This is a genomic window from Kitasatospora sp. NPDC048298, from assembly GCF_043201465.1.
Classification (GTDB): domain Bacteria; phylum Actinomycetota; class Actinomycetes; order Streptomycetales; family Streptomycetaceae; genus Kitasatospora.
In genome coordinates, this window is record NZ_JBICYZ010000003.1 from 283,133 (window position 1) to 340,803 (window position 57,671).

Sequence of the window (57,671 nt, forward strand, 5' to 3'; positions counted from 1 at the left end):
CGACCACCAGCACACCCCGCGCGATGCCGCCTCGCCCCGCTGCGTGCGCTGCACCGCCCCCGCCCTGCGCGCCGTCCTCGACTGCGCCCGCCGAGCCGGCACCCCCGAACAGGCCGAACCCGTGCTCGCCCGCTGGGCCGAGGCGCTCGGCGACGGCACGGTCGCCGCACCCGTCCGGCTCGACCTCGCCCTGCTGCGCGCCGAACTCGGCCGACCGGACGAAGCCCTGGCCGGTCTGCCCGAGGACGCCACGACGGCCCGCGCGGCCGTCCTGGTCCGCCGGGCCGGCGCCGCCCTCGCGGCCGACCGGCCGGGCGCGGCCGCCGTCGACCTGCGCCAGGCGCTCCGGCTCGCCCCCGAACACCCGCAGGCGGCGGGCGCACTCGTCCTGCTCGCCGAGCACGAGGCGCACCAGGCCGCCCTCGACGGCCGCCACCGGGAGGCCTGGGAGGCCTACCGGGAACTGCTGCGCGAGGACCCGGCCCACCCCCGGCTGCTGCACGCGCTCGGGCTGGCCGGCTACCGGCTCGCCGCCGGCACCCCTGACCAGGAGCCCGACGAGGAGCTCTGGGCCTGGTCGCTCGGCTGCCTGGTCGCCGCCCTCCACCAGCCCGAGTTGTGGGCCGAGTCCGCCAGGACCACCGGCCGCACCGCCGAACCCCAGCGGCTCGCCGCCGCCCGCACCGGCCTGCTCGACCGCCTCCGCGAGGACCTGCGCGCCCTGGACCGGGCCGCCGGGCGCGGCGGCGACGAGGTCACCGCCTGGACGTTGCGCCTCGGCATGGAGGCGTACTGCGCGGACGCCCTCGCCCAGGAGGACGTCCGGATCGCCCTGCCCGGCCGCCCGGCCCGCCGCCTCGCGCTCGGCCCCGCCCTGGAGCGGCTGCTCCGCGCCGATCCCGAACTCGCAGGCTGGGACGAGGCGTTCGAGCAGGCCGTCCGGCCCTGGCAGCGGCCCGCCGGCCCCGACGCGCCCGCGCCCACCCGCGCCCTCGGCCTGTTCGGGGAGCTCGGCGCGCAGCGCTACCTGCAGCTCCAGGGCAGGCAGGCCGCCGCCGTCGCCGCCCTGGACGCGGTGCCCGAACAGCGGCGAGGCGAGGACTGGCAGGCACTGCTCGGCGAGTCCCTGGTCAGCCAGGCCCGCGAGCACCACCGCAACCAGGACTGGCGCGAGGCACTGGACAGCCTCACCCGCGCGCGGTCCGTCCCCGGCGCCCGGCTGCCCGCCGACGCCGCCGCGATCGCCGCCGAGTCCGGCGTCCGGGCCGCCCGCGCGCTGCTCAAGAACAGCCTGGACGACCAGGCCGGAGCCGCCGAACTCCTGGAGAGGGCACTGGCGTTGGCCCCCGAAGACCCCGAGGTGCGGGGCGACCTCGGCGCCACCTACGCCCAGTGGGCACGCAAGATCAACAACGAGGACAAGGACTACCCCCGCGCCCTCGCCCTGCTGGAGAAGAGCCTGGACCTGGTCCCCGGCGACCCGACCGCCCGGCACTTCCTGGAGGCCGCCCTCGGCAACCGGGCCGGCCAGCTCAGCCGCCCCGACGCCACCGACGCGGAACTGGAGGAGGCCGCCGACGCCTGGCGGGCGCTGATCGAGCTCAACCCCGACCCGGACCACCGGATCGGCCTCGCCTTCGTACTGCGCCAGCTCTCCCGCTCGGCCGCCTTCGCCGACGACCGCCGGCGCGCCGTCGAGCGGATGGCCGAGGCACTGCGTGCCGACCCGGACTGGGAGGGCGGGGTCGAGCACGAGGCCCCGCGCCGGGTCTCGGTGATGCTCGCCAACCACGTGGTGGACGCCATGCAGGACCAGTCGTTCACCGCCCAGGCCGCGATGCTGCAGAAGGCCAAGTCCTACGACGACTCGCCCGACATCCGCCGGCTGATGGTCAGCCTCTGGCGCGGCGAGGCCATCGGCCACTACGAGGCCCGCCGCTACCTCGAGGCGATCCGGCTGCTGGAGGAGGCCCTCGGCCTGTCCCGCACCCCGGAGGACACCGAGAAGCTGCACCGCGAACTCGGCATCGTCTACGGTTCGTTCGCCGTCCAGCGGGCCAACGCCCGGCAGCTGCGCGAGGCCCGCGACCTGGCCCGCAAGGCCGTCGAGCACAATCCGGACGACCTTGAGCTGCGAGCCATGCAGATGCGGATCAACTCGCTCTACTGACGGCAACCGTACGGCAGTTGGACGGCGTCCCAGACCGTACGCCGCAGCCGAACCGCCACCCGGACCGCCGACCGGGCCAGCGCCCGGACCGGCACCCCAGCCACCCACCCCGGCCACTGTGAGGAGAGGGACCGCCCGCCATGCCACTGCACGAACCGTCGCCGTACGAGGTCCTGGGCATCCCGCTCACGGCCGGCGTGCGCGAGATCAACCTCGCCGTCGGACCGGCGATGCGGGCCGGCCGCTACAGCCGCCAACAGATCCAGGAGGCCGCCGCGTTGCTGCGCAACCCGGACCGGCGCCTGGAGGCGGACCTCCAACAGCCGCTCCCGCCGGAACCGGTGGACCGGGCCGCCGAACTGCTCGCCCCCGCGCTCGCCGAACCGCTGCTGGTGATCGAGCGCGCGCCGCTGCCGCCCGTCGCCACCCTGCCCGCCCTCCACCGGGCCGAGCTGGCCGCCGACTTCGCCGAGCCCGCCCCCGGCGGCGCCGACCCCGAACCGCCCGTCCCCGCCCGCTACGCGGCGGACCTGTCCGTGCTGCCGCAGATCGAGGTACCCGAATGACCGACGCACCCACTGACATACCCGCCGGCGCATCGACCGCTGAACTGCTCGGCAGTCACCGGCCGTTGGAGATCCCGCCCGGCGTCGAGGAGGTCGACCTGGAGGCGGCGTTCGGCCGGCTGCTCTTCCGGGCCTCGCTGCTGGGGAGCAAGCTGGCGGAGCAGAAGCAGGCGGCCCGGGCCGAGCAGCGCGAACTCCTGGGCATCCTGGTCGAGGTGGACGACGCGCTCGCCGCCCTCGGCCTGGACCGCGAACTGGTGGCGCTCGGGCGCGGCGCCGGCCTGGAGGCCACCCGGAGGCGGCTGCTCGGGCAGCTGGCCAAGGCCAAGGTGCGGCCGATGCGGCTGGAGGGCATGACGGCCGACCCGGACCTGACCGAGATCGTGGGCACCGAGGCCCGGCCCGGGGTGGCGCCGGAGACGGTGGTGCGGACGGTGGTGACCGGGTTCTTCTGGGAGGACGAGGTGCTGCGCCGGGCCCAGGTGGTGGTCGCCGCGTCGGAGCCGGACCCGGAGCCGGACCCGGAGCCCGAAAGGGCGCTGGAGCCGTCCGAGGTCACCGACGCCGTCGAAGCCGAGGCGCCCGAGGCCACCGAAGCCGTCGAACCCGAGGTGTTGGAGACGCCCGAGGCGCCGGAGACACCTGAGGCCACCGCCACCGCCACCGTCGCCACCGCGCCGGTCATCCGCGTCCAGCCCAAGGCAGCCCCGCCCCGGGCCCGCCGCCGGGCCAAGGCCGTGGCCCAACAGGCCCAACAGGCCAAGCGCAAGAACTAGCCAGGACCAGGACCACGAGGGGCAAGAGGGGAACGACATGTACCGCACACTCGGCATCGACCTGGGCACCACCAACTCCGTGGTCGCCCACCTGCGCCGGGGCGAGCCGGAGATCATCTTCAACCGCCAGAACCAGGAGGCCACGCCCTCCGTGGTCGGCAGCGGCCGCAAGGGCGAGCTGCTGGTGGGCTCCACCGCGCGCAGCCGGATCGCCATCGACGGCGCCAACGTGATCCGCTCGGTCAAGCGCTTCATGGGCCGCAAGTTCAAGGACCCGCAGGTCCAGGCGGCCCTGAAGGAGGTGGACTACAAGGTCACCGCGGGCACCGACGGAGACGTCAACGTCTGGTTCAACGGCCGCTCGTACACCCCGATCGAGATCTCCGCGATCATCCTGCACCGCCTCAAGGAGGACGCCGAGCAGCGCTTCGGCGAGCCCTTCCACCGGGCCGTCATCACCGTCCCGGCGTACTTCGGCGAGCGGCAGGTCGCGGCCACCCAGGAGGCGGGCCGGATGGCCGGCCTGCACGTGCTGCGGATCATCAACGAGCCGACGGCCGCCGCCCTCGCGTACGGCATCACCTCCGAGGCGGGCGACGAGGGGAAGACCGTCCTGGTCTACGACCTCGGTGGCGGCACCTTCGACATCTCCATCCTGCTGCTGGTGCCCGGCTCGGTCTCGGTGCTCGGCATCGAGGGTGACAACCTGCTCGGCGGCGACGACTTCGACCGCGGGATCACCACCGCGCTGCTGGAGGACATCCGCGAGGAGTACGGCGCGGAGTACCAGCCCGACCTGCGCGACCGCCCGAAGATCGCCGCCACCGCCGAGACCATCAAGATCGAGCTCTCCAACCAGGAGTCCTCCGAGGTCATCCTGCCGGGCCTGGGCGCCGGGCAGCTGGTGCTGGAGACGGAGTTCGAGCGGGCCCGGTTCGAGGAGCTGATCGAGGGCCGGATCGAGCGGACCATCGAGCTGACCCACAAGGCCATCATGCAGGCCAACCTGACCGTCGGGGACATCGACGAGGTGGTGCTGGTCGGCGGCTCGACCGCGATCCCGCTGGTCGCCCGCCGGCTCGGCGAGGTCTTCGGCCCGCGCCGGATCAGGCGTGGCGTCAACCCGATGCAGTGCGTGGCGCTCGGTGCGGCCGTGCAGTCCGCGCTGGTCGGCGAGGTGGAGTGCCCCGAGTGCCGGGCCCCCGGCGACCTGTCCGCCTCCAACTGCGCCAACTGCGCCACCACCCTGCTCGGCGGCGCCCGGGTCTCCTGCCCGACGTGTCACATCCCGGTCGACGCCGACGCCGCCGCCTGCCCCAAGTGCGAGCAGGCGCTGGACGGTTCGGGTGCCAACGGTGCCACGGGAACCACCGGAACCGGCCCCGGCGGCCCGGGCGGCACGACGGCCCAGCAGCGGACCGGGGCCACCACCGTGGTGCACGGCGGCAACTGCCCGCGCTGCGGCACCCCGGCCGCCCCCGGGGTCACCGCCTGCGAACTGTGCGGTGAGCCGCTCAACTCGGCCGCCCCCGGCCGGACCAGGGTGGCCACCACCGCCGCCGAGGACGTCGGTCTGCGCTGCGCCTCCTGCGGGGTGGTCAACCCGCCCGGCTGCGAGGTCTGCCCGGGCTGTGGCGAACTGGCGCAGGTCACCAACCCGTTCGACATCACCCCGAAGAACCTCGGCATCGAGCTGAACGACGGCCGCCTCGCCGTCATCATCCCCAAGAACAGCAGCTACCCGACGAGTTCGCCGGTCAGCCGGGAGTTCGTGGTCTCCGGCAGCGGGCGCCAGCGGCTGGAGATCGCGGTCTACGAGGGCGAGCACGAGATCGCCCAGCAGAACGAGCTGATCGGCCACCTCACCCTGCGGCTGCCCGAGGGCTTGGGCGGCCGCACCCCGGTGGAGGTCTCCTTCGGCCTCGACCGGGACCGCACCATCACCCTGTCGGTGCGGATCCAGGGCGGCGCGGAGAAGACCGTCAAGCTGGAGCGGGTCACCCTCGACCCCGAGCTGAAGGTGCAGGTCGAGGAGCAGCAGCGGCAGATCGAGTCCTTCACCGACCGCTGGGGCAGCGAGCTGACCGAGGCCGAGCGGCGCGAGGCACAGCGACTGATGGACACCCTGGACGACCTGGCGGCCGGGCAGACCCGCGGCCAGTCGGTGGACGCGGCGCTGGAGCGGGCCCAGCAGCAGCTCAAGGCCCAGCGCTGGGTGCGCGGCTCCGAGGCGTACCTGAGCCTGTTCATCCACTACTGCGAGAAGCACCTCGACCCGAGCGACCTGGACCGGCTGCGCTCGGTGGCCGCCGAGCTGCGGCTGCGCCGCGAGGCCGCCGACTGGGAGGGCGCGGTGCGCGCGGCCCGGAAGGCGGACGAACTCTGCGACTCGCTCGGGCACACCATGCGGATGATCACCATGTGCAACGTCTACGTGACCCAGAACATGGTCTCGCCGGCCCTGGCCCAGCTGATCATGGCCGAGCTGCGCGGCCTGGACGCGGCCGTGGAGGCCCCGAACATGGCGGAGGTCAACACCCACATGTCGAACCTGCTGGCCCTGTACGCGCAGGCGCAGCGGGAGCTGGGCAGCGAGCCGGCCCCGGAGTCGCTCGGCCCGGTCCGCCCGGAGGAGGCGGGGCCGCGATGAGGGCCGCGGACGCGCCGGAGGCCCCGGGCGCCCTGGACGCGCTGGATGCCCTGAACGCCGTGGACGTGCCGTGCCCGCTGTGCAGGGTGCCGGCGGACCGGCAGACCCTGCGCTGCCCCTCCTGCCGGGAGGACCTGTCGGTGCTGTTCCGGCTGCGTTACGCCGGTCGGATCGACTACAACCGGGCGCTGGCAGCCCTGGCGGCGGGGGAGGAGGCGCTCGCGCTGGGGCTGCTGCACCGGGCGGTGGCGGCCGATCCCGGGCTGCGTCCGGCCCGGGAGCTGCTGGGATCACTGAGCGTGGCCGGTCACGGGGGCGCGGCGCCGGCGGGGCGGGAGGAGGGGCCGGAGGGCGGCACGCCCTAGGACGGGTCAATCCGGCGCGCGGCGGGGCGGATCGCTTGTGATCGTGGGCGGGTGTGATCGTCACACTTCGAACCTCCATGCTCACAAGGAGCGACGCAATGCGTATGCGTACCACCCTCGCTGCCACCGCCCTCGCCGCGGTGACGGTCCTCGCCGGCGCCGGGACCGCCTCCGCCGGCGACGCCACCGCCTTCGGCATCGCCACCAACAGCCCTGGCGTCCTGTCCGGCAACCAGATCCAGATCCCGATCAACGCCGAGCTCAACGTCTGCGGGAACTCGATCGACATCATCGGCCTGCTCAACCCGGCCTTCGGCGGCCCCTGCGTCAACAAGTAACACCCCGCGCGCTGGGGCCGTCCGTCGAACCCGACGGACGGCCCCAGCGCCGTGTCCGCACCCCCGTTCGGGGGTAGCGGCGCGCGGCCGGGACGGCGAGCATGGTCCCTGACCCGCACCGCCGTCCCCGGGAGCCAGCCCGTGCCGACCACGCCGACCCCACGCAGCTACGCCTCCGGCACCGCGGACGTCCCGCTGCTCGGTGACACCATCGGGGAGAACCTCGACCGCGCGGTGCGCGCCTTCCCCGAGCGCGATGCCCTGGTCGACCGGGCCACCGCCCGCCGCTGGACGTACGCCGAACTCGCCGCCGACGTCGACACCCTGGCGCTCGGCCTGCTGGAACTCGGGATCGCCAAGGGGGACCGGGTCGGCATCTGGGCCCCCAACTGCGCCGAGTGGACGCTCACCCAGTACGCCGCCGCCAAGCTCGGCGCGATCCTGGTGACGGTCAACCCGGCTTACCGGGCCCACGAGTTGGAGTACGTGCTGAATCAGGCCGGCATCCGGCTGCTGGTCGCCGTCGAGCGCTTCAAGACCTCCGACTACGCCGGAATGATCGAGGAAGTCAGGCCCCGCTGCCCGGAGTTGGAGCGCGTCCTGCTGATCGGCGGTGCGGAATGGGAGGCCGTGACCGCCGCCGGGAGGCGCGCCGACCCAGCCCGACTCGCCGAGCGCCAGGGCGAGTTGGCCCCCGACGACCCGATCAACATCCAGTACACCTCCGGGACGACCGGCTTCCCCAAGGGCGCGACGCTCTCGCACCACAACATCCTCAACAACGGCTACTTCGTCGGCGAGCTGCTCGACTACACCGAGCAGGACCGGATCTGCGTCCCGGTGCCCTTCTACCACTGCTTCGGCATGGTGATGGGAAACCTTGCCGCCACCTCGCACGGCGCCTGCATGGTCATCCCCGCCCCGTCCTTCGAGCCCGGCGCGACCCTCGCCGCCGTCGCCGCCGAGCGCTGCACCTCGCTGTACGGCGTGCCGACCATGTTCATCGCCGAACTGGCCGACCCGGACTTCGACCGCTACGACCTCACCAGCCTGCGCACCGGCGTCATGGCCGGCTCGCCCTGCCCGAGCGAGGTGATGAAGGAGGTCATCGGGCGGATGGGCATGGCGCAGGTCTCCATCTGCTACGGCATGACCGAGACCTCACCGGTCTCCACCCAGACCCGGGTCGACGACCCGGTCGAGCGCCGGGTCACCACGGTGGGCCGGGTCGGCCCGCACCTGGAGGTCAAGGTGGTCGACCCGGTCACCGGCCGTACCGTCCCGCGCGGCGAACCCGGCGAACTGTGCACCCGCGGCTACTCCGTCATGCTCGGCTACTGGGGCGAGTCCGAACGCACCGCCGAGGCCGTCGACGCCGCCCGCTGGATGCACACCGGGGACCTCGCGGTGATGGACGAGGACGGCTACCTCGCCATCACCGGCCGGATCAAGGACATGGTGATCCGCGGCGGCGAGAACCTCTACCCGCGCGAGATCGAGGAGTTCCTCCACGCCCACCCGGACATCCTGGACGTCCAGGTCATCGGCGTCCCCGACGCCAAGTACGGCGAGGAGCTGATGGCCTGGATCCGGATGCGGGAGGGTGCCGAACCGCTCACCGACGAGGCCGTCCGCGCGTACTGCGCCGGCCGGCTCGCCCACTTCAAGATCCCGCGCTACGTGCACGTGGTCGAGGAGTTCCCGATGACGGTCACCGGGAAGATCCGCAAGGTCGAGATGCGGGCACAGGCCCAGCGGATCCTGGGGCTCTGATCACGGGGCCCTGATCCCGGGGCGCCGGCGGATCCACCCGTTCGGCCCTTCCCCCGGGCGGGTCCAGGGAGCGCGGTGGCCCGCCCGGCGGGAGAGTGTGATCATGCCCCTCGACGTCACAGTGGAACGCCTGATCCCCCTCCCGCCGGCCACCGTCGCCGCCTACGCGATGGACTGGCGCCACGACTCCGAGTGGACCCGGGGCATCCGCACCGCCGCCCTCACCCGGGAGGCCGACACCGGCGGCTTCGGCGTGGGCGCCGAGGTCACCCGGACCGCGCACTTCCTCGGCAGGTCCTTCCGGTACGTGCTGCGCGTGGCACGCCACCGCCCGCCGACGGTGCTCGACATGGTCTCCGTCGCCGGGCCGATGCCCATGCGCGTCACCTACACCTTCGAACCCACCCAGGCCGGCACCTTCGCCCGCATCCGCGTCCGCGGCGGCCCCCTCCTGGTCGGCCCGCTGATGTCCTGCCAGGTGCGCGCCGCCCTCACCGCGGACCTGCGCGCCCTGGAGGCCCGGCTCAGCCGCTGACCTGGGGTCTCCTCGGCGCCCCGACACCCTGGCCCCTTTCGCCCCACCTCCCCCCCTCGACCCCCGCTGACCAGCGGTTTCCTCGGCACCCCGGCCCCGCACCCCCTGTTCCCCTCCCTCCGGTAGGGTGCGCCGACACCACAGCCGGATCGAGAGAGGTACAGCGCATGAGCTCGTCGCCGACGGCGGCCGCCCCGGGGGAGCTGCGGCGGCACCTGGGGGTGTTCGACGCCGTGGTCATCGGGCTGGGCTCGATGATCGGCGCGGGCGTCTTCGCCGCGCTGGCGCCCGCCGCCGGGGCGGCGGGCTCCGGACTGCTGGTGGGGCTGGCACTGGCCGGCGTGGTGGCGTACTGCAACGCCACCTCCTCGGCCCGGCTCGCCGCCCGCTACCCGCAGTCCGGCGGCACGTACGTCTACGGCCGCGAGCGGCTCGGCGACTTCTGGGGCTACCTGGCCGGCTGGGGCTTCGTCGTCGGCAAGACCGCCTCCTGCGCCGCGATGGCCCTCACCGTCGGCTCCTACGTCTGGCCCGCCCAGGCCCACGCCGTCGCGGTCGCCGCCGTGGTGGCGCTGACCGCCGTCAACTACGTGGGCGTGCAGAAGGCCGCCTGGCTGACCCGGGCGATCGTGGCCGTCGTCCTGGCGGTGCTCGCCGCCGTGGTCACCGCCTGCCTGGCCGGCGGCGCGGCCGACACCGGCCACTGGGCCGTCGGTGCGGACGCCGGCTTCCACGGCGTGCTCCAGGCCGCCGGATTGCTGTTCTTCGCCTTCGCGGGGTACGCCCGGATCGCCACCCTCGGCGAGGAGGTCCGCGATCCCCAGCGCACCATCCCCCGGGCGATCCCGCTCGCCCTCGGCATCACCCTGGTCGTCTACGCCGCCGTCGCCCTCGCCGTCCTGGCCGTCCTCGGCCCCGACCGCCTCGCCCACAGCACCGCTCCGCTGGCCGACGCCGTCCGGGCCGCCGGAGCGCCCGCCCTCGTCCCGGTGGTGCGCGCGGGCGCGGCGGTCGCCGCCCTCGGCTCGCTGCTCGCCCTGATCCTCGGCGTCTCCCGCACCACCCTGGCGATGGCCCGCGACCGCCACCTCCCGCACCCCCTCGCCGCCGTCCACCCCCGCTTCGGCGTCCCGCACCGCGCCGAGCTGGCCGTCGGCGCGGTGGTGGCCCTCGCCGCGGCCCTCGGCGACATCCGCGGCGCGATCGGCTTCTCCTCCTTCGGCGTCCTCGCCTACTACGCCGTCGCCAACGCCTCCGCCTGGACCCTCACCCCCGCCGAGGGCCGCCCCCCGCGGGCCGTCCCCGTCCTCGGCACGGCCGGCTGCCTCGTCCTCGCCTTCGCCCTCCCCGCCGGCTCCGTCCTCTGGGGCGCCGCGGTCCTCGCCCTCGGCGCCGCCGCCTACGCGGCGCGCAAGGCCCTCACCCGCCGCCCCTGACCCCCGGAAACGCGAACGGCCGGCGAGGGCTGCTGCCCTCGCCGGCCGTCGACGTCCGTGACGGTTACCGCGCGCCCCACTCCTGGTCGGTCGGCACGATCTCGCGGCCGAGCGGCATCAGTGAGACCGGGATCATCTTCAGGTTGGCCCACCCGAAGGGGATGCCGATGATCGACAGGAACAGCGGGATGCTCGTGATGAGGTGCCCGAGAGCCAGCCACCAGCCGGCGAACACCAGCCAGATGACGTTCCCCACGCAGGACGCCGGCCCCGCGTCGGGCCGCTCCACCGCCGTCCGCCCGAACGGCCACAGGATGAACCCGGCCAGCCGGAACGACGCGGTGCCGAACGGGATCGTTGCCGGGCGCTCCGGTTCGCGCGGCGAGCGTGCTGCGGTTCCGGCTTCCGACCGGGGTGGGAGCGGCGCAGTCGACGGAGCTCTCCCGGGACCGGGACGCTGCGGTGAGCGGCGTGGTCGGGGCCCCGACCACGCCGGAGAGCGGCGAACGCCGGCCCGGTCCAGGGAGCGGGGCCCCGCAAACGCGCCACGCCCCGCCGGGCGTGTGCGGCGATCGGTGGGGGTGTTCGCTCAGCCGTCCTTCGGCTACTCGGTGATCTGGATGAGCCGCACCGGGCAGAGCGAGGCGGTCTGCCTGACCAGTTTGTGCAGCTCCGCGGGCGGCTCCTCCTGGAGCAGCGTCACGATGCCGTCGTCGTCCTGGTCGAAGACGTCGGGGGCGCGCATGACGCACTGGCCGGCCGACACACACCGGTCGGGGTCGACGCTGACACGCATAGTGGTTGTACCTCGCTCTGTGGGGTGAACTTCGGTGGAGTGGACCTCTGTGGGCTGAACGGTCACCAGGTGACGGGGAGCTCGTGGACGCCGTAGACCAGGGCCTCGTCCTTGAACTTGAGCTCGGACACCGGGACGGCCAGCTTGAGGCCGGGGATGCGCCGGAACAGGGTGCCGAAGACGACTTCGAGTTCGATCCGGGCGAGGTTCTGGCCGATGCACTGGTGGATGCCGTAGCCGAAGGCGAGGTGGCTGCGGGCCTCCTCGCGGCGGATGTCGAGGGTGTCGGCGTCGGGGAAGACGCTCTCGTCGTGGTTGGCGGAGTTGTTGAGCGGCAGGATGCCCTCGCCTGCCTTGATGACGGTGCCGTCGATCTCGATGTCCTCCAGTGCGACCCGGGCGGTGCCGGAGTCGGAGATGCTGAAGAACCGCAGCAGTTCCTCCACCGCGCCGGGCAGCAGCTCGTGGTCGGCCTTGACGGCGTCGAGCTGCTCGGGGTGCTCCAGCAGGCCGAGCACGCCGAGCGAGATCATGTTGGCGGTGGTCTCGTGCCCGCCGACCAGCATCAGCCGGGCCATGGTGACGATGTCGGTGTGGTCGGCGATCGGCTCTTCGCGGTTCTTCTCGATGAACCGGCTGATCAGGTCGTCGCCGGGTTCGGCCTCCTTGGCGGTGATCAGCCTGTCCAGGTACATGTCCAGGCCGACGACCGCGGCGCCGTACTCCTCCGGGCTGATGTCGTGGTTCATCATCAGCGCCGACCACTCCTCGAACTGCGGGTGGTCCTCGTACGGGACGCCGAGCAGCTCGCAGATCACCAGCGAGGGCACCGCCAGCGAGAGTGCGGCCACCAGGTCGACCGGTCCGCCGGCCGCGAGCATCGCGTCGATCCGGGCGTCCACGATCTCCTGGATCCGGGGGCGCAGCGCGCGCATCCGGCGGGCGGTGAACTCGGGGATCAGGTAGCGGCGCTGGGCGGTGTGCTCCGGCGGGTCCATGGAGAGCAGCATGAGGCGGACCTCGCGGAGCATCTCCTCGGGGATGTGGAACTGGTGCGGGTAGCCGGGCAGTTTGAGGTTGGAGCTCACGCGGGAGTCGCCGAGCACCGTCTTGACGTGCTCGTGCGTGGTGACCAGCCAGGCCGGCTTGCCGGTGACCTTGAGTACCGCCTGGGAGATCGGTTCGTTCTCACGGAGCTTGGCGTACTGCGCCGGCGGGCTGAACGGACAGGTGCGGGTCATCGGGAAGTTCGGCAGTTCGGTCGCCAGGTGGTCCTGGGTCATGGTGCCCTCTCGGAGTCGGGTTCGACTGGTCGGATCGATCCGCCTGGGTCACCAGGTGACGGGCAGTTCGTACATGCCGTAGACGATGGCGTCGTCCTTGAACTTGAGCTCGGACATCGGGACGGTGAGCTTGAGGCCGGGGATGCGCCGGAACAGGGTCTCGTAGACCATTTCGAGTTCGATCCGGGCGAGGTTCTGGCCGATGCACTGGTGGATGCCGTAGCCGAAGGCGAGGTGGCTGCGGGCCTCGCGCCGGATGTCGAGGGTGTCGGCGTCGGGGAAGACGCTCTCGTCGTGGTTGGCGGAGTTGTTGAGCGGCAGGATGCCCTCGCCTGCCTTGATGACGACTCCGTCGATCTCGATGTCCTCCAGTGCGACCCGGGCGGTGCCGGCGTCGGAGATGCTGAAGAACCGAAGCAACTCCTCGACGGCCTTGGGCAGCAGGGTGGAGTCGGCCTTGACCGCGGCGAGCTGGTCGGGGTGCTCCAGCAGGGCCAGAGTGCCCAGCGCGATCATGTTGGCGGTGGTCTCGTGGCCGGTGACCAGCATCAGCCGGGCCATGCTCACGATGTCGGCGTGCTCGACGGAGGGCTCGGCGCGGTTGGCCGCGATCAGCCGGCTGATCATGTCGTCGCCCGGCGTGGTCTCCTTGTTGGTGACCAACTGGTCGACGTACTGGTCGAGTTCGTAGTGCGCCAGGCCGCGCTCCGCGTCGCTGATGTCATGGTTCATGATCTGGCCGGCCCAGTGCTCGAAGCGCGGGTGGTCCTCGTAGGGGACGCCGAGCAGCTCGCAGATCACCAGCGAGGGCACCGGCAGTGCGAGTGCGGCCACCAGGTCCAGCGGGCCGCCCTCGGCCAGCATCGCATCGATCCGGGCATCCACGATCTGCTGGATCCGGGGGCGCAGCGCGCGAATCTGGCGCAGGCTGAACTCGGGCGCCAGCAGCCGGCGCTGGACGGTGTGTTCGGGCTGGTCCATGGAGAGGAAGGTGAGCGGGACGGCCTGCAGCATCTCCTCGGGCACCGGCACCTGCAGCGGGTAGCCGGGCAGCTTGAGGTTGGCGCTCACCCGGGAGTCGCCGAGGACCTTCTTCATGCTCTCGTAGGTGCTGACCAGCCAGGTGGGCTTGCCGTTGACCTTGAGGACCGCCCGAGAGATCGGCTCGCTCTCACGGAGCTTGGCGTACTGCGCCGGCGGGCTGAAAGGGCAGGAACGCGGCATCGGGAAGGCCGGCGGCTGGGTGGCCGGACGGTCTTGGTCGGCAGTCTGGGTCATGGTGCCCTCTCGAACTCACTGGAACGAACTCATTCGAACCCGCATACGTCGGAACTCGCGTGCGTCGCATGCGTGAGCACGCTGATCCGGGCACGCTGATCCCGGTGTGAGGAAGGCCCCCGGCGCGAAGAAGCCCTCCGCCCCTCCGCGCGAGGAAGGCCCCGGCGCGAGGAGGACCCGGGCGCGTGGAGCGGCCATCCGTACGGCGCATTCGACCGCTGTTCGCACGTTAGGCGGCCCGATCACCGCACCACACCCCCTGCCGACCCCTACCGCGTGGCCTGTGTCGCGACCCGGGCCGATCCGGCTCGCGCCCCTGCTGGGCTAGGGGCCGCTAGGGGTCCAGTCGGGCCGTCGCAGCGCGTTAGCGTCGGGACCGGATCACTTTCCATGCACCCCGAACACGTCTGTCGACTGAGGTGGTTACCGTGCCCCTGGAGCCCAGCGCTAAGGGAACCGTCCCGTTCGGGGAGTACCGAACCTGGTACCGGGTCACCGGCGACCTCCGAGCGGAGAAACCGGCCGTGGTGGTGGTGCACGGCGGTCCCGGCAGCACCCACGACTACCTGCTGCAGCTGACCGAACTCGCCGAGCAGGGCTGGCCGGTGGTGCACTACGACCAGCTCGGCAACGGTGGCTCGACCCATCTGCCCGACAAGGGCGCCGACTTCTGGAAGACCGACCTCTTCGCCGCCGAACTGACCAACCTGCTGAGCGAACTGGGCATCGCCGACAACTACGTGCTGTTCGGCCAGTCCTGGGGCGGCCTGCTCGCCGCGAAGCACGCGATGACCCGGCCGGCCGGACTGCGCGGCTTGGTGGTGGCCAACTCGCCCGCCTCCTACCCGCTGTGGCTCAGTGAGATGGCCGTGCTGCGCGCGCAGCTGCCGCCGGACGTGCAGGAGACCCTGCTGCGGCACGAGGCGGCCGAGACCTTCGAGTCGCCCGAGTACCTGGCCGCCATGCGGGTCTTCTACGACCGTCACGTGTGCCGGATCCTGCCCTGGCCGAAGGACTTCCTCTCCTCCTTCATGGAGATCTACAACGACCCGACCGTGTACTACACGATGAACGGGCCCAACGAGTTCCACGTGATCGGCACCCTCAAGGACTGGTCGATCATCGACGAACTGGACGCGATCCGGACGCCGACGCTGCTGATCAGCGGCAGGTACGACGAGGCCACCCCGGTGACGATGCAGCCCTACTTCGACCGCATCCCCAACGTGCGTTGGGAGATCTTCGAGAACTCAAGCCACTGCCCGCACCTGGAGGAGTCGGATCGCTTCACCGAGGTGATGGTGGGCTTCCTGAAGGAGCTGGCGCAGCCGGTGAGGGAGAGCCGGTCATGACGAAGCGAACAGCGATGGTCTTCCCCGGTATGGGCCCGGCCACCTTCGACGACGTCGGCCGGTTCATGGTGGCCAACCGCTTCGCCAGGGAACTGGTCACGGTCGCCGACGAGGTCCTCGGCTACTCCCTGGTGGACGCCTTCCGCGAGGCCGAGGGCGACTACTCCGAGGCAGCCCAGGTGGCCTTCCTGGTCAACTGCCTGGCCAGCGCCGACTGGGCGCAGGATGCCCTCGGCGTCGAAGCCGAGGCCGTCCTCGGCCCCAGCTTCGGCGAGAAGGCGGCGGTCGCCTTCGCCCAGTCGCTCTCGATGCCCGAGGCCGTGCGGATGACCGCGGAACTCGCGCGCTGCATGGACGAGTACTTCGGCCAGGAGCACACCGACATCGTGGTGCTCTCCTTCGTCCGTACTCCCGAGGAGAAACTGGGCGAGATCCTCGCCGAGCTGGACGAGCAGGGCGAGTGGCACGACATTTCCTGCTACATCGACGAGGGCTTCTACATGCTCTCGCTGCGCGAGTCCCGGGTGGAGTGGATGCAGCAGCGGCTGCGCGCGATCGGTGGGATGCCGCTCTACACCATGCGTCCGCCGCTGCACTCGGGCGCCTTCGCCGGGCTGCGGGACAAGGCCGAGCGCGAGGTGCTGTCCACCCTGCACTTCACCGACCCGAAGCTGCCGGTGGTGGCCGACCAGGACGGTGCGCTGCTCACCACGGCCGAGCAGGTGCGCACGATGCTGCTGGACAGCATCGTGCGTCCGCTGCGCTGGCCGGACGCGGTGGCCGGTCTCAAGCGGCTCGGCGTCGAGCGGGTCTGTGTCGCGGGCCCTGACAGCCTGTTCGGCCGAGTCCCGTGCACCACGGGGAACTTCGAGGTCGTGCCGGCCAACCCCCGGCTGGCGATGACCCCCAGGCGCCGGTCCGCCGTCGGCTGAGCGCCGAGGCGAGGGTCCGGCCCCTCCTGGAACGCACCTGGCAGAACGCGCCGACGCCGGTCGGCGCCGCCCGAGCACACCGGCGCCGCTTCGGCGCCGTCCGAGCACACTACGACGAGCAACGACAGTGATGGAGTGACCATGTGGGACGAGAAGTTCGAAGAGACCCTGCGCCGCTTCCTGCCCTTCCTGCCCCCGGGCGAGCAGTTGGAGAGCGACACCCCGCTGCGTGAGCTGGGCCTGGACTCGCTCGGCACCGTGGAGCTCCTGGGCAACCTGGAGGCGGCCTACGACGTCCGCTTCCTGGACGACGCGCTGACCCCGGAGACCTTCGAGACCCCCGCCGTGCTCTGGAAGGCCATGGCGGGCATGCTGATCGGCACCGAGGCCTGACGGGGCGGGGAGGGGCACGAAAGGGCCACCACGATGGATGACACCGTGGACCTCGCGCTGTCCGGGCGTTTCCTGCGCGGACTCGCCAAGTCGGCGGACCGCCCCGCAGTGCTGGCAGGCGGGACCAGCCTGACCTACCGGGAGCTGCACGAGCGCGCGCTGCTGCTGGCCGGTTCGCTGCTGGCCCACCTGCCGTCGCGGCCGGCGGCGATCGGCGTGCTGGCGGGCAAGGGCCCCTCGGCGTACGCGTCGATCCTGGCCGGCCTGTACACCGGGATCACCGTGGTCCCGCTGCAACCGGCCTTCCCCGCCGCCCGCACCCGGCAGATGATCGAGGCGAGCGGAGTCGGTGCGCTCATCGCCGACGACGACTCGCTGCCGGCCCTGGTCGGGCTGCGGGCGGAGGGCGTCGACCTCCCGGTGCTCTTCGCCCCCGGCGGTCAGCCGCAGCCGGCCGTACCGCTGGCGGCGGGCAGCGCGCTGTCCGCGCCGATGCCGGTGCGCGGCGAGGACACCGCGTACGTCCTGTTCACCTCGGGCTCGACGGGCCGGCCCAAGGGCGTTCCGGTCACCCACACCAACACCCATCACTACTTCGGCCTGCTCGACGAGCGGTACGACTTCGGTCCCGAGGACGTCTTCTCGCAGAACTTCGACCTCAACTTCGACTGCGCGATGTTCGACCTGTTCTGCGCCTGGGGAGCCGGTGGCACGCTGGTCGTTCCGCCGCCGCAGGCCTACCGGGACATGCCGCGGTTCATCGCGGACAACGGCCTGACCGTCTGGTTCTCCACCCCCAGCGCGATCGCGCTGGTGCGGCGGATGGGGGGTCTCGGGCCCGCCAGCATGCCCTCGCTGCGCTGGAGCTTCTTCGCCGGAGAGGCGCTGAGCTGCCAGGATGCGGGCGACTGGCTGGCGGCGGCGCCGGATTCGACGCTGGAGAACCTCTACGGGCCGACCGAGCTGACCATCACCGTCGCCGCCCACCGCTGGGCGGGCGAGGACGCGCTCAACGGCATGGTGCCGATCGGTTCGGTGCACGGCGGACACCAGGTCCTGCTGCTCGGCCCCAGCGGCGAGGACGATGCCGTCGAGGGAGAACTGTGCATTGCCGGACCACAGTTGACTGCCGGATACCTCGATCCCGGCGACGACGTGGGGCGGTTCTTCGACCGCAACGGCCGGCGCTTCTACCGCACCGGGGACCGGGTTCGCCGGGCGGACGGTGGTGAGCTGCTCTACCTGGGCCGGGACGACGCGCAGGTGCAGGTGCTCGGGGTGCGGGTGGAGCTGGCCGAGGTGGACGCCGCGGTGCGCAGCTGCCCCGGCGTGCAGGACGCGGTCACCGTGGCGATCGCGGCTCAGGGCTCGGTGGAGCTGGTGGTCTTCTACACCGGCGAGGTCGTGCCGCCGGCTCGACTCGCCCGTGACCTGCGCAAGGTGCTGCCGGTGGCGATCGTCCCCAAGCGCTACCGGCACCTGGCCGAGTTCCCGCTGAACTCGAACCGAAAGATCGACCGCAAGCAGCTCGCACTCCACGCCGCGACGACATCCGATTGAGGCTCACGATGGAGAGGACGGACACACGCCGTGAGTGGTGACGCGATACCGCAGGCCGCGCCCGCCGTGCTGGTGCACGGTGTGCTCGACGAGGCGACGGCAGACGTCGCGCCCGGTGCCGTCGCGGTCAGCGACCGGGACGGGCGATGGACCTACCAGGAGCTCGGCGAGTACAGCCACGCGGTCGACGCGTGGCTGGAGTCGCGCGACGTGCGCCCCGGTGACCGGGTGCTGGTCCAACTGCCGAGCAACCGGGCGCTGGTGGCGCTGTTCTACGGCACGGCCCGGCGCGGTGCGGTGCTGGTGCCGCTGAACCCGGGCATGAAGGAGTACCACCTGCGTTCGGTGCTCGCCAACGCCGAACCCCGGCTGGTGATCGTCGCCGACACCGCGGTGGACCGGATCTCCGGGCTCTCGCCGGTCGAGGTGCTGGGCTTCGGCGAGGTCTGGCCCGAGGTGACGGCTCTGCACGGTGCCGGCGCGCGGGCCTCGGTCCAGGAGGTCGACGCCGACGCGGTCGCCGTCCTGGTCTACACCTCCGGCAGTACCGCCGCGCCCAAGGGTGTGATCTGCCCCCACCGTCAGATGGTCTTCGCCTCCAGGGCGATCAACCAGGAACTCGGCTACCGCCCCGACGACGTGGTGTTCTGCCGGTTCCCGATCTCCTGGGACTACGGGCTCTACAAGATCCTGCTCGCCGCGCTCGGCCGCTCGGAACTGGTGCTGGCCGACACCGACTCGGACCTGGTGCTGCTCAAGCGGATCCGTGAGAGCGGCGCGACCGTGGTGCCGATCGTGCCCTCGCTGGCGGCGATGATCTGCTCCCTCGCCGAGCGCGACCCGGGCGGCGAGTCCAAGGTGCGACTGTTCACCAACACCGGCGCCGCGCTGCCGAAGACCACGGTGGACGCGCTGCGCACGGCCTTCCCCGGCGTCGAGGTGGTCCGCCAGTTCGGCCAGACCGAGTGCAAGCGCATCTCGGTGCTGCCGCCCGAGTTCGAGGACGCCAAGCCCACCTCGGTGGGCCGTCCGCTGCCGGGCACCAGGGTGCTGATCCTCGACGAGGACGGCAATGAGGTGCCCACCGGCGTGGCCGGCGAGATCGTGGTCGAGGGCCCGCACGTGATGCCCGGCTACTGGCGGGCGCCCGAGCTCACCGCCAAGGCCTTCCGTACCGACCCGGTCAGTGGGCAACGGCGCCTGCACACCGGTGACTTCGGCAGTGTGGACGAGGACGGGTTCCTCTACTACGAGGGCCGTCGGGACGACATGTTCAAGCGCAAGGGCGTGCGGATGAGCACGATCGAGATCGAGGCGGCCGCGATGGACATCCCCGGTGTCCGGGCCGCAGCGGTGCTGCCGCCGACCGAGGACCGCGACCTCGCGGTCTGCGTGGTGGGCGACCTGGCGCCGCACACCGTGCTGCGAGAGCTGTCGCTGCGCCTGGAACCGGCCAAGGTGCCGGGCCTGTGCCGGATGGTCGAGGAGCTGCCGCTCACGCTGCACGGCAAGCACGATCGCAGGAAGCTCGCTCTACTCTTCGAAGGGGCCACCCCGTGACCGGCTACGCCGAGCTTGCCAAGCGCTTCGGTACTCCGTCGTACGTCTACGACCTGGACCGCGTCGCGGCCGCCCGACGCGACCTGTTCGCCGCGCTGCCCGAGGAGGTCGAGCTCTTCTACGCGGCGAAGGCGAACCCGCACCCCGAGCTGCTGCGCGAGATGCGCGCCGGCGAGGGCCGGCGCTGCCGGGCGGAGATCAGCTCCACCGGTGAGCTCGCCGCGGTGCTGAGCGCGGGCTTCCAGGGCAGCGAGATCCTCTACACCGGCCCCGGCAAGACCGAGGGGGAACTGACCGAGGCGCTGAGCGCCGGGGTGCGGCTCTTCTCGGTCGAGTCGCTGGGTGATCTGCGCAACGTCGGCGCGGTCGCCACCCGGCTGGGCGTGGTCGCCACCTGCCTGCTGCGGGTCAACAGCGCCAGTGCCAGCGCCACGTCCAGCATCCGGATGACCGGGGTGCCCTCCCAGTTCGGCTTCGACAGCGAGACACTGCCCGAGCTGCGCGAGCAGGTCTTCGACGTGCCGGGCACGGACGTGGCGGGCGCGCACTTCTTCCCGCTCAGCAACGCCAAGGACGAGGCGAGCCTGATCGGGGAGTTCCAGCACACCATCGCGGTGGCCGCCCGAGTGCAGGACGAGCTCGGCACGCGCTTTCGTTTCGTCGACATCGGCGGCGGCTTCTCGGTGCCGTACGCGGTCCGCGGCGAGCGGCCGGTGTACGGCAACCTGCGTGAGGCGATGGCGATTTCGCTGGACGAGTCGTTCCCCGGCTGGCGCAGCGGCGAGGTGAGGATCGCGGTCGAGTCCGGGCGCTACCTGGTCGGTGACAGCGGCACTCTGATGGTTGGCGTGGTCAACCTCAAGGAGAGCCGCGGCCGGCGCTTCGTGATCCTGGACGGCGGGATCAACACCTTCGGCGGCATGTCCGGGCTGGGCCGGATCATGCCGGTCTCGGTGCGCCTGGACGACGAGGGGGTCCCGCTCGACCAGATCGCCAGCCTGGTCGGACCGCTCTGCACTCCGGGCGATGTGCTCGGCCGCGACATCGAGCTGCCCGCGTTGGCGCCCGGGGACGTGGTGAGCATCCCCAACGCCGGCGCCTACGGTCCGACGGCCAGCCTGCTGATGTTCCTCGGACGCCCGGCACCGACCGAGATCCTGGTCCGCGGCGAGGAGTTGGTCTCGGTGTCGCGGATCGAGCACGTCCGCGCCTACGAGCTCGGCCAGGAGCTGTGATGTCGCTGCCCGCAGAGCAGAACAAGGCCGTCGCCGCCGCGCAGGACCAGCCTGTCGCCGCCGCGCAGAACCTTCCCGCCGTGGTCAAGCGGGACGCGACGGTGATCGTCGCGGGCGGCACCTCCGACTCGCACACCTGGAACCTGGTCTTCCTGCAGCTGCTGCTGGAGGAGATGGGGTTCGACGTGGTGAACCTGGGCCCCTGCGTGCCCACCGACCTGCTGGTGAGCGAGAGCCTGGCCCGCCGTCCGGCGCTGCTGGTGGTCAGCAGCGTCAACGGGCACGGCTTCCAGGACGGCATCCGGATGATCGGCAAGGTGCGCGAGCGCGACGAGCTGAGCGCCGTCCCGGCGGTGATCGGCGGCAAGTTGGGCATCGCGGGCGCCCAGAGCGCCGAGCAGCTGGCCGAGCTGATCGCGGCCGGCTACGACGCGGTCTTCGACGACGGGGCGGAGGGGATCGCCTCCTTCCGGCGGCTGCTCGACTCGCTCCCGCAGCGGGTGTTGACGTGATCGGGGGCGAGGTCGGCGGGCTCGGCGGCTTCGGCGAGGTCGCCGGGTTCGGCGGCTTCGGCGCGTTCGTCCGCCGGGCGCACCAGGCAGGTGAACTCGTGGTGCAGCCCCGGATGGGGATGAGCGACCCGGAGCTGATGCGGGCCGGACTGCTGGCCACCAAGGGCGCCGCCGGCCGTACGGTCGGCACCGTCACCCTGGACAGCTACACCCGCGTGAACGACCTGGAGTCCGCCGAACTCGCCCTGCTGGAAGGTGTATCACTCAACGGCTACCCGATCGTCAGCCATGATCCGGAGACCACCAGGAGGGTGCTGGACGGGATCCACGGCGCGGACTTCCCGGTGCAGGTCCGGCACGGCTCGGCCGCGCCGCTGGACATCTTCCGGGCGCTGATGACGGTGGGACTGGACGCCTCGGAAGGCGGTCCGGTCTCCTACTGCCTTCCGTACGGGCGCATCCCGCTGCGCGAGTCGGTGGAGAACTGGTCGCGCTCCTGCGACCTCTTCGGCCGGCTGCGCGAACTCGGGCGGGATCCGCACCTGGAGACCTTCGGCGGCTGCATGCTCGGCCAACTCTGCCCGCCCAGCCAACTGGTGGCGATCAGCGCGCTCGAAGCGCTGTTCTTCTACCAGCACGGGCTGCGCTCGATCTCGGCCAGCTACGCCCAGCAGACGCACCAAGGCCAGGACACGGAGGCCGTGTTCGCGCTGCGCCGGCTCTGCGCCGAGCTGCTGCCCGAGGCGGACTGGCATGTCGTCATCTACGCCTACATGGGCGTCTACCCCACCACGCCGCACGGGGCGCTGGCCCTGCTCGGCGACGCGGCCGAGCTGGCCGCCTCCACCGGTTCGGAGCGGCTGATCGTGAAGACCGTCGCCGAGTCCGTGCGGATCCCGACGGTGGCGGAGAACGTCAGCGCGCTGGAGCACGCGGCCGCGCGCGCGGCCCGCACCGAGCGGGTCGCCGATGACGGCGCCGACTCGCAGACCTACGCGGAGGCCGCGGCGCTGGTCTCCGCGGTGCTGAACCTGGACCCGGACGTCGGGCGGGCGATGCTGCTGGCGTTCCAGCGCGGGTACCTGGACATCCCCTACTGCCTGCACCCCGACAACCAGGGGCGCACCCGCAGCTACCTGGACGGGGAGGGGCGGCTGCGCTGGGCGAGCATCGGCAGGCTGCCGCTGGCCGGGGTGGTGGAGGCCGGCGAGTCCCACACCGTCACCTCCGGCGAACTGCTGGGGGCACTGTCCTACATCCGCTGGAAGTTCGACGACGAGGCGATTGCCGCCGGGCAGGGCCATGCGCTCGCCGGCGGTGCCGGCTGAGCCGGTGTGACGGGGGCGAGTCCCGGCTGGGCGCGGCCGTCCCCGTGTAACTGTTCGTTTGCTAAACGGTCTTGGCCGAATGTGGAGATGCGCGGATGAATGAGTCCAGGTCCGATTCAGTACTGGCCCGGCTGCTGGCCGATGCCGCGCCGTCGGAGCACCGGAGGTTGGTTCTCGACCTCGTGAGCCGCACCGCGGTGGCGGCGCTGAAGGCGGCACGCCCGGAGGCGGCCGACACCTTGGACACCGCGCTCGCCTTCCGGGAGCTGGGCTTCGACTCGCTGGCCTCGGTCGACCTCCAGGCCCGCCTGGTCGCGGCCACCGGCCTCGACCTGCCGGTCACCGTGGTCTACGAGTGCCCGACCCCGGCCGCGCTGGTCGACCGGCTGCTCGCCGAGGTGCTCGGCGCCGCCGCCCCCGAGCCGGCCCCGACCGCCAACCTCGGCGCGGCGGACGAGCCGGTCGCGATCGTCGGCATCGGCTGCCGCTTCGCCGGCGGGGTGGACTCCCCGGACGGGCTGTGGCAGCTGCTGCGCGACGGCGGCGAGGTGCTCTCCGACTTCCCCACCGACCGCGGCTGGGACCTGGACCGGCTGTTCGACGAGGACCCGGAGACCCCCGGCAGCAGCTACGTCCGCGCCGGCGGCTTCATCGACACCGCCATCGAGTTCGACGCCGACTTCTTCGGCATCAGCCCGCGCGAGGCGCTGGGTATGGACCCGCAGCAGCGGCTCGTCCTGGAGACCGCCTGGCAGGCCCTGGAGCACGCCGGGGTCGACCCGCTGGCGCTGCGCGGCACCGAGGCCGGCATGTTCTTCGGCGCCGAGGTGCAGGAGTACGGCCCGCGGCTGCACGAGGCCCCCGACGGCCTGGACGCCTACCTGCTGACCGGCAACGCCCCCAGCGTCATCTCCGGACGGGTGGCCTACGTGCTCGGCGCGCTGGGTCCCGCCGTCACCGTGGACACCGCCTGCTCGGCCTCGCTGGTCGCGATCCACCTGGCCTGCCAGTCGCTGCGCGCGGGGGAGTCCTCGCTGGCGCTGGCCGGCGGCGTCGCCGTGATGGGCGGCCCGGGCGTCTTCACCGCCTTCAGCCGCCAGCGCGGCCTGGCCCCCGACGGCCGCTGCAAGGCCTTCGCCGCCGCCGCGGACGGCACCGGCTTCGCCGAGGGCGTCGGCGTCCTGGTGCTGGAGCGGCTCTCCGATGCCCGGCGCAACGGGCACCGGGTGCTGGCCGTGGTCCGCGGCTCGGCCGTCAACCAGGACGGCGCCTCCAACGGGCTCACCGCCCCCAGCGGCACCTCCCAGCAGCGGGTGATCCGCCAGGCCCTGGCCAACGCCGGCCTGAGCGCCGCCGAGGTGGACGCCGTCGACGCGCACGGCACCGGCACCACGCTCGGCGACCCGATCGAGGCCACCGCGCTGCTCGCCACCTACGGGCAGGACCGGCCCGAGGACGCACCGCTGCTGATCGGCTCGGCCAAGTCGAACCTGGGCCACACCCAGGGCGCCGCCGGCGTGGCCGGCGTGATCAAGATGGTGCTGAGCATGCGCAACGGCTACCTGCCGAAGAGCCTGCACATCGACGCCCCGAGCCCGCACGTCAACTGGTCGGCCGGCGCGGTCGAACTGCTCACCGAGGGCCGGCCGTGGCCCGAGACCGGCGCGCCGCGCCGCGCCGGCGTCTCCTCCTTCGGCGTCAGCGGCACCAACGCCCACGTCGTGCTGGAGCACGACACTGAGGCCGAGCAGCCGCTCTTGGAAGAGCCTGCCGCCGACTCCGGGGTGCTGCCGTACGTGCTGTCGGCGCGCGGCGAGCAGGCCCTGCGCGAGCGCGCCGCAGGCCTGCTCCCGCTGCTGGACGGCGAGGAGGTCCGGCTCGCCGACCTCGCCCACTCGCTGGCCACCACCCGGGCCGGCCTGGCGGACCGCGCCGCGATCGTCGCCGAGAGCCGCGAGGAGCTGCGCGCCGCCCTCACCGCGATCGCCTCCGGCACGGCCCCCACCACCGTCGCCGGACCCGGCAGGCTCGCCTTCCTGTTCACCGGGCAGGGCAGCCAGCGCCTGGCCATGGGCCGCGAACTGGGCGCCGAATTCCCGGTGTTCGCCGACGCCCTGGAGAAGGTCTGCGGCTACCTGGACCTCCAGCTGGACCTGCCGCTCACCGAGGTGCTGTTCGCGGCCGAGGGCTCGGCCGAGGCCGAGCTGCTGCACCGTACCGAGTACGCCCAGCCGGCCCTGTTCGCGATCGAGGTCGCGCTGTTCCGGCTGGCCGAGAGCTGGGGCCTGCGCCCCGACTACCTGGCCGGGCACTCCATCGGCGAGCTGGCCGCCGCGCACGTCGCCGGGGTGCTCACCCTGGAGGACGCCGCCATCCTGGTCGCCGCGCGCGGCCGGCTGATGCAGGCGCTGCCGGCCGGCGGCGCGATGGTCGCGGTGCAGGCCACCGAGGCCGAGGTGGCGCCGCTGCTCACCGAGCGGGTCGGCCTCGCGGCGGTCAACGGCCCCCGCGCGGTGGTGCTCTCCGGCGACGAGCGGGAGGTGCTGCGGATCGCCGAGGAGCTGGCCGCGGCCGGGCACCGGACCAAGCGGCTGCGGGTGAGCCACGCCTTCCACTCGCCGCTGATGGAGCCGATGCTCACCGAGTTCCGTCGGATCGCCAACGTGCTGACGTACACCGCGCCGAAGATCCCGATGGTCTCCACGGTCACCGGTGAGCTGTGCACCGAGGCGGTGGCGACGCCCGAGTACTGGGTCGAGCACGTGGCCGCCCAGGTGCGGTTCGCCTCCGCCATGGACTGGCTGGCGGCCGCCGGGGTCGACACCTTCCTGGAGATCGGCCCGGACGGCGTGCTCTGCGCCATGGGCCAGGAGTGCCTGGACGGCTCCCCGGCCGTCTTCGCCCCGCTGCTGCGCCGCGAGCACCCCGAGCCCCGGCAGGCCGTGCTGGCCTTGGCGGCGGCCTACACCGCCGGTGTCCCGGTGGACTGGGCCCGCTTCCACGCCGGCCGTGACGGGCGCCGGATCGACCTGCCCAACTACCCCTTCCAGCGCAAGCGGTTCTGGCTGGAGCCCGGCTCGGCCCACGCCGACCTCGCGGACATCGGCCAACTACCCGCCGGACACCCGCTGCTGAGCGCGGTGGTGGCCGTCGGCGCGGACGGCGTGGTGCTCACCGGACACCTCTCGCTGCGCGCCCAGCCGTGGCTGGGCGACCACGTCATCGCCGGGCGGGTGCTCTTCCCCGGCACCGCCTTCGTGGAGCTGGCTGTGCGCGCGGGCGACCACGTGGGCGCGGGCGCGATCGAGGAACTCACCCTGGGCGCCCCGCTGGTGCTGCCGGCCGAGGGCGGCGCGGGCATCCAGGTCGCGGTGGGCGAGCCGGACGAGAACGGGCGCCGACAGCTGACCATCCACTCCAGGGCGGACGGCGCGGACGCCGGGCAGTGGACCCAGCACGCCGGTGGTGTGCTGGCACCCGCCGCCGAGCCGCTGCCGCAGCCGCTGGACAGCTGGCCGCCGCAGGGTGCCGAGGAGGTCGACCTCGCGGGTGTCTACGAGACCCTGGCGGCCCAGGGCTACGGCTACGGCCCGGCCTTCCAGGGGCTGCGGGCGGCCTGGCGGCACGGCGGCGAGGTCTTCGCCGAGGTCGAGCTGCCCGCCGAACTCGTTGCCGACGCGGCCGAGTTCGGCCTGCACCCGGCACTGCTGGACGCCGCCCTGCACGCCGCCGACCTGGGCGCCGAGCCCCGCGCCGAGGTGCTGGTGCCGTTTGCCTGGACCGGGGTGTCGCTGCACGCCGCCGGTGCCACCTCGGTGCGGGTGCGGATCTCCCACTCCGGCAAGGACACCCTGGCGCTCGAGTTCGCCGACGCCACCGGCGCGCCGCTGGCCACCGTGCGGGGCTTGGTCTCCCGCCCGGTGTCGGACGACGAAGTCCTCTACGTCGTACGGCAGTCGCCGCTGGCCGTGCCGGCCGAGCCGCAGCCGCTGCGGATCGCGGTGCTGGACGGCGAACTCGCCGACCTGACCGCGCTCGCCGACCTGACCACGTTGACCGACCCGCTGCCGCAGGCCGTCGTGCTGCCCGCGGTGGCCGGCGCCGAGGAGCTGCCGCTCGCGGCGAGGAGCGCCACCGCCCGGGTGCTGCGGGTGCTCCAGGCCTGGCTGTCCGACGACCGCTTCGCCGACTCCACGCTGGTGGTGATCACTTCGCCCGCGCTCGCCCAGGCGCCCGTCCGCGGCCTGGTCCGCTCGGCGCAGGCGGAGAACCCTGGCCGGTTCGTCCTGATCGAGCACCCCGGCCTGCCCGCCGAGGCCGAGGTGTCCGCCGCGCTCGCCACCGGTGAGCCGGAACTGTCGCTGCTGGAGGGCGAGTTCACCGCACCCCGGCTGGCCGTACTGCCCTCCGCGGCGGCCGAGACCCCCGAGTGGGGCCGGGTCCTGATCACCGGCGGTACCGGCGGCCTGGGCGGCCTGCTGGCCCGCCACCTGGTCACCGAGCACGGCGTGCGCAGCCTGGTGCTGGCCGGGCGCCGCGGCTCTGCCCCCGAACTCCAGGCCGAACTCGAAGAGTTGGGCGCCGATGTGGCCGTGGTCGGCTGCGACGTGGGTGACCGCGCCGCGGTGGCCGCACTACTGGCCGCCCACCCGGTCGACTCGGTGGTCCACGCCGCCGGCACGGTGCGCGACGGCGTGATCGGCTCGCTCACCGAGGAGGCGCTGGCCGAGGTCTTCCGCGCCAAGGTGGACGGCGCCTGCCACCTGCACGAGCTCACCGCCGAGCTGGACCTCAAGGCCTTCGTGCTCTTCTCCTCGCTCGCCGCCGTCCTCGACGGCGCCGGGCAGGCCAACTACGCGGCGGCCAACGCCTTCCTGGACGCCCTGGCCGAGCACCGCGCCGAGCTGGGCCTGCCCGCCACCGCCCTCGCCTGGGGCCTGTGGACCGGCGAGGCCGGCATGGGCGCCGCGCTCGACGAGGCGACGCTGGCCCGGATCGCCCGCTACGGACTGCCCGGACTGGACGCGGCGCACTCGCTGCGGCTGTTCGACGCCGCCGTGCGCACCGACGCCGCTCGGGTCGTCCCGGTCGAGGTGGACACCGCCGCCGTGCGCCGCCGTACGGACGGCATCCCCGCGCTGCTCAGCGGCCTGGTGCGGCCGGTCAACCGCCGGGCGTCGGCCGCCCGCAGCACCCGCGCCCAGGACGGCGGCAACGCGCTGAGCGCCCTGCCCGCCGCCGAGCGGGACCGTACCCTGCTGGAGCTGGTCCGCACCGAGGTGGCGGCCGTGCTGCGGCACGAGAGCGCGGCGGCGATCAGCCCGACCCGGGCGTTCACCGAGATCGGCTTCGACTCGCTGGCCGCCGTGGAGCTGCGCAACCGCCTCAACTCGGCGACCGGGCTGCGGCTTCCGGCCACGCTGGTCTTCGACTACCCGGCGCCGAAGGCGCTGGCCGAGCACATCCGCGACACCCTGTTCGGCGGCGAGCCCGAGGCCCCGGCCGCGCCGGTGGCGGCGGCCGTCGGCCTGGCCGAAGATCCGATCGTGATCGTCGGGATGAGCTGCCGCTACCCCGGCGGCGTGGAGTCCCCCGAGGACCTGTGGCGCCTAGTCGCCGACGGCGTCGACACCATCGCGGACTTCCCGGCCGACCGCGGCTGGGACACCGAGGGGATCTACGACCCGCAGCCGGGCACGCCCGGCAAGACCTACTCCCGCGAGGGCGGATTCCTCTACCGGGCCGCGGAGTTCGACGCCGACTTCTTCGGCATCAGCCCGCGCGAGGCGGTCGCGATGGACCCGCAGCAGCGCCTGCTCCTCGAGGTCTCCTGGGAGGCGTTCGAGCGCGCGGGCATCGATCCGGCGACGGTCCGCGGCACCGCCACCGGCGTGTTCGCCGGCGTGATGTACCACGACTACGGCAGCTGGCTCACCGACGCCCCCGAGGAGGTGGCCGCCTACTTCGGCAACGGCACCCTCGGCAGTGTGCTCTCCGGGCGCGTCTCCTACGCGCTCGGCCTCGAAGGGCCGGCCGTCACCGTCGACACCGCCTGCTCCTCCTCGCTGGTCACCCTGCACCTGGCCGCGCAGGCGCTGCGCGGCGGTGAGTGCACGCTCGCGCTGGCCGGCGGTGTCACCGTGATGTCCACCCCCGACACCTTCATCGACTTCAGTCGCCAGCGCGGCCAGGCCGCCGACGGGCGCTGCAAGTCCTTCGCGGCCGCGGCGGACGGCACCGGCTGGGGTGAGGGCGTCGGCATGCTGGTGCTGGAGCGCCTGTCGGACGCCGAGCGCAACGGGCACCGGGTGCTCGCCGTGCTGCGGGGCAGCGCGATCAACCAGGACGGCGCCTCCAACGGCCTGACCGCCCCCAACGGCCCCTCCCAGCAGCGGGTGATCCGCCAGGCGCTGGCCAGCGCCGGGCTGTCGGCCGCCGAGGTCGACGTGGTCGAGGCGCACGGCACCGGCACCACGCTGGGCGACCCGATCGAGGCCCAGGCGCTGCTGGCCACCTACGGCCAGGAGCACACCGAGGAGCGCCCGCTCTGGCTCGGCTCGATCAAGTCCAACATCGGCCACACCCAGGCCGCCGCGGGCGTGGCCGGCGTGATCAAGATGGTCGAGGCGATGCGCCACGGCGTGCTGCCCAAGACCCTGCACGTGGACGCCCCCTCGGACCAGGTGGACTGGACGGCGGGCGCCGTCGAACTGCTCACCGAGTCCCGGGACTGGCCCGAGGCCGGGCACCCGCGCCGCGCCGCCGTCTCCTCCTTCGGCATCAGCGGCACCAACGCCCATGTGATCCTCGAAGCGGCGCCGTTCACCGAGGACGCCCCGGCCACCGGTACCCCGCCCACCCTGGTGGCGCTGCCGGTCTCCGGCCGCAGCCCCGAGGCGCTGGCCGCCCAGGCCGAGAAGCTGGCCGCCACCGGCGACGTGGACCTCGCCGACCTGGGCCTCGCGCTGGCCACCACCCGCAGCGCCCACCCGTACCGCGCCGTGGTGCTGGCCGCCGAGCGCGCCGAACTCGACGCCGCCCTGGCCGCGTTGAGCGCCGGCACCGAGGCGCCCGGGCTGGTCACCGGCACCGTCGACGAGGGCGGCCTGGCGTTCCTCTTCTCCGGCCAGGGCTCGCAGCGCCCCGGCATGGGACGCCAGTGGTACGAGACCTTCCCGGTCTTCGCCGAGCACTTCGACCGCGTCGCCGCCCACCTGGACCCGGCACTCGACCGCCCGCTGGCCGAGGTGGTCTTCGGCGCGGACGCCGAGCTGCTGGGCCGGACGGCCTACACCCAGGCCGCGCTCTTCGCCACCGAGGTGGCGCTCTTCCGGCTGCTGGAGTCGTTCGGCCTGCGCCCGGACTTCCTGGCGGGCCACTCGATCGGCGAGCTGGCCGCGGCGCACGTCAGCGGCGTCTGGTCGCTGGCGGACGCGGCGAAGGCGGTCGGTGCCCGGGGCCGGCTGATGCAGGCGCTGCCCGAGGGCGGGGCGATGGTCGCGGTGCGGGCGAGCGAGGCCGAGGTGCTGCCGCTGCTGGACGAGCGGGTCAGCATCGCGGCGGTCAACGGGCCGCGCTCCGTGGTGCTCTCCGGCGACACCGAGGCGGTGCAGGACGTGGCGGCCCACTTCGGGCGCGCCAAGCGGCTGACCGTCTCGCACGCCTTCCACTCGCCCCGAATGGACGGCATGCTGGCCGAGTTCGGCGCCGTGCTGGCCGAACTCGACTACGCCGAGCCGAACATCCCGATCGTCTCCACCCTGACCGGCAAGGCGGCGAGCGCGGCGGAGCTGGGCACCCCCGAGTACTGGGTCCGGCACGTCCGCGAGAGCGTGCGCTTCGCCGACGCCGTCGCCACGCTGGCCGACCAGGGCGTCACCACCTTCCTGGAGCTGGGCCCGGACGCCGTGCTGAGCGCGCTGGGCCCGGAGTGCGTGGCCGACGACGCGCAGGCGGTCTTCGCCTCGGTCGCCCGCAAGAACAAGCCCGAGGTGGCGGAGCTGCTGGGCGCCCTCGCGCTGGCGCACACCCGCGGCGCCGCACTGAACTGGCCCTCGATCTACGGCGACTACACCGCTCGGGCGGTCGAGCTGCCGACCTACGCCTTCCAGCATCGGCGGTTCTGGCTGGACGCCCCGGCCGCCAAGGGCGACGCGGGCAGCCTGGGCCAGGCGCCGGTGGACCACCCGCTGGTCGGTGCCGAGATCCGGCTGGCCGCCTCCGACGAGGTGGTGCTGACCGGGCGGGTGTCGCGAGCCACCCACCCGATGCTCGCCGAGCACGCCGTCCTCGGCACGGTCCTGCTGCCGGGAACCGCGCTGGTCGATCTGGCGATTCGGGCCGGCGACCTGCTCGGCCTGCCGGTCCTGGAGGAGCTCACGCTCCAGGCGCCGCTGCTGCTGCCGGAGTCGACCGCCGTGCAGCTCCAGGTCGTGGCCGGGCGCGGCGGAGCCGTGCAGATCTTCTCCCGCCCGGCGGGATCCGAGGAGGCCGGCTGGACCGTCAACGCCACCGGCCTGCTCGCGGAGCGAGGCACCGCCCGCCCGGAGCCGTTCACCCAGTGGCCGCCGGCCGGCGCGACCGAGGTCGACGTCACCGGCCTCTACGAGCGGATGCGCGCCGAGGGCTACGAGTACGGCCCGGTCTTCCAGGGCGTCAAGGCCGCCTGGCGGCGCGGCGAGGAGGTCTTCACCGAGCTCGAACTCCCCGCCGCCGAACGGCCCGACGCCGCCCGCTTCGGCCTGCACCCCGCGCTGCTGGACGCCGCCCTGCACGCCACCTCCCTGCTGGACGAGGGGCGCGAGGCACCGGTGGACGGCAAGGTGCTGCTCCCGTTCGCCTGGAACGGCGTCGAACTGCACACGGGCGGCGCCTTCGCGGCCCGGGTGCGGCTGACCCGCCAGGACGGCGACGGCATCTGGATCGAGCTGGCCGACGGCGAGGGAACCCCGCTCGCCACCGTCTCCTCCTTCGTGACCCGCCCGGTGGCGGCCGGCCAGCTCGGCCCCCAGCAGGACTCGCTGTACACGGTGGAGCTGACCGATCGCCCGGACCTGACCGCCCAGGGCGTGGGCAACCGGCAGTTCGCGGTGCTCGGTACCGGCGGCCTCGGCCTCGACGTGCCCGTCCACCCCGACCTGGCCGCGCTCGGCGACGCCGTCCCCGACGTCCTGCTGCTCCCGGTGCCGACGCCGGCCGGCGCGCCCGTCCCGGAGGCCGTACGCGCCGCCCTGCACGCCGTGCTCGCACCCGTCCAGGAGTGGCTGCGCGAGGAGCGGTACGCCAAGGCGACGCTGGTGGTGCTGACCGCCCAGGGCCTGGCGGACGCCGCCGTGCGTGGCTTGGTCCGCGCGGCGCAGGCCGAGGACCCGGGCCGGATCGTCCTGGTGGACTCCACCGAGGCGCTCACCCTGCCGCTGCTGGCCGCCGCCCTCGACTCGGGCGAGCCCGAACTGGTGCTGCGCGAGGGCGCGGTCCGGGTGCCGCGCCTGGCCAGGGTCCAGCTGCCGCAGGCCGACCAGGACGGCCCCGACTGGGGCACCGTGCTGATCACCGGCGGCACCGGCGGCCTGGGCGCGCTGGTGGCCAGGCACCTGGTGCGGCAGCACGCGGTCACCAGCCTGGTGCTGGCCGGACGCCGGGGCCTGCAGGCGCCCGAGGCACGGGAGCTGAAGGCTGAGCTGACCGAACTGGGCGCCCAGGTGGCGGTGGTGGCCTGCGACGTCGCCGACCGGGCGGCGCTGGCCGGGCTGCTCGCCGAGCACCCGGTGCGAAGCGTCGTGCACACCGCGGGTGTCCTGGACGACGCCCTGATCGGCTCGCTGACCCCCGAGCGGATCGACCCGGTGCTGCGGCCGAAGGTCGACGGTGCCTGGCATCTGCACGAGTTGACCCTGGAGCGGGAGATCAGCAGGTTCGTCCTGTTCTCCTCGGCGGCCGGAACCCTGGACGCCACCGGGCAGGGCAACTACGCGGCCGCCAACGTCTTCCTGGACGCGCTGGCCGAGCACCGGGCCGCGGCCGGCCTGCCGGCCACCGCGCTGGCCTGGGGCCTGTGGGCGGGAGCCGGCGGGATGGGCGGCCAGCTCGCCGAGGCCGACCTGGAGCGGATCGAGCGTTCCGGCATCGGCGCGCTGGACCCGGCCGAGGGGCTGGCCCTGTTCGACGCAGCCCTGCGCGCCGAGCGTGCCACCCTGGTGCCGGCGCGTCTGGACCTGGCGGCGCTGCGCGAGCGCAGCGAGTCCCTCCCCGCCGTGCTGCGCGCTCTGGTGCGGCCCACCGTCCGCCGGGACGCGGCCACCGGCGCCGGCGGTTCCAGCGGTGCGGCCTCGCTGGCCCAGCGCCTGAGCACGTTGCCGGCCGCCGACCACGAGCACGCGGTGCTGGAGGCGGTTCGCTCGCAGGTGGCCGCCGTGCTCGGGCACGACGGTCCGGCATCCGTCCAACCCAGGCGTGCCTTCAGCGAGTTGGGTTTCGACTCGCTCGCCGCGGTGGAGCTGCGCAACAAGTTGAACGCGGTCAGCGGGCTGCGCCTGCCGTCCACGATGATCTTCGACTACGCCACCCCGGCGGCGCTCGCCGCGTACCTGCTGGACAGGTTGCGCCCGGAGCGGACCGAGCCGGCGGCCGAGGCGCCCGATGACGCCCGGGTGGCCGAGCTGCTGGCCGGCATCCCGGTGGCCAGGCTCCGCGAGTCGGGTCTGCTGGAGCGGCTGCTGAAACTCTCCGAGACCGCCCCCGCCGACCCGAAGCCGGCCGCGCCCGGCGCACCGGCCGAGTCCGGGGCCGACCGGACGTCGGCCATCAAGAACATGGACATCTCCGATCTCATCCGCACTGCGCTCGACCGTAGCGACGCCAAGTAATCAGGGAGCGACACCGACCGTGGATACATCTGTCGAGCAGATAGTCGAGGCGCTGCGCGAGTCGCTGCTGGAGAACGAACGACTGCGCCAGCAGAACACGCGGATCGAGGCCGCGGCGCAGGAGCCGATCGCGATCGTGGCGATGAGCTGCCGCTACCCCGGCGGCGTCAGCTCGCCCGAGCAGTTGTGGCAGCTGGTCGACCAGGGCGTGGACGCGGTGGGGGACTTCCCCGCCGACCGCGACTGGGACGTCGAGGGGCTCTACGACCCGGACCCGGACGCGCCGGGCAAGACCCACGTCCGTGAGGGCGGCTTCCTCTACGACGCACCGCGCTTCGACGCCGCGTTCTTCGGCATCTCACCGCGCGAGGCGATCGCGATGGACCCGCAGCAGCGCCTGCTCCTGGAGGTTTCCTGGGAGGCGTTCGAGCGGGCCAACATCGACCCGCACACCCTGCGCGGCAGCCGGACCGGCATCTTCGCCGGGGTGATGTACCACGACTACGGCAGTTGGCTGGCCGAGGTGCCCGAGGGCGTCGAGGGCTATCTCGGCAACGGAAACCTGGGCAGTGTCGCATCGGGCCGGGTCTCCTACACGCTGGGCCTGGAGGGGCCCGCCGTCACCGTGGACACCGCCTGCTCCTCCTCGCTGGTCGCGCTGCACCTGGCGGTCCAGGCGCTGCGCACCGGTGAGTGCGCCTACGCGCTGGCCGGCGGTGTCACCGTGATGTCCACCCCGGACACCTTCGTGGACTTCAGCCGCCAGCGCGGGCTCTCGCTGGACGGCCGGTGCAAGTCCTTCGCCGCCTCGGCGGACGGCACCGGCTGGGGCGAGGGCGTCGGCATGGTGCTGCTGGAGCGGCTGTCGGACGCCGAGCGCAACGGGCACCGGGTGCTGGCCGTGGTCCGCGGCAGCGCGATCAACCAGGACGGCGCCTCCAACGGCCTGACAGCCCCCAACGGGCCGTCCCAGCAGCGGGTGATCCGCCAGGCCCTGGCCAACGCCAGGCTCAGTGCCGATCAGGTGCACCTGGTGGAGGCGCACGGCACCGGCACCCCGCTGGGCGACCCGATCGAGGCGCAGGCGCTGCTCGCGACCTACGGGCAGGAGCGCGCCGGCGGTGAGCCGCTCTGGCTCGGCTCGATCAAGTCGAACATCGGCCACACCCAGGCGGCCGCGGGCGTCGCCGGGGTGATCAAGCTGGTGATGGCGATGCGCCACGGCCGGATGCCGAAGACGCTGCACGTCAACGAGCCCACCCCGCAGGTGGACTGGACCGATGGCGCGGTCGAACTGCTCACCGAGGCCAGGGACTGGCCCGAGCGCGGCGAGGTCCGGCGGGCCGCGGTCTCCTCTTTCGGCATCAGCGGCACCAACGCCCACGTGATCCTGGAGAGCGTGCCCGAGCCCGAAGTGCCCCAGCGTGCCACCGAACCGACCGGACCGCTGCCGCTGGTGCTCTCCGGAAAGGGTGAGCAGGGCTTGGCCGCCCAGGCGCAGCGGCTGCTCGACCACCTGGACAGCGCCCCGCTGCCCGACCTCGCCTGGACCCTGGCCACCTCCCGGGCCGCCCTCGGTGACCGCGCGGTGGTGATCGGCGCGGACCGCTCCGCGCTGGCCGCCGGGCTGAGGGAGATCGCCGCCGGACGCGCCGCGGCGGGCGTGGTTCAGGGCGGGCGCCAGAGCGAGTCCCGGATCGCCTTCGTCTTCCCCGGACAGGGCTCGCAGTGGATCGGCATGGCGGCCGAACTGCTGGACACGGCCCCGGTGTTCGCCGCCAGGATGACCGAGTGTGCCCAGGCGCTGGCCCCGCACGTGGGCTGGGACCTGCTGGAGGTCATCCGCGGCGCGGACTCGCTGGAGCGGGTGGACGTGGTGCAGCCCGTGCTCTGGGCGGTCATGGTGTCGCTGGCCGAGCTGTGGATCTCCTACGGGGTGCGCCCGGCCGCCGTGATCGGGCACTCGCAGGGCGAGATCGCGGCCGCCTGCGTGGCCGGGGCGCTCTCGCTGGCCGACGGCGCCAAGGTGGTGGCCCTGCGCAGCCTGGCCATCGCGGACGACCTGTCCGCGCGCGGCGGCATGATGTCGGTGGCGCTGGCGGCGGAGCAGGTCCGTGCGCGGCTCGCCGAGTACGAAGGGCGGCTCTCGGTGGCCGCCGTCAACGGCGCGGCCTCGGTGGTGGTCTCCGGCGACGCCGACGCCTTGGACCAGCTGCACGCCGGGCTGCGCGCGGAGGGCGTGCGGGCCAAACGGCTGCCGGTGGACTACGCCTCGCACTCGGCCCAGGTCGAGTCGATCCGCGAGCGGCTGCTGAAGGAGCTTTCCGGCCTGAGCCCGCGCTCCGTCGACGTGCCGTTCTACTCCACGGTGACCGGCGAACTGTTCGACACCGCGGGCCTGGACGCCGACTACTGGTACACCAACCTGCGCCAGAGCGTGCTCTTCGAGGGCGCCACCCGGCTGCTGCTCGACAGTGGCTACGGCGTCTTCGTCGAGTGCAGCCCGCACCCGGTGCTGCTGCACAGCGTGGAGGAGACGGCGGAGGCGCTGAACGCCGAGGTCGTCGGGATCGGCTCGCTGCGCCGCGACGAGGGCGGCCCGGAGCGCTTCCTGACATCGCTGGCCGAGGCGCACGTGCACGGCGTCGCCCTCGACTGGGCGGCGGTCTTCGCCGGGACGCCCGTGCGCAAGGTGGACCTGCCCACCTACGCCTTCCAGCGCGAGCGGTTCTGGCTCGGCAGCTCCCAGGCGGTGGGCGATGTGACCGCGGCCGGTCTGGTCGCCGCCGGACACCCGTTGCTCGGCGCCTCGGTCACGGTCGCCGACGGCGGCGGCATGCTCTTCACCGGCCGGCTCGCCACCGCCACCGCGCCCTGGCTGGCCGACCACGCGGTGGGCGGCACGGTCCTGCTGCCGGGTACCGCGTTCGTGGAGTTGGCCGTCAAGGCCGGCGACGAGGTCGGCTGCGGCCGGGTGTCGGAACTGACCTTGGAGGTGCCGCTGCTGCTGCCCGAGCGCGGCGCGGTCCAACTTCAGCTCCACCTCGGCGAGCCGGACGACTCGGGCCGACGCCCGCTGACCGTGCACTCGCGCCCCGAGGGCGGCGAAGGCGAGTGGACCAGGCACGCCAGCGGCCTGCTGGAGCCGGACACCGCCGAGGCCGGCTTCGACTTGGCGGCCTGGCCCCCGGCCGGTGCGCAGCCGGTCCCGGTGGACGGCGTGTACGAGGGGCTGGCCGAGCAGGGCTACCACTACGGCCCCGCCTTCCAGGGGCTCAAGGCGGCCTGGCGGCGTGGCGAGGAGGTCTTCGCTGAGGTCGAACTCCCGGTGGAGGAGCAGGGGTTCGCCCTGCACCCGGCGCTCTTCGACGCGGCCCTGCACGCCGCGGACCTCGGCGGTGGCCAGGAGCCGGGCCAGGCCCGGCTGCCCTTCGTCTGGAACGGCGTCTCGCTGTACGCCTCGGGAGCCAGGGCGCTGCGCCTGCGGATCACCGGCACCGACGCACTGACCGTCCAGCTCGCCGATACCACCGGCTCCCCGGTGGCCTCGGTGGACGCGCTGACCACCCGCGCGGCCGACCCCGCCGCGCTCGGGGCGGCCACCCGTTCCGACGCCCTGTTCCGGCTCGACTGGCCGGTCCTCGCGGTGGAGGGACCCGCACCCGATCACGTGGTGCTCGGCGAGGGCGGCCTGGCGGAGCTGGCGACCGTACCGGAGCTGGTGGTCCTGCCGGTGCGGCAGGGCGAGGATCCCGTCACCGGCACCCGGGCCGTCTCCGTCCAGGTGCTTGAGACCCTGCGGCAGTGGCTGGACAGCGAGAAGGTCGCCGCCTCCCGCCTGGTGGTGCTCACCAGGGGAGCGGTGGCGGTGGGCGCCGAGGGCGTCCAGGACCTCGCCGCGGCCGCCGTCTGGGGCCTGACCCGCGCCGCCCAGGGCGAGAACCCCGAGCAGTTCGTCCTGGTGGACGCCGACCAGGACACCACCGTCGAGCAGGCCCTGGCGGCGGTCGCCGCCTCGGGCGAGCCACAACTCGCCGTGCGCGACGGCAGGGTGCACGTGCCCCGGCTGGTCAGGAGCGCACCGGATGGCACCGTCAGCCCCCTCGATGCGGAGGGCACCGTGCTGATCACCGGCGGCACCGGCGTGCTGGGCGCGCTGGTGGCCCGGCACCTGGTGGCCGAGCACGGTGTGCGTCACCTGCTGCTGGCCGGGCGCAGCGGCGTCGCCCAGGACGACTTCGCCGACCTGGACGCGGAGATCACCGTGGCCAAGTGCGACGCGGCCGACCGCGAGCAGCTCGCCGACCTGCTCGCCACCGTCCCCGTCGACCGCCCGCTGACCGCCGTGCTGCACCTGGCCGGCGCGCTGGACGACGGCTTGGTCACCGCGCTCACCGCTGAGCGGCTGGACGCGGTGCTGCGCCCCAAGGTGGACGCGGCCTGGCATCTGCACGAGCTCACCGCCGGTCTCGACCTCAAGGCGTTCGTGCTCTTCTCCTCGGCCGCCGGCACCGTGGACGGTGCGGGCCAGTCCGGATACGCGGCGGCCAACGCCTTCCTCGACGGCCTGGCCCAGCACCGCCAGGCGCTCGGCCTGCCCGGCCTCTCGCTGGCCTGGGGCTTCTGGGAGCAGCGCACCGGGATGACCGCCCACCTGAGCGAGGCGGACGTGGTGCGGATGGCCAGGTCCGGGGTGCGTCCGATCGCCACCGCCGAGGGCCTGGCGCTCTTCGACCTCGCGTTGGCCGGGGACCGGGCGCTGCTGGTGCCGATCGGCCTGGACCTGCCCGCGCTGCGTTCGGCGGGCACGCTCTCCCCGGTGCTGCGCGGCCTGCTCCGTCCGGCCGCCCGGCGCACGGCGGCAGCGGCACCCGCGGCACCGGGCAGCGCGCTGGACAAGCTGGCCGCCCTCGGACGGGCCGAGCGCGACACGGCCCTCCTCGAGCTGGTCCGCACCCATGTCGCCGCCGTGCTCGGCCACGACTCGGACATGGTGCTCGACCCGCGACGGGCCTTCAGGGACTGGGGCTTCGACTCGCTGACCGCGGTGGAACTGCGCAACCGGCTGGGCCTGGCTGTCGGGCTGCGGCTGCCGGCCACCCTGGTCTTCGACTACCCGGACCCCACCGCCCTGGTCGGCCACCTCAGGACCGAACTCTTCGGCTCCGCCGAGCCGGTCCCCGAACCCGCCGCCGGCGCGCGGCAGGCCGGCGACGAGCCGATCGCGATCGTGGCGATGGCCTGCCGCTTCCCCGGTGGTGTCAGCACCCCCGAGGAGCTGTGGCAGCTGCTGGCGGACGGCGGTGACGGCATCTCGCAGTTCCCGGCCGACCGTGGCTGGGACATCGAGGGACTCTACGACCCGGAGCCGGGCAAGGCCGGCCGGACGTACTCCCGCGAGGGCGGGTTCCTGCACGACGCCGCCGACTTCGAGCCGGACTTCTTCGGCATCTCGCCGCGCGAGGCGATCGCGATGGACCCGCAGCAGCGCCTGCTCCTGGAGACCTCCTGGGAGGCGCTGGAGCGCGCCGGCATCGACCCGTACTCGGTGCGGGGCAGTGCCACCGGCGTGTTCGCCGGGGTGATGTACCACGACTACGGCAGCAGGCTCAGCAACGCGCCGGAGGACGTGCGGGACTACCTGGGCAACGGCAGCCTCGGCAGCGTGGCCTCGGGCCGGGTCGCCTACACCCTCGGCCTGGAGGGTCCCACCCTCTCGGTGGACACCGCCTGCTCCTCCTCGCTGGTGGCCCTGCACCTGGCGGCGCAGTCACTGCGCGGCGGCGAGTGCACGCTCGCCCTGGCCGGCGGCGTCTCGGTGATGTCCACCGTGGACACGTTCGTGGACTTCAGCAGGCAGCGCAATCTCGCCGCCGACGGCCGGGCGAAGTCCTTCGCCGACGGCGCGGACGGCACCACGCTCTCCGAGGGCGCCGGGATGCTGCTGCTGGAGCGGCTCTCGGACGCCCGGCGCAACGGGCACCAGGTGCTGGCCGTCATCCGTGGCTCCGCGGTGAACCAGGACGGTGCCTCCAACGGGCTGACCGCGCCCAACGGGCCGTCCCAGCAGCGGGTGATCCGTCAGGCGCTGGCCGCTGCCCGGCTGTCGGCCGCCGATGTCGACGTGGTCGAGGCGCACGGTACCGGTACCACGCTGGGCGACCCGATCGAGGCGCAGGCGCTGCTGGCCACCTACGGTCAGGGCCGCTCGGCGGATCGGCCGTTGTGGTTGGGGTCGGTCAAGTCGAACATCGGTCACACCCAGGCGGCGGCCGGTGTGGCCGGGGTGATCAAGATGGTGCAGGCGATGCGCCACGGTGTGCTGCCCAAGACCCTGCACGTGGACGAGCCCTCCGGCAAGGTGGACTGGTCGGCGGGCGAGGTCCGGCTGCTGACCGAGGCCCGGGCCTGGCCCGAGGTCGAGCGGCCGCGCCGGGCCGGGATCTCCTCCTTCGGGATCAGCGGCACCAACGCCCACACCATCATCGAGGCCGTCACCGAGCAGGTCGCCGAGCCGGCGGGTACCGAGGCCCCGCTGTTGCCCGTCCTGCTCTCCGGGGCCACCCCGGAGGCGCTCTCGGCCCAGGCGGCGAAGCTGACCGCCCTGGCGGACGCGCCGATCGCCGACCTCGCCTTCTCGTTGGCCACCGGCCGCTCCGAGCTCGGCCACCGGGCCGCGCTGATAGCCCGTGACCGGGACGAACTGGCCGTGGGGCTGGCCGCGTTGACGGCCGGTGAGGCAGCGCCCGGCCTGCTGCGCGGCAAGCCGGTGGCCGGCAAGCTCGCCTTCCTGTTCACCGGGCAGGGCGCGCAACGCCCGGGCATGGGCCGTGAGTTGTACCAGCGCCACCCGGTCTTCCGACGCGCGTTGGACGAGGTCTGCAGCCAGCTGGACACGCACCTCGACCGGCCGCTGCGGGAGCTGATCTTCGATCAGGACGCCGAGCTGCTCGACCAGACCCGATACACCCAGAGCGCCCTGTTCGCCCTGGAGGTCGCGCTCTTCCGGCTGCTGGAGTCCTGGGGCATCAGGCCGGACTTCCTGGCCGGGCACTCCATCGGCGAGCTGACTGCCGCCCACGTCGCGGGCGTGCTGAGCCTTCATGACGCCGCCCGCCTGGTCGCGGCCCGGGGCCGCCTGATGCAGGCACTGCCCGTCGGTGGTGCGATGCTGGCCGTCGACGCCACCGAGGAGGAGGTGCTGCCGCACCTCGGGGAGGCCGTGAGCATCGCCGCCGTCAACGGGCCGAACGCCGTCGTGGTGTCCGGTGCGGAGGAGGCGGTGGCCGCCTTCGAGGCCGCCTTCACTCACCGCAGGACCAAGCGCCTGCGGGTCAGCCACGCGTTCCACTCGCCGTTGATGGACCCGATGCTGGCGGAGTTCGCCGAGGTCGCGCGCACCCTTGAGTTCGCCCCGCCGACCGTGCCGATCGTCTCCAACCTGACCGGCGAGCGGGCCACCACCGAAGAGCTGACCTCACCCGAGTACTGGGTGCGACACGTGCGCGAGGCCGTCCGCTTCGCCGACGGGATCCGCACCCTGGAGGCCGAGCAGGTCCGCACCTTCCTGGAACTGGGCCCCGACGCGGTGCTCTCCACCATGGGCACGCACTGCCTGGCCGACCCCGAGCGCTCGGCGCTGATCTCCGTGCTGCGCCGGGACAAGGAGGAACCCCTGGCCCTGGCCACGGCGTTGGGCGCGCTGCAGGTGCGCGGCGTCCCGATCGACTGGGAGCGGCTCTACGGCGGTACGGCGGTGCGCCGGATCGACCTGCCGACGTACGCCTTCCAGCGCCGACGGCTCTGGTTGGAGGACGGACCGTCAGGGCCGAGCGAGGCGGCCGGCTTCGGCCAGGCGGCGGCCGGGCACCCGCTGCTCGGTGCCGAGCTCAGGCTGGCGGAGAGCGACACCACCGTGCTGACCGGACGCCTCTCACTGAGCACCCACCCGTGGCTGGCCGAGCACGCCGTCGCCGACGTGGTGCTGCTGCCCGGCAGTGCCTTCGTGGAACTGGCGGTCCAGGCGGGCGACCGGGTGGGCAACACCCTGGTCGAGGAGTTGACCATCGAACGGCCGCTGGTGCTGCCCGCGCAGGGCGGGATCCAGCTCCAGGTGGTCACCGGCGCCGATGACGGATCCGGGCGCCGCCCGGTCACCGTGCACGCCCGCATCGAGGAGAGCGGCGCCGCATGGACCAGGCACGCCACCGGCGTCCTGGCCCCGCTGAGCGCGCCGGAACCCGCCGCGCTTCAGGCCTGGCCGCCGGCCGGTGCCGTGCCCGTCGACCTCGACGGCAGCTACGACCGCCTCGCCGACCAGGGTTACGGCTACGGCCCGTTGTTCCGCTGCCTGCGGGCCGCCTGGCGGCTGGGCGAGGAGGTCTACGCAGAGCTCGCCCTGCCCGAGGAGGCCGAGCAGACCGGGTTCGGCCTGCACCCCGCGCTGCTCGACTCCGCGCTGCACGCCATCGACCTGCTGGACGGCCAGGACCCGACGGTGATGACCCTGCCGTTCTCCTGGGAGGGCGTGGCGCTGTACGCGGCGGGTGCCTCGGCCCTGCGGCTGCGGCTCACCCCGCAGAGCACCGAGCAACTGAGCCTGCAGCTCTTCGACGGCGCCGGCACAGCAGTCGCCGTGGTGTCGGCGCTGCGGATCCGGCAGGTGTTCGCCGAGCAGCTGAACGCGGCCGCGGCCGCGGTCACGGCCGCCTCGGGCTCCGGCGACCTGTTCGAACTGCACTGGGTGCCGGTGCCGTTGGCGGCTCTCCAACAGGACGAAGCGCAGCTCGAACCGGACACCGTGACCATCACCGTCGACGGCGTTCCGCACGCTCCGGCCCAGGCCGGTCAGGCTGCTCACCGCGCCCTGGCCGTCCTCCAGGAGCGGCTCGCCGAGGACCGTGCCGAGGGCGCGCCGCTGGTGGTCGTCACCCGGGGCGCGGTGGGCGTGGACGGCGCGCCGGACCTCGCGCAGGCCGGTATCTGGGGTCTGGTGCGCGCGGCGGCCGTCGAACACCCCGACCGTCTGGTCCTGGCCGATCTCGACGAGGATCCCGCCTCCGAGGCCGCCCTGGCGGCGGCGGTGGCCACCGGGGAACCGGAGTTGGCGCTGCGGGCCGGTCAGGCGTACGTCCCGAGGCTGGCCGAGGCCACGGCCTTCGAACGCGTCAGCCCGCTGGACCCGCAGGGCACCGTGCTCATCACGGGCGGTACCGGCAGCCTCGGCCGCCTGCTCGCCCGGCACCTGGTGGGCGAGCACGGCGTCCGGCACCTGTTGCTGACCAGCCGCACCGGGGTCCTGCCAACGGAGCTGGCGGACCTGGCCGAGCTGGGCGCGACCGTGACGGTGGCCGCCTGCGACGCCGCCGACCGTGAGGCCATGGCCGCGCTGCTCGACGACATCCCCGTCGAGCACCCGCTGACGGCGGTGGTGCACGCCGCCGGGGTCCTGGACGACGCTCTGATCTCGGCGCTCACCGATGAGCGCCTGGACGCGGTGCTGCGGCCCAAGGCGGACGCGGCCTGGCACCTGCACGAGCTGACTGCGGGCCTGGACCTGGCCGCCTTCGTCCTGTTCTCCTCGGCCGCCGCCACCCTCGGGGCCGCCGGGCAGGGCAACTACGCGGCGGCCAACGCCTTCCTGGACGCCCTGGCCGCCCAGCGGCGCTCGGCCGGACTCCCCGCGCTCTCGCTCGGCTGGGGCCTGTGGGACACCGGCTCCGGGATGGCCGGCTCGCTCGGCGAGGCGGAGCTGCGCCGGCTCTCCCGGGACGGCATCCAGCCGCTGTCGGTCGACCGGGCGCTCGCGCTCTTCGACCGGGCGCTGACCTCGGACCAGTCGCTGCTCCTGCCGATGCGGGTGCAGCCGACCGAGCAGGCGCCCCCGATGGTCCGCGCGCTGGCCGCCCGGACCCCGGCCCGCCGCACCGCCCAGGCGGGGCCGGCCGCGACCGACAAGCCGCAGCCCAGTCCGCTGCCCGAGCGGCTCGCGGCGCTCTCCCCGGTGGAGAGCAGGCAGTTGCTGCTGGAGGTCGTGCGCGGCCACGTTGCCGAGGTGCTCGGACATTCGAGCGCCGAGGCGGTGGATCCGGAGCGCGCGTTCGGTGAGCTGGGTGTGGACTCGCTCTCCGCGCTGGAGTTGCGTAACCGGATCAGCGCCGACACCGGCCTGCGCCTGTCCTCCACCCTCACCTTCGACTACCCGACCCCGGTGGCCATCGTCGACCACCTCTTCGACGAGCTGGTCGAAGACGTGGACGGTGTGCCGGATGTCGAAGCCGAGGTGATCCGCCTGGAGTCCCTGCTGGAAGCAGCCGCTTCGGCCAGCTCGGTCAACGAGGAGCAGCGCTCCCGGGTGGCCCTGCGCCTGCGCGCCCTGACCGCCAGGTGGGCCGGCGACCTGCACCCGGAGGCAGCCGACCAGGGCGGCCCGGAGCTGGACACGGCCACCGCCGACGAGCTCTTCGATCTCCTCGACGACGAGCTCGGCAAGTTCGACTAGCAGGACCGGGGGGTCTGCCCGGCGGGATCGCGCCGAGCAGACCCCCCGGAGGCCGCGAGGCGGTGCCGGTGGCATCACCGGCACCGCCCTCCCGGCCGCCCGCCTCAGCACGAGCGGCTCGGAATCCCCGGCCCACCCCGACACCCGAAGGGAGCCCTCCCGATGCACCAACGCCAAAGCCGCCGCCGACTGCCCGCGGGGCGGTTCGGACGCGGCGGCTTCGGCGCCGGGCAGCAGGCCTTCCAACAGGCCTTACAGCGCCAACCGGCGCCAGAGCACTGGGAGTTCCTTGGTGGCCACGGCGCGCTGGCGAGGGCGGTGATTGGTGGCCGACTGGTGCTCGGGCAGCGCGGTGATCTGTCGTTCCAGGAGCTTGGACGGCAGTTCGGTGCGGCTGGCGACGTTCAACTTCCGGTACACGCGGGTGAGGTGCTGTTCGACCGTGCTGACCGTCACATGGATGCGGCCGCTGATCTCACGGTTGGTGTATCCGAGCGCGGCCAGGACGGCGACCCGGCTCTCCGCGTCGCTGAGCAGCGAGGCGAGGTCGGCAATCGGGGTGGCTGCGGGGCCGGCGGCGGGCGAGGGGGTGGCAGGGGAGTCGGCGGGCACCGGTTCGTTCTGCGACATCCCGCCGTCCGCCGCCGCCTGCGGCTCGCCGTCGCCGGCCTCCTGGGCGGCTTGACGCTCCATCAGGCGGGCTCTGGCGTAGTCGCCCAGCTCGTAGTAGGTGGCGGACAGGTCGGCGAAGGCCAGCGCGAGTTCCAGCCGGTCGCCGCAGGCCTGCAGCAGGTCGATCGACTCGCGCAGCAGCGCGGTGCGATGCCGCGGCTGGCTGGTGCCGGCCAGTACCCGCAGGGCGATCGCCCGCGAGCGGGTGCCCAGTGGGTGGCGCTGCCCGGCCTGCTCCTCCGCCAGCTCCTTGGCGACCCGGGTGTTGCCGATCCGCAGGTTGGCCTGGGCGAGGTCGGTGCGCCAGGGGACCATCGGCTGCAGGGAGGGGCTGCGGTCGCGCATCAGGTGCCCGCAGGTCTCGAAGTCGTTCAGCGCCGCGAACGGCCGGTCGGTGGACAGGTAGTGGTGTCCCCGGGCGCGCAGGTACTGCACGCCGAAGCTGGTGTTGAACATGCTGTCCGGCACCTTGCGCCGCAGCAGCTGCGCCGCGGTCTCGTGCCGGCCCATGGCCGTGTTGGCGGAGATCGCCGTCGACAGCGGCAGGCCGATCAGGACACCCCAGGCCTGGGAGTGCAGCAGTTCGAGCGCCTCGGTGGCCTTGGCCTCCGCGGTGCCCGGATCGCCCTGCAGCAGGGCGATCTCGGCTCGGATGCCGAGCAGCAGCGCCTGCCAGGTGGTCCACCCGCGCCGCACCGAGTCGCTCAGCAGCGCCTCGCAGACCTCGATCGCGGTCTGGACCTGGCCGGTGAAGGCGATGACCAGCAGAGAGGTGGCCGTCAGTTCCAGTTTCAGGTCGCTGACCTGGTCGCTGTACAGGGCCTCGGTCACCTGCGCCACCGACGCGGCGCTGACGTTTCCACCGACCAGCAGGGCCACCGTGGCCCACAGGGTGTTCACCTTGCCCGTGGTGGCCTGTTCCAGGGTGGCCATCTTGGCGAGGTCACTGCGGTGGCTGACCTGGGGCACGCCGAAGAAGCAGTGCCGGACGAACTCCACCTCGGCCAGCACGTGGGCGTCGCCCGGGGCGAGCGAGGCGGCCAACGCGGTCACGGCCTCGTCGGCGAGGCCGGTCTCGCCCTGCCAGAGCATGTGCCGCACCACGGTGGCCGCGTCCCGCGCTTCCAGGTCATCGCCCAGCACGCGCCGGTGGAGCGGATTGAGGTGCGGGGTCACGGCGGCCGGGTTCACCCGCCACTCCGCCCGCGCCAGCGCGGTGGAGAGGGCGTGCCGTTCCTGCTCGTCCGCGGACTCGCGCAGGGCCAGGCGCAGGTAGCCGGTGGACCGTTCGACGTCGTCCGCGGCCAGCGCCTGCTCGGAGGCCAGCCGCAGCACCGACAAGCCCCAGGGCTCGTCGACCCGGCCCGCGGCCATGAGGTGGTGGGTCACCACGGGTGCGGGCGCCCCGTCCAGATAGAGCAGTCGGGCGACCCTGCCGTGCAGCTGCGAGCGCTCGCGGGGATCGAGGTCGCTCAACACCGCGTTGGCGGCGGCGGGCAGGCGGAAGCGGTAGCCGTCGAGCAGGCCGGTGGAGCTCAGCACGTCGACCACGACCTGCACCGCGTCAGGGCCGGCCGACAGCAGCAGCGCGGCGGTCCGGGCGTTGGCGTGGTCGCCGAGCGCGGCCAGCGCCCTGGCGACGGAGAGGTGTCTGGGCTCGCCTCGGTAGAGGAAGGCCAGCACCGCGTGCCGGTAGGCGATGCTCGGCACGGGCTCACCGAGTTCGGTGCCGAACTGGGTGCCGTCGTCCAGGAGGGCGTGCATCAGCATGGGGTTTCCGCCGGTCACCTGGTGGTAGGTGGCGCTGATCTCGGCGGGCACCGACCGGTTGGCCTGGGCGGCGAGCATCCGGGCCACGCCCTGCTCGGACAGTGGCGCCAGCCGGACCCGGTGGTGTGGTTGGCGGCTGAGGCCGTCGTGGATGAGCGGGTTCGGCAGCGCGCACTGCTCCCAGCCGGCACAGACCACCGTGATCCGCTTGTTCCTGATCCGCCGCAGGAGGTACAGCAGGGTCTGAAGGGACTGGGTGTCCAGGAGGTGGGCGTCGTCGATGACGATGGCCAGGGGACGTTCTCTGGCTAACTCCAAGATCGGTGCGGACACGGCTTGGAGCAGGGTTTCCGGGGCGTATTGTGTGCCGCCGTGGTCCAGTCGACCCGATGCCGTTCGGTATCCGGCACCTGACGCTGAGTTGACTTCGGTGTCAGGCTGTAATAAGCCTTCCAGAACATCCGTCGGGAGCTCGCCGCTGTGCAGGAGTTCCCGGATGGCGCTCATCGGCTGGGCCCGCTTCTGAGGGGAGCCGAGGGTGGTCAGCAGCCCGGCGCCGGTCTTGCCCGCGGCGTTTGCGAACTCGTGGAGCAGCTTGGTCTTTCCGACCCCCGGGCCGCCGGTGACGATGACAAGCTGCCCCGCTCCGGCGACGCACTCGGCGAACGCGTCGCGCAGGGTCTCAAGTTCTCGATGGCGCTCGAATAGGCGCACCATGACCTCCCCCGTAATGGCCACCCCCGAGGCCATTGTTCTTGAATTGAATCCGCGAAAGACTTTACCGGGGACGCCCACCCTTATGGATCCCCTTGGGCAATATCTTCGCTGTGCGACGACAATTGCTGGAAACGCGGAAGTGAAATCTTCTCTACAGCAGAAAGTCGCCTGCTGCCATCATTGGAATTGCCTGCCCCGTCGGCGTTTCGCGTGGCGTGGGCGGCAGAGATGGCACTGTTGTCTCGGACTGGTCCAGACCTCCCGGGGTCGGGCGGGCTTGCCCGGATGCTCCGGGTCGATCGTGGACTTGTGGCTGCTCAGGGGAACTCTTCCCCTTCCCCAGAGCCGACTTGACGTTATGTTTGGTTCACCAGCGTTGTCAACATCGGTCTCGCCGACTGGTCGGCGGCGGGCGATCCGCGCAGGTCCGCTGGTGGTGGCCGCCATGTCGGCGGGCCAATCGGCGCGGCAATCGACATGCTTCGGAAAGTGGGGGCCGGTTCGCTCCAGGGGGCAGTAGGGGGTGACCCCGACACCCCCTGATCCCTAGCCTCCCAAAGGCGGGGACATGGACCGACGAGCCGGGATCCCGCGTTTCCGAAGGCTTCGATCCCGATCGGATGACTGCGTTGGCGAACAACGAGGACCGACTGCTCGACTATCTCAGGCGAACCACTTCGGATCTGCGCGAGACGCGGCGCAGGCTGCGCGAGTCGGAGTACCGCGCGCACGAGCCGATCGCGATCGTGGGGATGGCCTGCCGGTATCCCGGCGGGGTCGCCACGCCCGAGCAACTGTGGGACCTGGTGGCCGCCGGTGCCGACGCGGTGTCGGACTTCCCGGCCGACCGGGGCTGGGACGTCGAGTCACTGTACGACCCTGACCCCGCGCGGGCGGGCAAGACCTACGCCCGGACCGGTGCCTTCCTGCACGACGCCGCCGACTTCGACCCGGACTTCTTCGGCATCTCGCCGCGCGAGGCGCTGGCGATGGATCCGCAGCAGCGGCTGCTCCTGGAGACCTCCCACGAGGCCTTCGAGGACGCCGGCATCGTCCCCGCGGCGCTGCGCGGCTCTCGTACCGGCGTCTTCGTCGGCGTCATGTACAACGACTACGCGACCCGGCTGCTCTCGGTGCCGGACGACCTCGACGGCTATCTGGCCAACGGCAGTGCCGCCAGCGTGGCCTCGGGCCGGGTGGCCTACACCTTCGGCCTGGAAGGGCCCGCCGTCACCGTCGACACGGCCTGCTCGTCCTCGCTGGTGGCACTGCACTGGGCGGTCAAGGCGCTGCAGTCGGGCGAGTGCACGCTGGCGCTGGCGGGCGGGGTGACCGTGATGTCCACCCCCGAGACCTTCATCGACTTCAGCCGGCAGCGCGGCCTGGCCCCCGACGGCCGCTGCAAGGCCTTCGCCGAGGGTGCCGACGGCACCGGCTGGGGCGAGGGCGCGGGCATGCTGCTGGTCGAGCGGCTCTCCGACGCCCAGCGGCTCGGCCACCGGGTGCTGGCCGTGGTCAAGGGCACCGCGATCAACTCCGACGGAGCCAGCAGCAGGCTCACCGCACCCAACGGCCCCTCCCAGCAGCGGGTGATCAAGCAGGCGTTGGCGAGCGCCGGCGTCTCCCCGGCGGACGTCGACGTGGTCGAGGCGCACGGCACCGGTACCGCGCTGGGCGACCCGATCGAGGCCCAGGCCCTGCTCGCGGCCTACGGCCAGGACCGGCCCGAGGGCCGGCCGCTGTGGCTCGGCTCGATCAAGTCCAACCTCGGGCACACCCAGGCCGCCGCGGGCGTGGCCGGGGTGATCAAGATGGTGCAGGCGATGCGGCACGGCGAACTGCCCAGGACCCTGCACGTGGACGAGCCCTCCAGCAAGGTGGACTGGACGGCGGGCGAGGTTCGGCTGCTGACCGAGGCCCAGGAGTGGCCCGAGAGCGGAAGGCCCCGGCGGGCGGCGGTCTCCTCGTTCGGGATCAGCGGCACCAACGCGCACGTGGTCCTCGAACAGGCCCCGGCGCTCGAACCGCAGACCGAGGCGGACAGCGAGCCGCGGACCGGGGCGCAGGACGAGGCGGAGACCGCGAAGAGCCAGGCGCAGGTCGCCGAGCCGCAGAGCGCCGAGGCCCCGGCGGTGACCCCCGCACCGCGACTGGACGCCGTCCCGTGGCTCCTGTCGGCGCGCACCCCCGAGGCGCTTGCCGAGCAGAAGGGCCGGCTGCACGCCTGGGTCGAGGCCCGCCCCGAGCTGGACCCTGCCGAGGTGGCCTTCTCGCTGGCCTGCGCCCGCTCCTCCTGGGAGCACCGTGCGGTGGCCGTCGGCGGCTCCACCGAGGAGCTGCTGGCAGCCCTGGCCCTGGCTGCGGGCACCGCGGTCGGTAACGGGAAGCTGGCGTTCCTCTTCACTGGGCAGGGCTCCCAGCGCCTTGGCATGGGGCGGGAGCTGTACCGGGCGTTCCCGGTCTTCGCGGCCGCCTTCGACGAGGTATCCGCCTTGCTGGACCCGGAGCTGGAGATCCCGCTTGCCCGGGTGATCGAGGCGGAGCCGCAGCTGCTGAACCGCACCGACTACGCCCAGGCGGCGATCTTCGCCGTCGAGGTGGCACTCTTCAGACTCGTGGAGTCGCTGGGCGTGTGCCCCGACTACCTGGTCGGCCACTCGGTCGGCGAGCTGGCCGCCGCGCACGTCTCCGGCGTGCTGTCGCTGGAGGGCGCGGCCGCCATGGTGCTGGCGCGCGGCGGCCTGATGAGCCGGCTGCCCGCGGGTGGCGCGATGGTGGCGATCCGGGCCACTGAGGCCGAGGTGCTGCCGCTGCTCTGCGAGCGGGTGGGCCTGGCCGCGGTCAACGGGCCGCGCTCGGTGGTGGTCTCGGGCGAGGAGGAGGCGGTGCTGGCGCTCGCCGCCCGGTTCGAGAAGAGCACCCGCCTGACCGTCTCGCACGCCTTCCACTCCCCGCTGATGGAGCCGATGCAGGCCGAGTTCGCCCTCGTCGCCAAGGCGCAGTCCTACGGCGCGCCGGGCATCCCGATCGTCTCCACCCTGACCGGCGCCCTGGCCGGCGCCGAGGAGCTCGGCTCGCCGGACTACTGGGTCGACCACGTCCGCCGACCCGTGCGGTTCGAGCCGGCGCTGCGCGCGCTTGCGGCCCTGGGCGTGCGCAGGCTCCTGGAACTGGGACCGGACGCGGTGCTGACCGCTATGGCGCAGGACTGCCTCGACGGTGACCTGGCGGCCGCCGCGACCATGCGCCGCGACTCGGCCGAGACGAGGGAGCTGCTGGGCGGCCTGGGGCGGTTGCACGCCGACGGCGTGCCGGTCGACTGGGCCGCACTCTTCGAAGGCCGTCGCCCGAACCGGGTCGACCTGCCGCTCTACCCGTTCCAGCGCACCAGGCTCTGGCTGGAGGCCACCGCCGCCGGCGGCGACCCGAGCGGCCTCGGTCAGCTCCCCGTCGAGCACCCGCTGCTGGCCGCGGCGACCGAACTGCCCGATTCGGGCGGGCTGGTGCTGACCGGGCGGCTCTCCCGCTCAGCCCAGCCCTGGCTGGCCGACCACGCCGTGCACGGCACGGTGCTGCTGCCCGGTACGGCCCTGGTGGAGCTGGCGATCCAGGCCGGCGACCGGGTCGGCTGCGCCCTGCTGGAGGAGTTGACGCTCCAGGCGCCGCTGACCTTGCCGGAGCAGGGCGCGGTGGCGGTGCAGGTCGCGGTCGGCGCCGAGGACGCCGGGCGGCGCACGGTCGCGGTGTACTCCCGGCCCGCGGACGCGCCGGACGCTCCGTGGAGTCAGAACGCCGGCGGACTGCTCACCAGCGCCGCCGAGGAGCCGCAGTTCGACCTACGGGTCTGGCCGCCCGAAGGGGCCGAACCCGTTGAGCTGGGCGAGCTCTATCCCAGGCTCATCGGGGTCGGCTACGGCTACGGCGAGGTGTTCCAGGGACTGCGCGCGGCGTGGCGGCGCGGCGAGGACCTGTTCGCCGAGGCCGCCCTGCCCGACCGTGCCCGGGCCACGGCCGCCGCCTTCGGTCTGCACCCGGCGCTGTTGGACGCGGCCCTGCACGTCAACCTGATCGACCTGGGTGACGGCCAGGCGGTGCTGCCGTTCAGCTGGGGCGGGGTCTCCCTGCACGCCGGCGGGGCCGGTGAGTTGCGGCTGCACGTCGCCAAGGCCGGCCAGGACGCAGTCTCGCTGGCGGTCGCGGACGGCACCGGCGCGCCGGTGGCCACCGTTCGCACGCTGGTGGCCCGCCCGGTCTCGGCGGGGCAACTGGCCGCCGGCCCGGGGGAGTCGCTCTTCCGCCTGGAGCAGGTTCCGCTCGACCCCGCCACGGCCGAAGCCCTGCCCGCGGACGTCGTGGTCTGCGGCCCCGACGACCTCGCTCTCGGCGTGCCGGTCCACCCGGACCTGGCGTCGATCGAGGCAGCGCCGAGCCTGATCGTCCTGCCGGCGGCCACGGTCGCCGGTGAGGTGCCCGCCGCGGTGCACGGGAGTGTCGGCGAGACCTTCGCCGTCCTCGGGGCCTTCCTCGCCGACCGGCGCTTCGACCACTCCCGGCTGGCGGTGGTGATCCGGGCCGGTGAGCTCGCCCACGCGCCGCTGGCCGGACTGGTGCGGGCCGCCGAGTCGGAGAACCCCGGTCGCTTCCTGCTGGTGGACAGCGACGGCACTGCGGGCCTGGCCGCCGCGCTGGCCTGCGGCGAGCCCGAGGTCGCGGTGCGCGAGGGGGAGCTGTCGGTGCCCAGGCTCGCCAGGGCGAATCCGGCGCAGCCGCCGAAGTTCGACCCCGAGGCGTACGTGCTGATCACCGGCGGCCTCGGCGGTCTGGGACAGCTGATCGCCCGTCACCTCGCGGGCTCCCACGGCGTCCGGCGGCTGCTGCTGACGAGTCGGCGTGGCGCGGACACCCCCGGCGCGGCCGAGCTGAGGGCCGAGCTCGAAGGGCTCGGCGCCGAGGTCGCGCTGGCGAGCTGCGACGCGGCCGACCGCGGCCAACTCGCGGAGCTGCTGGGCCGCTACCAGGTCGGCGCCGTGGTGCACTCGGCCGGCGTGGTCGACAACGGGATGCTCGCCGCGCTCAGCCCCGAGCAGGTCGAGCGGGTGCTGCGGCCCAAGGTGGACGCCGCCTGGAACCTGCACGAACTCACGCAGGACCGCGAGCTCAGCGCCTTCGTGCTGTTCTCCTCCACCGCCGGCCTGCTGGTCGGTGGCGGCCAGTCCAACTACGCGGCCGCCAATGCCTTCCTGGACGGCCTCGCGGCCCACCGCAGGGCCGTCGGGCTGCCCGCCGTCTCGATGGCCTGGGGCCTGTGGTCCGAGGTCGGCGGCCTGGCCGACCAGGTGGACGCCGCCGATCTGGAGCGGATGCACCGGATGGGCCTGCCACCGCTGCCCGCCGCCCAGGGCCTGGAGCTGTTCGACGCCGCCCTGGCCGCCGAGGACGCCCTCGTGGTGCCGATGCGACTGGACGTCGCCGCGGTGCGGGCCAGGACCGACGGCGTCCCGACGCTGCTGCGCGGACTGGTCCGCGGCGCCTCGCGCCGCGCCGCCGGCGCCGCGGGCACCTCCCGCGCCGATGCGCAGAGCGGCTGGCGGGAGCGCCTCGCCCCGCTGCCGGACGCCGATCGCGACCGCCTGCTGCTGGAGTTGGTGCTCACCGGGGTGGCCGCCGTACTCGGCCACACCTCGGCCCAGGCGCTCGACCCGAACAAGGCGTTCCAGGAGATGGGCTTCGACTCGCTGGCGGCGGTCGAACTGCGCAACCTGCTCGGGACGGCCACCGGCCTCTCGCTGCCCGCCACCCTGGTCTTCGACCAGCCGGCACCGGCCGTCCTGACCGCCTACCTCAAGGCCGAACTCGTCCCCGGCCCGGCCGACCAGGCCCGGCTGATGGTCGCCGAGGTCGACCGGCTCGAAGTCGCGCTGACCGCACTGCCGGACCAGGACGGTTCACACGCCCGGATCACCGCGCGCCTCGAAGCGCTGCTGCGGACCTGGCGTGACACCCACAGCGCGGGCGGCGAGGCGCCGGACGACTTCGACACCGCCACCGACGAAGAACTCTTCGCGACGATCGACAACGAATCTGGAGTCCAGTGATGGTAGACCCGGCCAACGTCGACAGGCTCCGCGACTACCTGAAGCGGGCCACCAGCGAGCTGGAGCGCACCCGCCGCCGGGTGCGCGAGCTGGAGGAGCTCAACCGCGAGCCGATCGCGATCATCGGGATGGCCTGCCGCTACCCCGGCGGCATCCGCTCGCCCGAGGACCTCTGGCGGATCGTCAGCGAAGGCGCCGACGTGATCTCCGGCTTCCCGGTGGACCGCGGGTGGGACGTGGAGAACCTCTACGACCCCGAGGTCGGCAAGCCCGGTAAGAGCTACGTGCGCCAGGGCGGCTTCCTGCACGACGCCGCCGAGTGCGACCCCGCGTTCTTCGGCATCAGCCCCAAGGACGCGCCCGGCACCGACCCGCAGCAGCGGATGCTGCTTGAGACCTCCTGGGAGGCTTTCGAGCGGGCCGGGATCGACCCGCAGTCGATGAAGGGCACCCGGACCGGCGTCTTCGTCGGCCTGATGCACCACGACTACGTGGGCGGCACCATCTCCGGCAGCATCGTCTCGGGCCGGATCGCCTACACGCTGGGCCTTGAGGGACCCGCGGTCACCATGGACACCGCGTGCTCCGCATCGCTGGTGGCCCTGCACCAGGCGACCCAGTCGCTGCGCCGCGGCGAGTGCGAGTTCGCCCTGGTCGGCGGTGCCGCGGTGATGGCCAGCCCCGAGATGTTCATCGAGTTCAGCGAGCGGCGGGCGCTGTCGGCCGACGGGCGCTGCAAGTCCTTCTCCGAGGACGCGGACGGCGCCGCCTGGTCGGAGGGCGCGGGTGTGCTGCTGGTGGAGCGGCTCTCGGACGCCCGGCGCAAGGGGCACCGGGTGCTCGCGGTGATCCGGGGCAGCGCGATCAACCAGGACGGCGCCTCCAACGGCCTGACCGCGCCCAGCGGCCCGGCCCAGATTCGGGTGATCCAGTCGGCGCTGGCCGACGCCCAGTTGTCGCCGAACCAGATCGACGTGGTGGAGGCGCACGGCACCGGCACCAAGCTCGGCGACCCGATCGAGGCCCAGGCGGTCATCGCCGCCTACGGGCAGAACCGGCCCGAGGGCCGGCCGATGTGGCTGGGCTCGATCAAGTCCAACATGGGCCACCCGCAGGCCGCCGCCGGCGTGGCGGGCGTGATCAAGATGGTCATGGCGATGCGCCACGGGGTGCTGCCCAAGTCGCTGCACTCCGAGAACCCCACCACCAAGGTGGACTGGACGGCGGGCGACGTCGAACTGCTCACCGAGTCCCGGCCGTGGGAGAGCGACGGCCAGCCGCGCCGCGCCGCCATCTCCGGCTTCGGGATCAGCGGCACCAACGCCCACACCATCCTGGAGGAGGCCCCGGCCGAGGAGGAGGCGGAGCGGGCGCCGCGCGCCGAACTGCCGGCCGTGCCCTGGGTGCTCTCCGCCAAGACCGCCGAGGCCGTCAAGGACCAGGCGAACCGGCTGATCGCCGCGGCCGGTGACCTCGATGTGCTGGACGTCGGCTTCTCGCTGGCCACCACCCGCGCCCTGCTCACCCACCGCGCCGCGGTGGTCGGCCACGACCGCGCCGAACTGCTGGAGGGGCTGCGCGCGCTGGCCGAGGGCCGGGAGCTGCCGCAGGTCGCCGCCGGCCCCGGCAAGCTCGCCGTGGTCTTCTCCGGCCAGGGCTCCCAGCGCCCCGGCATGGGGCGCGAACTGATCGAGAGCTTCCCCGGGTTCGCCCGTGCCTTCGACGAGATCTGCGCCGAGTTCGACCAGCACCTGGAGCGGCCGCTGCGTGAGGTGGTGCTGGACACCGAGTCCGAGCTGCTGAACCAGACCGTCTTCACCCAGGCCGGCATCTTCGCCTTCGAGGTCGCGCTCTACCGCCTGCTGGAGTCCTGGGGCATCCGCCCCGACCTGCTCGGCGGGCACTCGATCGGCGAGGTGGTCGCCGCCCATGTCGCCGGTGTGCTCTCGCTGAGCGACGCCGTCACCCTGGTCGCCGCGCGCGGCCGGCTGATGCAGGCGCTGCCCACCGGCGGCGCGATGGTCGCCATCCGGGCCGGCGAGGCCGAGGTCGCCCCGCTGCTCACCGAGGGCGCCGACCTCGCCGCGGTCAACGGCGAGCGCGCGGTGGTCGTCTCGGGCGACGAGGAGGCGGTGCTCGCGGTTGCCGCCCGGTTCGAGAAGACCACCAGGCTGAAGGTCTCGCACGCGTTCCACTCGCACCGGATGGACGACATGCTGGAGTCCTTCCGGGCCGTGCTCGACAAGCTGGAGTTCCACCAGCCGCAGCTGCCGGTCGTCTCCAACCTGACCGGATCGCTCGCCGACGAGCTGACCTCGCCCGACTACTGGGTGCGCCACGTACGCGAGGCCGTCCGGTTCCACGACGGTGTACGCACCCTGGCCGCCGAGGGCGTCACCCGGCTGCTGGAGGTGGGCCCAGACTCGGTGCTCACCGGCATGTCCCAGGACATCGTGGCCGAGGTGGTCGCCACCCAGCGTCGGGACCAGGCCGAGGCCAAGGCGCTGCTGACGGCGCTCGGCCGACTGCACGTCAGCGGCCTGAGCCCGGACTGGTCGGCGCTGTTCACCGGCGCCCGCGTGGTGGACCTGCCGACCTACCCCTTCCGGCGCGACCGGCACTGGGAGAACGCCCCGTCCATCACGGCGGCCACTGCCCCGGGCCGCGGCGGCGACGGGGGCGGCGAGTTCTGGGAGCTGGTCCGGGAGCAGGACGTGGCCGCGGTCGCCGCCACCCTCGGCGTGGACGACCAGGCCCCCGTGGCCGCGCTGATTCCGGCGCTGGCCTCCTGGTACGACCAGCGGCAGGCCAACGCCACGGTGGACGGCTGGCGTTACCGCGTCGGCTGGCGGATGCTGCCCGGCTCCGAGGACCGCGCCGCCGCGTTCCGCTGGCTGGCCGTGGTCTCCGAGGCCCTGGCCCAGGACCCGTGGGTCGAGGCCGCGCTGACCGCGCTGCGCGAGCGCGGCCACCAGGTCGAGCTGCTCGCCGTGCCCACGGCCGCGCAGCAGCGCACCGCCCTGGCCGAACTGCTCGATGGTCACGGTGCGGTGGACGGCGTTCTCTCCCTGCTGGCGCTCGACACCCGGGCCGCCGTGACCGCCGCGCTGATCCAGGCACTCGGCGACGCCGGCATCGAGGCCGGGCTGTGGGCCGTCACCCGGGACGCGATGGCCCACGAGTCCTCGGCCCGCCCGAGCGGATTCAGCCAGGCCGAGGTCTGGGGCCTGGGCCGGGTGGCCGCGCTGGAGCACCCCGAGCGCTGGGGTGGCCTGCTCGACCTGCCCGCCGAGCTCGGCCCGCTCACCCTGGCCCGACTCGCCACCGCGCTCACCGCCTACGGCGACGAGGACCAGCTGATCCTGCGCGAGCCCGGCCTGTTCGCCCGCCGCCTGGAGCACGCGCCGGTGCGGCCCGGTGCCCCGTGGCAGCCCACCGGCACGGTGCTGGTCACCGGCGCCACCGGCGCGGTCGGTGCCCGGGTGGCGAGCTGGCTGGCCGAGCAGGGTGCGGAGCACCTGCTGCTCACCAGCCGCCGTGGCGAGGCGGCGCCCGGCGCCGCCGAACTGCGGCAGGAGCTGGCCGCGACCGGCACCAAGGTCACCTTCGCCGCCTGCGACGCGGCCGACCGCGAGAGCCTGGCCGCGCTGCTGGCCACCGTCCCGGCCGAGCATCCGCTGACCGCCGTGATCCACCTGGCCGGCGTGCTGGACGACGGCGTGCTGGACGCGCTCACCCCCGAGCGCTTCGCCACGGTGCTGCGGCCCAAGGCGCAGGCCGCCCTGAACCTGCACGAGCTCACCGCGGAGCTGGACCTGTCGGCGTTCATCCTGTTCTCCTCGCTCACCGCCACCGTCGGCGGCGCCGGGCAGGCCAACTACGCGGCCGCCAACGCCTTCCTGGACGCGCTGGCCGAGTACCGGCGCGGCGAGGGCCTGGCGGCCTCCTCGATCGCCTGGGGACTGTGGGGTGGCGGCGGCATGGCCGACCACGGCGCCGTGCGTGACGCGGGCCGCAACCTCGGCATCTCGGCGATGAACCCCGACCAGGCGCTGACCGCGCTGCGCCGGGCGCTGGAGAGCGGCGAGACCACGCTGACCGTGGCCGACGTGGACTGGACCAGGTTCGCGCCCGCCTTCGGCGCCGCCCGGCCCAGCCCGCTGCTGGCCGACCTGCCCGAGGTCCAGGGACTGGCGGCGGCCGGCGGCGGTGA

At 73.4% G+C, this 57,671-nt stretch carries 26 protein-coding genes (2 of these 26 running past the window's edge); 21 read left to right on the forward strand and 5 right to left on the reverse strand.

Features of this window, described 5'->3' with window-relative positions; all coding sequences use genetic code 11:
- The 9 genes from ACGF0D_RS04180 to ACGF0D_RS04220 all read left to right on the forward strand — a co-directional run.
- A protein-coding gene (locus tag ACGF0D_RS04180; RefSeq protein WP_392913908.1) for a hypothetical protein crosses the window boundary here: on the forward strand, positions 1–2,170 show its 3' portion. Its footprint begins 1,928 nt before the window's first position; the window shows 2,170 of its 4,098 coding nt (coding positions 1,929–4,098); its start codon lies off the left edge, out of view; it ends in the stop codon at positions 2,168–2,170.
- Positions 2,171–2,310: 140 nt separating this feature from the next.
- Positions 2,311–2,736 carry a hypothetical protein gene (locus ACGF0D_RS04185; protein WP_392913909.1) on the forward strand — a complete coding sequence of 142 codons (426 nt, stop codon included), beginning with the start codon at positions 2,311–2,313 and terminating at the stop codon, positions 2,734–2,736.
- Positions 2,733–3,512 carry a nucleotide exchange factor GrpE gene (locus ACGF0D_RS04190; protein ID WP_392913910.1) on the forward strand — a complete coding sequence of 260 codons (780 nt, stop codon included), beginning with the start codon at positions 2,733–2,735 and terminating at the stop codon, positions 3,510–3,512. The genes ACGF0D_RS04185 and ACGF0D_RS04190 overlap by 4 nt, the downstream gene beginning before the upstream one ends.
- Positions 3,513–3,549: 37 nt before the next feature.
- A complete protein-coding gene (locus tag ACGF0D_RS04195) occupies positions 3,550–6,162 on the forward strand; it encodes an Hsp70 family protein (RefSeq protein ID WP_392913911.1) in 2,613 nt (870 codons plus the stop codon).
- Positions 6,159–6,527: a hypothetical protein gene (locus tag ACGF0D_RS04200; RefSeq protein ID WP_392913912.1), complete on the forward strand. Its 369-nt coding sequence runs from the start codon at positions 6,159–6,161 to the stop codon at positions 6,525–6,527. Before ACGF0D_RS04195 ends, ACGF0D_RS04200 begins: the two co-directional genes overlap by 4 nt.
- A gap of 98 nt (positions 6,528–6,625) precedes the next feature.
- Positions 6,626–6,865 (forward strand): chaplin, encoded by a 240-nt coding sequence (locus ACGF0D_RS04205; protein ID WP_392913913.1) that lies wholly within the window; start codon positions 6,626–6,628, stop codon positions 6,863–6,865.
- Between the two features lie 141 nt (positions 6,866–7,006).
- Positions 7,007–8,638, forward strand: a complete 1,632-nt coding sequence (locus ACGF0D_RS04210; protein ID WP_392913914.1) for an AMP-binding protein — start codon at positions 7,007–7,009, stop codon at positions 8,636–8,638.
- Between the two features lie 103 nt (positions 8,639–8,741).
- On the forward strand, positions 8,742–9,173 hold the full coding sequence (locus ACGF0D_RS04215) for an SRPBCC family protein (protein WP_392871737.1): 432 nt from the start codon (positions 8,742–8,744) through the stop codon (positions 9,171–9,173).
- 167 nt (positions 9,174–9,340) lie between these two features.
- Positions 9,341–10,609, forward strand: a complete 1,269-nt coding sequence (locus ACGF0D_RS04220) for an APC family permease (RefSeq protein ID WP_392913915.1) — start codon at positions 9,341–9,343, stop codon at positions 10,607–10,609.
- A 64-nt stretch (positions 10,610–10,673) separates the two neighbouring features.
- On the opposite strand, the gene ACGF0D_RS04225 is transcribed toward ACGF0D_RS04220, so the two are convergent.
- From ACGF0D_RS04225 to ACGF0D_RS04240, 4 genes are all read right to left on the reverse strand, one after another.
- Complete coding sequence (locus tag ACGF0D_RS04225) at positions 10,674–10,964, reverse strand: YccF domain-containing protein (protein WP_392913938.1); 291 nt, start codon at positions 10,962–10,964, stop codon at positions 10,674–10,676.
- Positions 10,965–11,213: 249 nt separating this feature from the next.
- Positions 11,214–11,405, reverse strand: a complete 192-nt coding sequence (locus tag ACGF0D_RS04230; RefSeq protein ID WP_392871731.1) for a ferredoxin — start codon at positions 11,403–11,405, stop codon at positions 11,214–11,216.
- A 62-nt stretch (positions 11,406–11,467) separates the two neighbouring features.
- Complete coding sequence (locus ACGF0D_RS04235; protein ID WP_380458473.1) at positions 11,468–12,688, reverse strand: cytochrome P450; 1,221 nt, start codon at positions 12,686–12,688, stop codon at positions 11,468–11,470.
- A 48-nt stretch (positions 12,689–12,736) separates the two neighbouring features.
- Complete coding sequence (locus ACGF0D_RS04240; protein ID WP_392913916.1) at positions 12,737–13,966, reverse strand: cytochrome P450; 1,230 nt, start codon at positions 13,964–13,966, stop codon at positions 12,737–12,739.
- A 428-nt stretch (positions 13,967–14,394) separates the two neighbouring features.
- On the opposite strand from ACGF0D_RS04240, the gene ACGF0D_RS04245 reads away from it, so the two are divergent.
- The 10 genes from ACGF0D_RS04245 to ACGF0D_RS04290 all read left to right on the forward strand — a co-directional run bounded on the left by ACGF0D_RS04245 (position 14,395) and on the right by ACGF0D_RS04290 (position 44,204).
- Positions 14,395–15,318 (forward strand): proline iminopeptidase-family hydrolase, encoded by a 924-nt coding sequence (locus ACGF0D_RS04245; RefSeq protein ID WP_392871724.1) that lies wholly within the window; start codon positions 14,395–14,397, stop codon positions 15,316–15,318.
- Complete coding sequence (locus tag ACGF0D_RS04250; protein WP_392913917.1) at positions 15,315–16,250, forward strand: ACP S-malonyltransferase; 936 nt, start codon at positions 15,315–15,317, stop codon at positions 16,248–16,250. The genes ACGF0D_RS04245 and ACGF0D_RS04250 overlap by 4 nt, the downstream gene beginning before the upstream one ends.
- Positions 16,251–16,391: 141 nt before the next feature.
- The gene (locus tag ACGF0D_RS04255) at positions 16,392–16,643 is read left to right on the forward strand and encodes a phosphopantetheine-binding protein (protein ID WP_380458481.1); all 252 of its coding nucleotides are present in this window, start codon (positions 16,392–16,394) and stop codon (positions 16,641–16,643) included.
- 33 nt (positions 16,644–16,676) lie between these two features.
- Positions 16,677–18,203, forward strand: a complete 1,527-nt coding sequence (locus tag ACGF0D_RS04260) for an AMP-binding protein (protein ID WP_392913918.1) — start codon at positions 16,677–16,679, stop codon at positions 18,201–18,203.
- 30 nt (positions 18,204–18,233) lie between these two features.
- On the forward strand, positions 18,234–19,763 hold the full coding sequence (locus tag ACGF0D_RS04265) for an AMP-binding protein (RefSeq protein ID WP_380458485.1): 1,530 nt from the start codon (positions 18,234–18,236) through the stop codon (positions 19,761–19,763).
- Complete coding sequence (locus ACGF0D_RS04270) at positions 19,760–20,998, forward strand: type III PLP-dependent enzyme (RefSeq protein ID WP_392871715.1); 1,239 nt, start codon at positions 19,760–19,762, stop codon at positions 20,996–20,998. Before ACGF0D_RS04265 ends, ACGF0D_RS04270 begins: the two co-directional genes overlap by 4 nt.
- Positions 20,998–21,510 (forward strand): cobalamin B12-binding domain-containing protein, encoded by a 513-nt coding sequence (locus ACGF0D_RS04275; RefSeq protein ID WP_392913919.1) that lies wholly within the window; start codon positions 20,998–21,000, stop codon positions 21,508–21,510. Before ACGF0D_RS04270 ends, ACGF0D_RS04275 begins: the two co-directional genes overlap by 1 nt.
- Positions 21,507–22,838 (forward strand): methylaspartate mutase, encoded by a 1,332-nt coding sequence (locus ACGF0D_RS04280; RefSeq protein WP_392913920.1) that lies wholly within the window; start codon positions 21,507–21,509, stop codon positions 22,836–22,838. Before ACGF0D_RS04275 ends, ACGF0D_RS04280 begins: the two co-directional genes overlap by 4 nt.
- Positions 22,839–22,933: 95 nt before the next feature.
- On the forward strand, positions 22,934–33,703 hold the full coding sequence (locus ACGF0D_RS04285) for an SDR family NAD(P)-dependent oxidoreductase (RefSeq protein ID WP_392913921.1): 10,770 nt from the start codon (positions 22,934–22,936) through the stop codon (positions 33,701–33,703).
- Between the two features lie 19 nt (positions 33,704–33,722).
- Positions 33,723–44,204 carry an SDR family NAD(P)-dependent oxidoreductase gene (locus tag ACGF0D_RS04290; RefSeq protein WP_392913922.1) on the forward strand — a complete coding sequence of 3,494 codons (10,482 nt, stop codon included), beginning with the start codon at positions 33,723–33,725 and terminating at the stop codon, positions 44,202–44,204.
- Positions 44,205–44,456: 252 nt separating this feature from the next.
- Here ACGF0D_RS04290 and ACGF0D_RS04295 read toward each other — a convergent pair whose 3' ends face one another.
- On the reverse strand, positions 44,457–47,363 hold the full coding sequence (locus ACGF0D_RS04295) for a helix-turn-helix transcriptional regulator (protein ID WP_392913923.1): 2,907 nt from the start codon (positions 47,361–47,363) through the stop codon (positions 44,457–44,459).
- Positions 47,364–47,983: 620 nt separating this feature from the next.
- Between ACGF0D_RS04295 and ACGF0D_RS04300 the strand changes: the two genes are divergently transcribed.
- The gene (locus tag ACGF0D_RS04300; protein ID WP_392913924.1) at positions 47,984–53,458 is read left to right on the forward strand and encodes an SDR family NAD(P)-dependent oxidoreductase; all 5,475 of its coding nucleotides are present in this window, start codon (positions 47,984–47,986) and stop codon (positions 53,456–53,458) included.
- On the forward strand, positions 53,458–57,671 hold the 5' portion of the coding sequence (locus ACGF0D_RS04305) for a type I polyketide synthase (protein ID WP_392913939.1). Its footprint extends 538 nt past the window's final position; 4,214 of the gene's 4,752 nt are visible here — the first part of the coding sequence; its start codon is at positions 53,458–53,460; the stop codon falls past the right edge of the window. Before ACGF0D_RS04300 ends, ACGF0D_RS04305 begins: the two co-directional genes overlap by 1 nt.

Excerpts from the sequence above, each read along its gene's own strand:
- ACGF0D_RS04185 (WP_392913909.1), top strand. The coding sequence starts at position 2,311 with ATGCCACTGCACGAACCGTCGCCGTACGAGGTCCTGGGCATCCCGCTC.
- ACGF0D_RS04190 (WP_392913910.1), top strand. The coding sequence starts at position 2,733 with ATGACCGACGCACCCACTGACATACCCGCCGGCGCATCGACCGCTGAA.
- ACGF0D_RS04195 (WP_392913911.1), top strand. The coding sequence starts at position 3,550 with ATGTACCGCACACTCGGCATCGACCTGGGCACCACCAACTCCGTGGTC.
- ACGF0D_RS04200 (WP_392913912.1), top strand. The coding sequence starts at position 6,159 with ATGAGGGCCGCGGACGCGCCGGAGGCCCCGGGCGCCCTGGACGCGCTG.
- ACGF0D_RS04205 (WP_392913913.1), top strand. The coding sequence starts at position 6,626 with ATGCGTATGCGTACCACCCTCGCTGCCACCGCCCTCGCCGCGGTGACG.
- ACGF0D_RS04215 (WP_392871737.1), top strand. The coding sequence starts at position 8,742 with ATGCCCCTCGACGTCACAGTGGAACGCCTGATCCCCCTCCCGCCGGCC.
- ACGF0D_RS04220 (WP_392913915.1), top strand. The coding sequence starts at position 9,341 with ATGAGCTCGTCGCCGACGGCGGCCGCCCCGGGGGAGCTGCGGCGGCAC.
- ACGF0D_RS04230 (WP_392871731.1), bottom strand. The coding sequence starts at position 11,405 with ATGCGTGTCAGCGTCGACCCCGACCGGTGTGTGTCGGCCGGCCAGTGC.
- ACGF0D_RS04235 (WP_380458473.1), bottom strand. The coding sequence starts at position 12,688 with ATGACCCAGGACCACCTGGCGACCGAACTGCCGAACTTCCCGATGACC.
- ACGF0D_RS04240 (WP_392913916.1), bottom strand. The coding sequence starts at position 13,966 with ATGACCCAGACTGCCGACCAAGACCGTCCGGCCACCCAGCCGCCGGCC.
- ACGF0D_RS04250 (WP_392913917.1), top strand. The coding sequence starts at position 15,315 with ATGACGAAGCGAACAGCGATGGTCTTCCCCGGTATGGGCCCGGCCACC.
- ACGF0D_RS04255 (WP_380458481.1), top strand. The coding sequence starts at position 16,392 with ATGTGGGACGAGAAGTTCGAAGAGACCCTGCGCCGCTTCCTGCCCTTC.
- ACGF0D_RS04260 (WP_392913918.1), top strand. The coding sequence starts at position 16,677 with ATGGATGACACCGTGGACCTCGCGCTGTCCGGGCGTTTCCTGCGCGGA.
- ACGF0D_RS04275 (WP_392913919.1), top strand. The coding sequence starts at position 20,998 with ATGTCGCTGCCCGCAGAGCAGAACAAGGCCGTCGCCGCCGCGCAGGAC.
- ACGF0D_RS04285 (WP_392913921.1), top strand. The coding sequence starts at position 22,934 with ATGAATGAGTCCAGGTCCGATTCAGTACTGGCCCGGCTGCTGGCCGAT.
- ACGF0D_RS04295 (WP_392913923.1), bottom strand. The coding sequence starts at position 47,363 with ATGGTGCGCCTATTCGAGCGCCATCGAGAACTTGAGACCCTGCGCGAC.
- ACGF0D_RS04300 (WP_392913924.1), top strand. The coding sequence starts at position 47,984 with ATGACTGCGTTGGCGAACAACGAGGACCGACTGCTCGACTATCTCAGG.